Source organism: Nevskia sp., assembly GCF_021732705.1.
Lineage (GTDB): Bacteria > Pseudomonadota > Gammaproteobacteria > Nevskiales > Nevskiaceae > Nevskia.
In genome coordinates, this window is the sequence record NZ_JAKFUM010000003.1 from 228,762 (window position 1) to 283,883 (window position 55,122).

The window sequence follows — 55,122 nt, forward strand, 5'->3', positions numbered from 1 at the left end:
CCCGATCACCATGCTGATCGCGCCGTTCGGGCCTTGATGCGATTGCCGCGTGAACGCAGCCGATCTGCTGCAGTGGCCGGCGATGGCCGTGACCATCGCGGCGGCCTGGCTCGTCGCATCCAGCGGCAAGCGACAGCGCAACGCCGGCTTCTGAGTTTTCCTGCTGAGCAATGTGCTGTGGGTGATCTGGGGTCTGCACGCTCACGCCCCCGCGCTGATCGTCATGCAGGTGCTGCTTGCTGCGATGAACACGCGTGGCGCGATCAAGACCCGGCGCGATGAATCCGCACGCGGCGAGGCAGGCACGAACGGCAAGACCGTCACGGACACCGCTGAACCTTAGCGTCGACGGCCCGTGAACAGCTCGCGCGACGGCGAAGCCAGGCCGTTCCGAATCCCCGTGCCTCCAAACGCGCGGCCGAGAAGCCTCTGGCGGCACCTGATTCAATCAACCCCGGAGTTCAGCCATGCAAGTCGCAACGCGAAAGTCCGCAAGGCCCGCTGCCATCGCCATGCGGTCGGCTGAACGGGAGCGCGACGCGATGCCTTGCTCGATCGTCTCGGCGACGGCAGCAGGTGTTGCACGCCGGAAGTCCACGCCATGGATCTGAAAAGCGGTGTGCCGTTCTGGCAGATCAAGAACGGCTTGCTGCACGCGTTTCCGCGCCTGGTCGAGCCGGTTCGCTGCGATGTCCTCGTGGTGGGTGCCGGCATCACTGGCGCGCTGATCGGCGATCACCTCGCGCGGGCCGGGATGACGGTGTGCGTGATCGATCAGCGCGAAGCGGGCTGGGGCAGTACCTCGGCAAGCACGGCCCTGCTGCAGTACGAGATCGACACCGAGATGCAGGCGCTGGCCAAGCGCTACGGCGAGGCGGATGCGGTGCTGGCCTACAAGGCGTGCGAGCAGGCCATCGGCAGCCTGCGGAAGATCGCGAAGTCACTGCGCGGCGTCGACTTCCAGTCGATGCAGAGTCTCTATTACGCAAGCCGCTGGTTCCACAAGACGCGTGTCGAGCGGGAGGGCGCCCTGCGGCTGGCGAATGGCTTCAGGCTCGAAGTGCTCGACCGCGCCGCGATGACCGCCCGCTTCGGCATCGATGCGCCGAGCGCCTTGCTGACGCCGGTGGCCGCGGAAACCGATCCGTATCAGCTCGCGCATCGCCTGCTCGGCCGGATCGAGACGCACGGTGGCCACGTGCACGCGCGAACCGCGCTGAAGACCTTCACGACCGCGCGCGCGGAAGTTCGCGCCGAAACCGAGGACGGCATCACGATCCGCTGCAAGCAGCTGATCCTCGCTGCCGGCTATGAAAGCCAGACCTGGCTACGACAGCGCGTTGCCGCGAATCGCAGCAGCTATGCCTTCGTCAGCGAGCCGATGCCGGGCCAGCTCGGCATGCTCAAGAACACGCTGGTCTGGGAATCCGCGCGGCCCTATCTGTACCTGCGGCGCACCGCCGACGAACGCCTGCTCGTCGGTGGCGAGGACGACCACTACGACATTCCGTTGCGGCGCGATGCCCGCGTCGCCGCCAAGGCCGACACGCTGCGCACTCGCGTGTCGCGCCTGTTTCCGCAGTTGCCGCTGCGGATCGCGTTCGCGTGGGCCGGCACCTTCGCCGAGACCGAGGACGGACTGCCGTGCTTCGGTCCGCACGAGCAGCACGGGCCGCGCGTCCACTTCGCCATGGCGTATGGCGGCAACGGCATCACCTACAGCCTGATCGGTGCCGAACTGCTGCGCGATGCCTTGCTGGGCAAGACGCATCCCTGCGCCGAGCTGTTCAGTTTCGCGCGCCTGACGCGGCGCTGAGCGACGGCACGGTGCGGGTCACCGTGCCGGTCCCGCTCAGCCTTCCAGAATCGCCGTCACGCCCATGCCGCCGGCGGTGCAAATCGAGATCAGGCCGCGACCGCCGCCGTTCTCGCTGATGATCTTGGCGAGCGTGGCGACGATGCGCGCGCCGGTCGCGGCGAACGGATGACCGAGGCCCAGCGAGCTGCCGCGGATGTTCATGCGCGAACGGTCGATGCTGCCGAGCGGCTTGTCCAGACCCAGACGCTCCTTGCAGAACTTCGGGTCTTCCCAGGCCTTCAAGGTGCACAGCACCTGGGCGGCGAAGGCTTCGTGGATTTCATAGAAGTCGAAGTCCTGAAGCTTCAGGCCCATGCGCGCCAGCATTCGCGGCACGGCGAACGCCGGGGCGATCAGCAGGCCATCCTTGCGGCCGGCCGCGAAATCCACCGCGGCGGTCTCAAAGGCCGTCAAGTACGCCAGCGGCTTGTGACCGTGGGCTTTGGCCCAGTCGTCCGAGGCCAGCAGCACGGCGGCGGCGCCATCGGTCAGCGGCGTCGAGTTGCCGGCCGTCAGCGTGCCGTTGGCCTTGTCGAACGCCGGCTTCAGCGTCGCCAGCTTGGCCAGCGTGGTGTCGCCGCGCAGGTTGTTGTCGCGCGACAACCCGGCATACGGCACGACCAGATCGCCGAAGAAGCCAGAGTCGTACGCCAAGGCCGCCTTCTGGTGCGATTCCAGCGCCAGCTGATCCTGATCGGCGCGCGGAATGCCCCACTGCTTGGCCATCAGCTCGCAGTGCGCGCCCATGCTCAGGCGGGTGCGCGGCTCGTTGTTGCCGGGGATCAGCGGCACCAGATCCTTCGGCCGGAACTTCGAGAACGCGGCCAGTCGCTGACCGGCGGTCTTGGCGCGATTGGCTTCGAGCAGGATCTTGCGCAGGCCTTCGCCGACGCCGATCGGCGCGTCCGACGCGGTATCGACACCGGCGCCGATGCCCGATTCGATCTGGCCGAGGGCGATCTTCGAGCCGACCGTCATCACCGTTTCCAGCGACGTGCCGCAGGCCTGCTGCAGGTCATAGGCCGGGGTTTCCGGCGACAGGCCGGACGACAGCACGCATTCGCGGGTCAGGTTGAAGTCGCGCGAGTGCTTGAGCACGGCACCGGCCGCGACTTCGCCGAGGCGCTCGCCGTGCAGCTGGTACTTGTCGACCACCGCCTTCAGGGTGGCGGTCAGCATGTCCGAGTTGCTGCGCGTGGCGTAGGCGCCGTTCGAGCGGGCGAACGGAATGCGGGCGCCGCCAAGAATGGCGACCTTGCGGCCGTAGGGTTTCATTGACGAATTCTCCAAGCGAGGCGGTGCTGCAGGGCAGCAGGCAGGATAGTCAGCATATTGCGGTGCACCATTCTAGCGCGACCCTCCGCTTTGTTTACAACTGTTTACTGACTCCCGGACGGCCAGTCGCAGCCCGGCAGTCGAGCGCGAACGCGATCGCGATCGGCAGGAATTGCGCGACGACCGCCCAGACCGGCAGCACGTAGCGAATCGGATCGTGGGCGTAGGCGAACGTCAGCGTGGCAGCGGCGGTCCAGGCCGTGCGGCTGGGACGAAGTGCCGCAAACGGCAGGCTCCACAGCAGGTACCAGGGATTGATGGTCGGCGCACAAACGAGAAGCGCGGCGAAGATCAGGTCGAGGCGCGGCCCGTCTTCGCGCGCCCAGCGCTGCTGGCGGACGAGCAGCAGCAGGGCGATGAGCCCGAAGCTCAGCGCCATCGCCTTGCGGGCATCGGCGTCGCCGAGCGCGGCGGACGCCAGCCCGAACAGCGCCGGATTGTAGACCCAGAGCTGGGCGAACACGCGGAGGCCGGCGAAGTCGGTCGCACCATCCAGAAACGGCAGGTAGGCGACGAGCGTGGCCAGCGGTGCCGCCAGCCAGGCCAGCGGCGGGAGCCCCCAGAGCAGGAGCGGCAATGCGACGACGGCGTTGATCTTCGCCGCCACCGCAAGTCCAGCGGCGACGCCGCAGCCGACCGCGGCGTGGCGGTTCGGCCTGCCGCGTGCCCAGAGTGCCGCGACCAGCAGCATCGCCATCACCCCGTCCGGATGCGCCGTGTAGGCGATTTCCTTGACCACCAGCGGACACAGGCCGTACAGCCAGGCGCCGCGCCGGGCACCGAGTTGCCAGAGCAGGACGAGCATGCCGAGGTCGATCAGCGACAGCAGCGACTTCAGCGGCCAGAGCTGGCCCGGCGCGATCAGATGACTGATGCCGAACAGCGCCTGCAGCACCGGGCCGTAGATGGTCGGCACGTCCGGATTGTTGACGCCGCTCAGCAGGTCCTCGGCGTACTGCGGCAGCGAGGTGTCGCCGAAGCTGGCCGCCGGCGGCACCCCGTACGGCGTGCCGTGTTCGATCAGCCGGAAACCGTCCCACAGATAACGGTAGTGATCGTCCTCGAGAATCGGCGCGCCGACGATGCCGAGCAGGCGAAGCGTGGCAGCCGCGGCCAGCAGCAGCGGCAGGTCCGACCGTGACCACGCCGCGTCGCGCGTGGCGGCGATCAGCACGGCCATGCCGGGTACGGCGACCAGCCACAAATGCATCGGGCTGACGCCATCGCCGAGGCTCGCCCAGGTCCAGCTGAGGCAGCCGCCGAACAGGGCGGCGACCGCAAGCGCCATCGGCCGGTTCAGTGCCGCGGCCGAGCCGACCACGCCCGATCAGCGCACGGCGGAGGTCAGAGCCGGAAGCGGCGCTTCAGGTAGACCTCGACCATCGCGCGCTCCTTCTTGTCGAGCTTCGCCATCAGGTCCGGTTCCGACATGACCCGGCCCGCCAGCTTGGCGTTGAGCGGCTCGCTGCCGAGCTCGCAACCCTCGCAGCCGAGCTTGGCCGAGTAGATTTCCCGGCCCAGCAGGTACCTCTGCTCGTCGTTCAGCGACTGGCTGCTGGAAAGGTTGAAGTTTTGGTTATGGGTGCCGAACACGCCGGCGTTGTCGCCGTAGCCGCCGCTGCCACTACCCGACGCGAGCACAGCGACGGGATGGACCAGCGACAGCGTCATCAGCGACAGGAAGACGGCATGGAGGCGAGTTTTCAGTGCGTTCATCGGAGGCTGCTCCGGGCGGGTGGGACTGCGGAAGCGGGAGTGGGGGCGCGACGATCGCGCCGATCTGCCAGCCAGAGCCGGCCGATCATGGAAAAGATGCCGATCGCCGCGCCGATGACGCCGCGAACCGTGCCGCTGATCTTCGAGTGGCCGATGCGGGCGCGAACCGCCACCGGCACTTCGGCCACGCGAAATCCGGCCCGGAACGCCTTGATCTGCATTTCGACGGTCCAGCCGTATGCCGTGTCGCGCATTGCCAGGGCCTGCAGCCGGTCGACGCGGATGGCGCGGAACGGGCCGAGATCGTGCACCGGCACGCGCCACAGCAAGCGGATCAGGGAGGTCGCCAGGCGGTTGCCCAAGCGCTGCGGCAGGCTCATGGCGGCCGGATCAGGGTGCGGCCGTGTACCGATGACCAGCTCCGCCGCCCCTGCGACCTTGTCCAGCATCGGTGCCAGCAGGGCCGGCAGATCGTCCAGATCGACCGAGGCGTCGCCATCGATGAACACGATCGTGCCGCGATCGCCGGCCGCGGCAATGCCCGCCAGACAGGCGGCCCCGTAGCCACGGCGCGCTTCGAAAACGGTATCGGCGCCTGCGGCTTCGGCAAGCGCGGCCGTGCCGTCGGACGAGGCGTTGTCGACCACGATGATCCGGTCGAATGCCAACCCGTCCGCCGCCCGTGCGGCACGAGCCGCGGAGACCACTTGGCCGATGGCCGGTGCTTCGTTGTGCGCCGGGATGATCGCGATCAGCGGCCGGAGGCGATCGAGCCTGCCAAGTGCGACGGGCAGGGCCTCAGCGGGCATCGTTGAGCGCCCAGTCGTAGTCGAGGAAGTCGAGCTTGTAGCGGCCGCTGCGGATGGCCGTCTGGCCTTCCGGCGTGGTGGCAAGAACGGCTGCGTGGCGCGCGAACAGCGTCTTCAGCGAATCGTAGCCGCGATGGCCCTGTTCGAAATCGCTGCCGTACCAGTCGAAGATCTTCGACACTTCGAGCCGACCGCTGGCAGCGACATAACGATTGCGCGTCGAATCGGCGAGGAAGCCGCTCAGTGCGGTATCGAGCTGTCGATCGAGATCGCGTCCGACGAAGGCCTGACGCGCCAGTGCCGGGCAGCCGACCGAAGCGCAGTTGACCGCCGCGTGGATGCGCGGATCGTCGAACACGCCCGGCTTGCGGATCATGCCGTGCTCGATCTGATCGAGGCTGATGGTCTTGCCGAGCAGCGGAATGAAGGCTTTCTTCCAGGGGCTGGACAACAGCGAACCCAGATCCTTGATCGACTTCAGGCGCGGATAGGTTTCAAGGATCAGCGCCACGGTATGGGCGTTGTAGGCGTTGATCAGGAAAGCCAGCTGTTCGGGCTTCGGCCAGCGTCCGTACTCCGCCGGTGAAACGGCAGCGAGGCTGTCCAGGTAGGCCTTGAGCGCGGGACGATCGGAGGCAAAGCCGGCGTAGCGCACGGCCGTGGCCTGACCCGGGCGGATCTCGACGACATTCCGCTGCAGCAGCTTCGTCCAGGCATCGTGAGACGAATCGAATGCGAAGCTCGCCATCGGCAGTGACATCAGCAGCAGGACCAGCAGGTGTCGGATCATCAGGTCGTCCGCAAGGCAGTTCGGGAGTGGCGCGCGCTGTTGGAGCACGGGCGTCCCTGCAGCCTGACCAGACTACGTGCGCCACTGCGCAGCCGACAGGTTCAAGCGTTCAGGCCTTGTGTCGGATCGTCTTGAAGCTTGGATGACAGCGCATGCGGCGCGAGCCCGGTCGCGATCGCTCAGAACCGGTAGCCGTAGCTCAGGGACGGATTGATCTGTCGGTTGCGCACTTCGATCGCCGGCACGCTGTTGACGTTGCCGCCCGGGTTGCGGACCGCCGGCGTGAAGCCGTAGCTCAGGCCAAGGCCGAGGTCGTGCGCCTGCGCCAGCCGCCAGACCAGGGTCGACGTCAGGTGGTTGCGGGTGGTGGTCGAAAACACGGCGTTCAGCGCGCTGCTGTCCTGCAGCTGCTGGAACGCGTGCGAGCCGCCGACGCGCAGCGTCCACGCCGGCCGGAACTGCCACTCCGCACCGACGGCCAGCGTGGTGATGTCGCGGAACCCAGTCGGCAGGCTGACCCGCAGGTCGCCGCCGCTGTCGGCCGCGAACGTCACCACGGTGTTGCCGAGCGACTGCGACCAGAACATGTGGCGCAGGTCGGCGATCACGCTGAACGTCGGCGCCAGCTGGTGCGACACGCCGATCAGCCAGCCATCCGGGAACTGCAGTTCCGGCAGCTGGCCGCGGCCGGCAAGCGCAATCTGGTTGTTGCTGCCATCGATCGCGGTGACGGTGCCGCGGCCCTTGTAGTTGCCGAGCCGCGTGCGGAATTCGTAGCCGATCGCGACCGAGGTCGACGGCAGCGGCTGCCAGGTGACGCCGATCCGGCCGCCGATGCCCTGCGTGGCCAGTTCCGATGCCAGATAGTTGTTGCGCACGAAGTCGAAATGCGCGCCGGACAGGTTCGGGATGCCGGCCAGCACCGGCACCAGGCTGCCGGTCGCGCGGCCGGACTGGATCAGCCCGCCGATCTGCTGCACGTCGAGCAGGCTGGCGAGGTTGGCCGAACCGTTGACGTAATCGAGGCTGGCACCGACGCGCCACTGCGGGTGCGGCCGCCATGCCACGGCGAACGGCACGCGCAGCAGGCCGACGCGCGACGAGATGCGCAGCCCGGTCGCGACATTGTTGGTGGTGGTTCGCGACAGGAAGCTGTCACGGCCGAACTCGATGCCGAAGCCGCCGGCCGCGATCAGGCCGGTGCCGAACGCCCAGTTGCCGCGGCGGAGCGCGAACGCGATTTCCGGCAGATCGTACGGGCCGCGATTGGCGCCGAGCCCCTGATTGCGGATGCCCTCGCCGGTGGCGGTGTTGATCACCTCGATCCGGGCCTGGATTTCGGTGAACTGGAACTGGAACGCGTGATCGCCGTCGATCGACAGCAGTTCGGCCGGATTCAGCAGACTGGCTGCCGCGCCTGTGGCATGGGCGACGCCCCCGCCGGCAAAGCCGCGCGATGCCGGGCCGAAACCCTCGACCCGCGCCAGTTCGGCGGCCTGCGCGGCCCAGGCGCCGCCCAGCAGCGCGGCGGCCGCGATCAAACGGAAGGAAACGGCGGCGCGGCGGATCAGCGGAATCGGGCGCATGGCGGCAGGCGGCAGGAAGGTTGGAGAGTCTTGCAGCCGTTTCGCCGATTTGTCGCCCGACCATAGAACGGACCGCCCGCCTCGCCAGCGCCCATGCGCGGCTCGGCCCGGGAAGGTTCCCGCCGCGAAATTTCGTTCGCGACCCCCTTGAATCCCGAAAGACACCCCACAAGAATTAGCAGCCTCCGGGGGAGAGTGCTAACAAATCTGCCGATCACGCCGTTGGTGACGACGCGGAACGCCCCCTCGGACTCGTCATCGAAGCCCCAAGCGAACCCAATAAAAGGAGATACACATGAGTCTGCGTCCCCTGCATGACCGCGTCATCGTCAAGCGTCTCGAAGAAGAAAAGAAGTCGGTGGGCGGCATCATCATCCCGGACAGCGCCGCCGAGAAGCCGCTGAAGGCTGAAGTCGTGGCCGTGGGCCCGGGCAAGGTCACCGACGACGGCAAGACCCAGCCGCTCGGCGTGAAGGCTGGCGACATCATCCTGATCGGCAAGTACGCCGGCACGGAAGTGAAGGTCGACGGCGCGGACCTCGTGGTCCTGCGCGAAGACGACATTCTGGCCGTTTTCACCAAGTGATCGTCCGGCAGTGACGGCCCGCCCGGCGCAATCCGGGCATTGGTCGGCACCGCCAGCGTTCACGTCCGGCCCCGGCCGGACACCCGCTTCAAACCCCAATTCCGCAACACGAGGAACGAAACATGGCAGCCAAAGAAGTCAAGTTTGCTGACGACGCCCGTAGCCGCATGGCCAACGGTGTCAACATTCTCGCCAACGCCGTCAAGGTCACGCTGGGCCCGAAGGGTCGCAACGTCATCCTCGACAAGAGCTACGGCGCGCCGACCGTGACCAAGGACGGCGTCTCCGTCGCCAAGGAAATCGAGCTGAAGGACAAGTTCGAGAACATGGGCGCCCAGCTCGTGAAGGAAGTCGCCTCGAAGACCTCCGACGCCGCCGGTGATGGCACCACCACCGCCACCGTGCTGGCCCAGGCGATCCTCGCCGAAGGCCTGAAGGCCGTTGCCGCCGGCACCGACCCGATGGACATCAAGCGCGGCATCGACAAGGCGGTCGAAACCGTCACCGCCGAACTCAAGAAGCAGTCGGTTCCGTGCAAGGACCGCAAGGCCATTGCCCAGGTCGGCACCGTGTCGGCGAACAGCGATGAAGCGATCGGCGAAATCATCGCCACCGCGATGGACAAGGTCGGCAAGGAAGGCGTGATCACCGTCGAAGACGGCTCGGGCCTCGAGAACGAGCTGGACGTCGTCGAAGGCATGCAGTTCGACCGCGGCTACCTCAGCCCTTACTTCATCAACAACCAGCAGAGCCAGCAGGTCGAGCTGGAAAACCCGCTGATCCTGATCAACGAAAAGAAGATCTCGAACATCCGCGAACTGCTGCCGGTGCTCGAAGGCGTCGCCAAGTCGGGCCGCCCGCTGCTGATCATCTCGGAAGACGTCGAAGGCGAAGCGCTGGCCACCCTCGTGGTCAACAACCTGCGCGGCATCCTGAAGGTCGCCGCCGTCAAGGCGCCGGGCTTCGGTGACCGCCGCAAGGAAATGCTGAAGGACATCGCGATCCTGACCGGCGGCACGGTCATCGCGGAAGAAGTCGGCCTGAGCCTCGAAAAGGCCTCGATCGCCGACCTCGGCACCGCCAAGAAGGTCCAGATCTCGAAGGAGAACACGACCATCATCGACGGCGCCGGCAAGGGTGCCGACATCGAAGCCCGCGTGGCCGAGATCCGCAAGCAGATCGAAGACGCGACCAGCGACTACGACAAGGAAAAGCTGCACGAGCGCGTGGCCAAGCTGGCCGGCGGCGTCGCGGTGATCAAGGTCGGCGCTGCCACCGAAATCGAGATGAAGGAAAAGAAGGCGCGTGTCGAAGACGCGCTGCACGCCACCCGTGCGGCCGTTGAAGAAGGCATCGTCGCCGGCGGCGGCGTCGCGCTGGTTCGCGCGGCCAAGGCGCTGGAAAAGCTGAAGGGCAACAACGACGACCAGACGGTCGGCATCAAGATCCTGCATCGCGCGATTCAGGAACCGCTGCGCCAGATCGTCAAGAACGCCGGCGGCGAGCCGTCGGTCGTGCTGAACAAGGTCTCGAGCGGCAAGGATTCGTACGGCTACAACGCCGCCAACGACACCTATGGCGACATGATCGAAGCCGGCATCATCGACCCGGCCAAGGTCACCCGTCTGGCGCTGCAGAACGCCGCTTCGGTGGCCTCGCTGCTGCTGACGACGGAAGCCATGATTGCCGAGCTGCCGCAGAAGAACGACGCCCCGGCGATGCCGCCGGGCGGCGGTGGCATGGGCGGCATGGGCGACTTCTAAGTCACCCGCTTCCCAGCATCCTGAAGCCAGGAGAAGGCCCCGGAAACGGGGCCTTTTTCGTTGTCGCGTGTCTGCTTGCGGAAGCCTCAGCGGCCACTGGTCCAGTTCTCGACCGTCAAGCCGGGATAGCCGTCGAAGTCCGCCTCGTTGTTGGTTACCAGCACCGCGTTCGTGGCGATCGCGTGGGCGGCGATCAGGCGATCGAAGGCATTGCGGCGGCGGTCGGGCACCGCTGCCCGAAGGCGGCCGTAGGCTTCGGCGACGGCCAGATCGAGCGGCAGCACCGGGATCAGCGCGACCAGTTGCGACAAGACCCGTTCGTCCTGCTCGCGATGGCGGGATTGCATCTCGATGCCCGCGCGCAGTTCGGCATAAGTCACCAGCGACATCGCAACTTCGCCTTCGTGCAACGCTTCCAGGCGTTCGACCACTGCCACCGGTTGCCGCCGGATCAGGTAGATGCAGATGTTGGTGTCGAGCAGATGCAGCACGGTGCGCCGCCGCTCAAGGTTTTACGCGGTATTCGCCCAGTGCCGGCGGCTCGTGAACCGTAAGGCCCCAGTCGCGATCCGGTTCATCGTGGAAATCGCGGCCGTCGGCCATGAAATCAGGGCTGAAGCCGGCCAGCACATTGCCGAGTCCAGCCAGTTTCTTCCGCTTGATCGGGCGGATCACCAGACTGTCGCCCACTCTTTCAATCTCGACATCCTGAGATGCCGAGACGATCGCCAGTTCCTTGGGTATCCGGACGGCGAGCGAATTGCCGCTCTGGAACACGCGCGTCTGCATGGCTGCACCTCGTTTGTATATACGCAATATACGTCTGTGTGTGGCGAGCCGGCAAGCTGCTGGGGAAGCCGCCAACCGAGCCTCAGACCCAGCCGCGTTTCCACACCGCCGCATCGGTCAGCGTCCGCCACGCGATCCGCTGCACGCGGCCGGAATGCACGGCCTGCAGGTCGATGTCGACCACCGGCGCCTCCGGCGGCATCGGCTCGACCACCGCGATCACGAGGAAGTGCTTTTCCTTGTTGACCGGCCGCACGGCGGTCCACTTGGTGTTCAGCAGTTTCTTCGGGCTCAACGGGGTGCGGGCAGGGTCGGTCATGGCGCGCGCAGTCTACGGGGTCGTCATCGACGATGGCCGATGCCGGTAAACTGCGCGGCCCTCACCCGCTCCGACCTCGCGTCGCGACCGGTTATTGCGCCGACCTCGCCATGACTTCCTACGCTGCCATCGACTTCGGCACCTCGAATTCCGCCGTCTGCATCGGCGATTCCGCAGCCGCCTCCGCCACGCTCGTGGCGCTCGAAGGTGATCGCGAAACGCTGCCGACCGCGGTGTTCTTCAACGCCGACGAGCATTCCGTCGCGTTCGGCCGGCAGGCCATCGCCGAGTACCAGGCGGGCTACGGCGGTCGCCTGATGCGCTCGCTGAAAAGCCTGCTCGGCAGCGAGCTGATCAACGAGACGACGATCATCGAAGGCCAGCCGGTGGCCTATCGCGACATCATCAGCCGCTTCCTGAACCACCTGAAGCGCACGGGCGAAGCGCAGGCCGGCGGCGAGCTGAGCCGGGTGGTGCTCGGCCGCCCGGTCCATTTCGTCGACGACAACCCGGAACGCGACCAACTGGCCGAGATCACGCTGCGCGAGATCGCCGAAGCGGTGGGCTTCCGCGACGTGTGCTTCCAGTACGAGCCGATTGCCGCCGCGCTCGACTACGAACGCGCACTGACGAAGGACGCCGTGGTACTCGTCGCCGACATCGGCGGCGGTACCTCGGATTTCTCGGTGGTGCGGCTCGGCCCGGGCCGGGCCCGCAATCTCGATCGCAGCGGTGACGTGCTGGCCAACGGCGGCATTCACATCGCCGGCACCGATTTCGACCAGTACCTGAGCTTGCGCTCGGCGATGACCTGCCTGGGCCTCGGCGCGCCCGGCCGCAACGGCAAGCAGGTGCCGTCGCAGATCTATTTCGAGCTGTCGACCTGGCACCAGATCAACTTCCTGTATGCCCGCAAGGCGCTGGCCGATGCCCAGACCCTCGACATCTTCTACGACCAGCCGGTGCACCATCAGCGGATGATGAAGGTGCTGCGCGAGCGCGAAGGCCATCGCATCGCCGGTCTCGTGGAAGACGCCAAGGTGCAGGTCGCCGACGGCGGTCGGGCGCGGCTCGATCTCGATTTCATCGAGGACGGGCTCGGCATCGACATCGACGGCGACCTGCTGGCGCGCGCGATCGACGCGGCGATCGGCAAGATCGTGCAGACCGCGATCGCCACCGTCGAAGACGCCGGGCTCGACGCCTCGGCCATCGACGCCGTCTACTTCACCGGCGGCTCCACCGGCATCCGCGCGCTGCGCGCCGCGATCTCGGCCGCGTTCGACAACGCCGACACGGTGATGGGCGATCCGTTCGCCAGCGTGGCCCGCGGGCTCGGCGTGTACGCGCAACGGCTGTTCCGCAGCTAGGGCACGGCACGCGCGAGCGCGGCGGCCACGCGCTCGACATCGGCATCGGTCGTGCGCCAGTTGCTGAAGGCGGCGCGCACGGCCCAGATGCCGTCGAGCACGGTCGGCGTGACGAACACGTCGCCGCTGTCGCGCACCGTGCGGACATAGGCCTGCACGCGGGCTTCGCTCGGCGCTTCGGCGAGCGTGAAGCAGACCACGTTCATCCGGACCGGGGCGAGGCGGCGCAGGCCGGGTGTGGCATCGATCCGCGCGCCCAGCGAGGCGGCCAGCCGGATGTTCCGCTGCACGATCTCGGCATGACCGTCGCGTCCGTACGCGGCCAGCGAGAACCAGGTGGCCAGCGCCCGCAGGCGGCGCGAGTTTTCCGGCGTCAGGTGAACGAAATCGGGCTCCGCGGCGGCGGCGGGCACATTCAGATAGGCCGCCGCGTTCTGGAACACGCGCTGCTGCAGGTCGCGCCGGCGGCTGAACTGCACGGCGCTGTCGTACGGCACGTTCAGCCACTTATGCAGGTCGATGCAGATCGAGTCCGCGGCATCGAGCGCCGCCACCAGCCCCGCATGCGGCGGCGAGAGGGCTGCGAACGCGCCGAACGCGGCATCGACATGCAGCCAGAACGGGTGCCGTGCCTTCAGCGCCGCAATCGCGGCCAGATCATCGAAATCGACCGTGTTCACGGTGCCGGCGTTGGCGACCACGATCACCGGCGTGCCGCGCTGCGCCGCCAGCGCCGCATCGAGCGCGGCGATGTCGACCGCTTCACGTCCCGGCAGCAGGGCCACCGTCCTGACCGCCGAACGCCCGAGCCCGAGCAGCGAGGCCGCCTTGTAGATGCTGGAGTGCGCCGCGCCCGACAGCACCGTGACCGGGCCAAGCGCGGCCAGACCATCGTCGCTGATCCGCACGCCGCGCTGCTCGCCGAGCCATTCGCGGGCGATCGCCAGACCGACGACGTTCGACATCGTCGCCCCGGTCACGAACACGCCCCGATGGTCGTCGCCCAGCCCGAACAGCTCGCGCAGCCAGCGCACGGCCTCGCGTTCGAGATCCGGCGCGGCGCTGTCGATGCCGGCGGTCGGATTCTGGTCGTAGCTGCCGGTCAGCCAGTCGCCGGCGAGCCCGGCCGGGGTTGCGCCGCCGGTGACGAAGCCGAGATAGCGCGGCCCGGCGCTGCCGGAAAAGCCGGCCTGCCAGTCCGCTTCGAAGCGGGCGAGTGCGGCCGCGAGTCCTGCGCCGTGCTGCGGCAATGCCGATGCGCTGCGCGCAACCGGTGCCTGCGCGGCGGCGCGATCGTCGAGCCCGTGCAGGGCCGCCACCGCGTGGCGGCGCACCTGTTCGAGCAGCGGGTCGAGGTTGGCGAGGTCGGCGGCAAGCGTCGGATGCATGGGTTGGGGCCGGTCAGAGGCCAAAATCGGGCGATGGGACGATGGTAGGCGGGCCGGCACGGGGCGACACTGAAAGTCACTTATGATCGGGCTCAAGCCGGCTCACAGAAGCCGGTCTCGAGAACGACCAGGAGGAGACGATGCAGCCCACGGGCACCGAATACCCGCCGGCGCGGCTGGCGTGGACCACGGTCGCGATCCTGATGCTCGCCTACGTCTTCTCGTTCATCGATCGCCAGATCCTGAACCTGCTGGTGGCGCCGGTGCGGCGCGACCTGCAGATCAGCGACACGCAGATGAGCTATCTGCTGGGCCTGAGTTTCGCGCTGTTCTACACGATCTGCGGCATTCCGCTCGGGCGACTGGCGGATACCCGATCGCGGCGCGGCCTGATCGCCACCGGCCTCGTGTTCTGGAGCGCGATGACCGCCGGCTGCGGTCTGGCCCGCAGCTACGGCACCTTCCTGCTGTTCCGCATGGGCGTCGGCGTCGGCGAGGCGACCCTGAGTCCGAGCGCCTACTCGCTGCTGGCCGACAGCTTCCCGAAAGAGCGCCGGGCGACCGCGATCAGCGTCTATTCGATGGGCATCTACCTCGGCTCCGGGCTCGCGTTCCTGCTGGGCGGGCTGGTCATCAAGTTCGCGTCCGCCGCCGGCGAGATCACCTTGCCGATCGTCGGGGACGTGCGTCCGTGGCAGATGGTGTTCCTCGTGCTCGGCGTGTCCGGCCTCGTGTTCAGCCTCGCCGTGCTCGCGATCCGGGAGCCGACGCGCAAGGGTGTCGGCGCCGGCGTGGCGGTACCGCTGAAGGATTTCGCGGCGTGGATGAACGCCAATCGCCGCACGGTGCTGCATCACAACGTCGGCGTGGCGCTGATGTCGTTCGCGGCGTACGGCGCGGCGGCCTGGGTGCCGAGCTTCTTCATCCGCACCTATGGCTGGGATGCCCCGACGACCGGGCTGGTCTACGGCGCGATCACCGCGGTGTTCGGTGCCAGCGGCATCGTCTTCGGCGGCCGGTTCGCCGATCGCCTGCTGGCGCGCGGCCAGCACGATGCCGCGATGCGCGTGGCGATGTACGGCGCGATCGCCTCGGTGCCGTTCCTCGTCAGCTTCCCGCTGGCGCCGACGCCGCAGCTGGCTGCGCTGCTGCTGGCGCCGTCGGTGTTCTGCCTGGCGATGCCGTTCGGCGTGGCCCCGGCCGCGATTCAGGAAATCATGCCGAACGCGCTGCGCAGCCAGGCCTCGGCGGTCTATCTGTTCGTGGTCAATCTGATCGGTCTGGGCCTCGGGCCCACGGCCGTCGCGTTGTGCACGGACTACGTGTTCCACGACGACAAGGCCGTGCGCTACAGCCTGCTGATCGTTTCGACCGTCGCCGTGCTGGGTGCCGCGACGCTGCTCGCCACCGGCCTGCGCCACTACCGCGACAGCATCGAGCGGCTGAAGACCTGGGATTTCGCGCCGCAGGCGCCGGGCACCACGCGATGAGCGAGCCGGAAATCGCCGTCTTCGGCGCCGGCAGCGTCGGCTGCTATCTCGGCGGGCGCCTGCTCGCCACCGGCGCCAACGTGCACTTCATCGGCCGCGCGCGGATCGCAGCCGAGGTCGCCGCGCATGGCCTGCACTGCACCGACCTGCACGGCGCCGATCATCGCGTGGCGCCCGGCATCGCCCGGTTTTCGGAAGATCCGGACAGCGTGCGCAGTGCCGATGTCGTGCTGGTCACGGTCAAGTCCGCCGCCACCGACGTCGCGGCGCGGGAACTGGCCGGGCGACTGAAGCCCGGCGCCCTCGTCATCAGCTTCCAGAACGGTCTGCGCAATGCCGACGTGCTGCGCGCCGGCTTGCCGGGCGTGACCGTGCTGACCGGGATGGTGCCGTTCAACGTGCTGGCGCGCGGGCAGGGGCGGTTCCATCACGGTTCGGATGGCGTACTGGCGTCCGAATATCACCCCGCGCTCAAGGACCTCGGCTTGATCGAGGTGTTCGGCCGCAGCGGCCTTGTCTTGATTTGCCATGCCGACATGCGCGCCGTGCAGTGGGGCAAGCTGCTGCTGAACCTGAACAACGCGATCAACGCGCTGAGCGGCGTGCCGCTGAAGGAAGAGCTGTCGCAGCGCGGCTTCCGCCGCTGCCTTGCCGCCGCGCAGGCGGAGACCCTGGCGCTGCTCGATGCCGCGAACATCCCGGTGGCGCAGCTGACCAAGGTGCCGCCGCACTGGTTGCCGCGGCTGCTGTCGCTGCCGGATTTCCTGTTCACCCGGCTCGCCAAGCAGATGGTCGCGATCGATCCGCTGGCGCGCTCGTCGACCTGGGAAGACCTCGAAGCCGGCCGCGCGACCGAGGTCGACTACATCAACGGCGCGGTGGTGAAGCTCGCGGAGTCGATGGGCTGGCAGGCGCCGGTCAACGCGACCCTGGTCGCGCTGATTCGCGATGCCGAACGCGGCGGCCGTCGCGACTGGACGGCGCGCGAACTGCACGCCGCGCTGGAAGCGGCGGCGCGCTGAGCGTCACGCGCGCGCCTTCACCGTCAGCGTGAAGGTTTCGGTGGTCGGCGCGCCGGGTCCGTCGCAGGTCAAGGTGTAGCGGTACTGGCCGGGCAGCGCGGGCGTGATGGTTTCGCTGCCGCGCGTCGCCCGCGACCCGCGCCAGGCACCGGATGCCGTGCAGGCGTCGGCATGGATCGCGTCCCAGTGCAGCCGCAGCGACTGACCCCGAACCACGGTGGCGCTGCCGCCGTCATCGCTCGGTGCCGCGTTGCCGCTGCCGAACCGGACCACCGGCGGTGCCAGCATCCGGAAGATCGTCCCCAGATCGTGCGTGCCGCCATAGCGGGTGACGCCATGGAAAACGCCGTCGCCGGTTTCCACCAGCGCCTGTTGTCCCTCGTAGCCGTCGGTCCGGGCATTCAGGGTGTGCAGCACGCGGAAGTGGCTGCCGTCCGGCGCGACCCGGAACACGGTGCCACCGGGCCGCACGATCGGTCCGGCGAACGGATTGACGATCGAGGTCAGGCCGTAGAGGTAGCCATCGCGGCCCTCGGTCACGGTCGCTGACGGGAAGCTGCCGTCGCTGCCGGTGAAGGCATGCAGCTGCCGGTAGCCGCTGCCGTCCGGTTCGATCCGGTAGACGGTGCCGGCACCGCGCGGGCCGCCGCCGAAGGTCGTGCCGAACAGCGTGCCCGAGCGGCTCTGGATCGGCGGTGCGTACGGCATCACACCGTCGCCGGGGATGAAGCGGTGCAGCAGGGTGTAGCCGCTGCCATCGGCCTCGACCCGGAACACGACGCCCGTGTTGGTCTCGGAATAGTCGCCGCTGGCCGTGCCGTACAGGCGGCCGTCGCGGCCCGGTACCAGCGCGTTCGGGTAGTAGCCGTCGGCGCCGCCGCGGCGGAAGGTGACGATCGTGCGGAAGTCGCTGCCATCCGGATTCACGCGCCACAGCGTGCCGTCCTCGCCGGCATTGCCGCCGCGCGAGGCGGTGACATAGACGCGCTGATCGGCGGCGAGCAGCAGGCCGGCCGGGTAGGTGCCGGCGGCGGCGTTGGTGTACGACAGCGGGGCCAGCGTCTGCATCTGGCCATCGGCCAGCCGGAAGCGATAGATCGCACCGTTGTCCGTGCTGATCGCGCCGGCAACGCCGTACAGATAGCCATCGCCACCGTCGGCGATCGGGCCGATCAGCGTTCGCTGCGCGCTGTGATGGAGGACCGCGAAGCCGTCGTCATCGCGGCCGGGCAGCGGCAGGGCGGCGGTTGCCGCCGCAGACACGCCGAAGAGCGCGGCGGCGCAGCGGCGACGACGGAGGATCAGCAGCTTGCCGGTCATGATCGAGGCGTCCGGTCGGGCGAGCCTCGATCATAAGCGGCCGGGCAGGCCGTTTTCAGCCGCCGTAACGCACGCTGCGCTGGCAGCCGTCGAGCGTCACGGTGACCGGGCCATCGGTGTCGACGTCGAGCACGGCGTCGCAGCCGAGCCGGGCGCGGGACGGCGTCACCGTGATCGCGGCCAGATTGCGCACGGTCAGGCTCAGCCGATTCTCGATCGGCGTGGCCGCGCCGCGCGCCCAGGTCTGCAGCTGGCGGGTATACGCGATCACCGGCAGGAAGCCGTCGGTCAGCAGGCCGACGCCGCGCTGGATGCCGCTCGGAATCGGCTCGCGCTCGGCACCGAAGGCATGCGAGAACGCGTCGATGCTGGCGCGCGGCGCATCCGCCGTGCCATTGCGCAAGCGCAGGCCGGACAGCCAGTACGCGTGGTCGGCGACCATGCCGACGTTCGCGAAGTCCATCTTCGGATTGACCACGTAGCTGATCCGCGCCGGATTGCGGTCGACCACGGCATCGCCGAGGAAGGTGGCGGCATCGGCCCAGCTGTCGTTGATCGCCAAGGTCAGATGCTCGCCCGGCGTGTGGCTGCGGTACTCGTAGCGATAGCCGAGTCGCGCCAGCTCGTTCGCCTGCCGCTGCGGGCCGGGGAACGGCACCAGCTGGTCGGTCAGCATGATCCACATCTGGATCGGGATATGGCGCAGGCCGGCCAGCTGATGGAACGTGTTCGAGGCTTCGCCGCCGGTCGGCTCGAACGGCGGGACCCAGAAGCCGACACCGGGCGGGCCGACGGCGGTCTGGGCGACGGCGAACAGGTCCGGATGCCGCGTGGCGTTGCGGAACGTGCCGTAGCCGCCCATCGAGTAGCCGGTGATCGCGACGTGATCCGGCGACAGGTTGTAGTGGCGCGCGGCATCGGCCCAGACCTCGAAGGTATCGGCCCCGGCGTATTCGACATACCAGCCGTCCGGTCCGCGCCCGGTCGGCGTGATGACGATGTGGCCGCGTCCCCGCTCGCCGAGCTGGCTCTGGTTGCGGCTGCCGCTGTACTGGTTGTAGTTGCCGGCCAGCGAATGCAGCAGCAGGGTCAGGCCGTAGCCACCGACCGGTTCCGGCTTGCTCGGCACGTAGATCGCGTACGGCTGCAGGCGGCCGCGCAGTTCGCCGAGACAGCCCTCGTTGCCGCCACAGACGACGCTGTAGTTCGCGCCCTGCGCGGTCTCGAAGCGGCTGGCCATGATCCGGTTCAGCGCGCCGACGGTCGGCGTGCCGCCGGGCTGGTTCGCCATGTCGTCATTGACGTTGCCGGCGAGCTTGGCGAAGTCGACCGTCGCATAGAAATTGCCGAAATCGCCGCCGGCCAGGGTCGTGGCCTGTCGACGATCGCGCCACCACGCCGGCAGCACCAGCGTCTGGGCGATGGCGTTGACGTCCGGCAGCAACTCGTCGTACCGGAAGCCGGCATTGAAGAAGGCGCTCGGCGTCAGCAGCCGGCCGCGGCCACCCGGGCGCGTCTGGCTCGCCGCCGTCAGCGGCAGCAGGTAGCGATCGGATGCGACATCCCACAGGCCCACGCCGATCGCGAAGCGCGCGACGCCGGTGCCGGGATTCCAGACGCTGCGCGGCACGCGCACCTCGATCTGCCGCCGCACCGGATCGACGGAAACGACCGGCGCCACGGCGGAGACCGCGCCGGTGCGGGCATTGCTGAGCACGGCGGTGTTGCCGTGCACGGTCAGGAACCAGTCGGCGCGGGCGCGGGTATTGGCCCCGAACGGGGCCTCGGCCGCGGCACTTCCCGGCGTGCCGAGCGCGATGGTGAAGGCGCTGCGCGTCGAATCGAGCAAGGTGTTGAGCGTGACGCGGAACGCCGTGGCGTCGGTCAGCGCGCGCACCCGGAACTCGACCAGATCGGCTGCGTTGTTCGCGTAGATCGGATCGCGCGGGTAGGTGTAGCTGCCGGCCGGGCGCGAGAACAGGTTGCCGGCCAGCGGGTTGCCCGGAATGCCGGTACGCGGGTCGGTCGGGTCCGGCACGCCGAGCGCGCCGTGATCGTCGTAGAGATAGTCCTGATACAGGAATTCGCCATCGCGATAGGCGCTGGCACCGGAAATCAGGATCGGCGCGGCGCGCCAGATGCCGGTGTTCTGCAGCTGCGGCGCATCGAACGCCGGGGCGTACAGGATGTCCGGACCGGGCCGCGGGCCGGGCCCGGTATACAGCGACGCAGCCTGCGCGCCCGCCACGGTCGCCAGCAGACAGACAGTCACGGCGGCAAGCGCCGCCGAACGGATCGACATCGTGTTTCTCCCATGCACCGCAGTCGAGCCGTGATCGGCTCAGAGGTTCTTGTTCGGAACGAGCGGGAATGGACCTATCGATATTCCCGCCGCTCGGCAGGTATACGAACAAGTGTTCACCGAGTCAATCGCACGCGATGACCCAGCGGGCCGCGGTGAAACGGGGAAAGCCGCCGGCACGGGGCCGTGAAGTTGGAGCGGGTGATGGGAACAGTTCCAATCATCCAACCCGTTGATTGATAACGGATTTATCCCGTTCGCTCCTCGGGATATGGCCGCTTAGTGTACCGCAGCCGCTCGCTCGAACGCGAGGTACTTTCGCTGCCGTCCGGTGACGGCCAGCGGCAGCCATCAAGGTTCGCTCAAGTACGTGCTGGGCTCACCATTCGGTGCCTTGCTCATGCTCTTCACTCGCTTGATGAACCGCGCCAGCGGCTCGGAGGGCTCGCCACCGCGACGCACCAGGTAAGTCGAGAGGATCGGTGGCGTGCCCGCCAGCGGCCGTGTCGCAATGTCCGGCCGATTCAGCGCCTGCACCTGCGAAGCGATAGCGAAACCGATGCCGTAGCCGGCGCCCACGAGGGTCAGCATCACCCCCAGGCTGGTCACGTGGTCCACAACTTTCAGCGGCAGCCCGGCATCATCGAGCACCGCCTTGATCTGGTCGTGGCATCCCGAGGCCGCGTCCGGGTGGCACAGCACCAGCGGGAATTTCAGCGCGTCGGCGAGCTTGACCTGCGTGTGTGCCAACAGCGGGTGCCGCGCCGGCACGATCACCGATAGCGGATCGGTCCACACCAGCTCGGCCACCAAGCCATGGTTGACCGCCGCCGACAGCGCAAAGCCCACGTCCAGCAGGTCGGTGTGTAACCCTTTGAGCTGCTGTGAGAATGGCAGCTCGAAGACGCGAATCTCCAGTTCCGGTTCTTCCTCGCGGCTGCGCGCGAGCAAGGTGGCGATGCGCGGCTGGGCCAAGCTGTCGCAGATGGCGATGCGCACGTAGTTCTGGTAGCCCTGCGCGGCGCCCTTGGTGGCCTTGATCGCCTGATCGACGGTCGCCAGAACGCGGCGGCACTCCACGAGCAGCACCTGGCCGGCCCAGGTCAGACGCGTCTGGCGGCTGCTACGGTCGAACAGCGCTACGCCCAGCAGCTTTTCGAGGTCACGCATCGCACGCGACAGAGGCGACTGGTCGATGCCCAGCCGCTCGGCAGCGCGCGCCAGGTGCAACTCCTCGGCCACCGCCGCGAAGTAGCGCAGTAGTCTCAGTTCCATGGCGGCCTCCTTGTTCGTTGTTCTGGCTCCGCCGTTCCAACCCATTTGATTTCAAACCCATGCGAGCGGCTGGTGTTGCGATCACCTCCTGCTTAGATCGTGTTGTTTGCCGCGCGGCCAGCGACGCCGCGAGGCAACGAGTTGTCCACCTTGATGGCTCTCTCAGGTGTAGCGACGTTCAAGCTCGTCCCATTGCGGTTTGCCAACCAGGCGCTGACGCTCGGCGAAGGATGCAACCAAGCCGCTCGACTCAAGAACCTGCTTGTCGTCACGCAGCGCAGTCAGCGCCTTTTGCATGCCCATCACGGCACCCTGGAGAGCCGCGTTGGCGTACAGCACGATGCCGTAGCCCAAACGTCCTAGTTCCTCGGCCCTGAAGATGGGCGTCTTGCCGCCGATGACCATGTTCATGAGCTGAGGCGTGGACAGCCGCTGGGGCAACGCTCGCACTTCGTCCTCCTTCGTGACGGCTTCGACGAACAGAATGTCCGCACCCGCCTCGGCGAACTTCTGTGCGCGCTCGATGGCAGCCTCGAAGCCCAGCGTGGCGGCAGCATCGGTGCGGGCCATGACCATGAAGTCGGCATCACGACGCGCATCTACGGCAGCTTGGATCTTGCTGACGGCCTCCTCGGTGGAGATAACCTCCTTACCCGAGAAATGGCCGCAGCGCTTAGGGGCAACCTGGTCTTCGAGTTGGATGCAGTCGGCACCGGCACGCTCTAGCGTGCGCACGGAGTGATACACGTTCAGCGCATTGCCGAAGCCGGTATCGGCATCAACGATGAGCGGCAGGCTCACGGCATCGCGGATGCGAGCCGTGTGGTTGGCGATCTCGGCTAAGCCCATGAAGCCCTGGTCAGGCATGCCAAACCACATGTTGGTGACGCCGGCGCCGGTGACATACAGAGCCTCGAAACCGAGGTCTTCTATGACCTTAGCGGACAAGGCGTTGAAAGCGCCCGGCACGAGCACGCCACGGCGCGCGCCGACGAGGGACTTGAGTTGCTTGCGGGTAGACATCTGGAATTCCGTGTTTAGAAACTGTCGCTGGGTACACGCACCCAGCCTTCCATCAGGATGCGAGCGCTGCGGCTCATAACGGCCTTGGTGACGGTCCACTGGCCATCGACCTGCCGGGCCTCGGCACCAACCCGCAGCGTGCCGGATGGATGGCCGAAGCGCACGGCATGACGCTCGCCGCCGCCGGCTGCGAGATTGACCAGTGTGCCGGGGATGGCGGCCGCCGTGCCGATGGCCACGGCTGCCGTGCCCATCATGGCGTGGTGCAGTTTGCCCATGGACATCGCGCGCACGAGCAAGTCCACATCACCGGCCTCAATGGCTTTGCCACTGGAGGCCGTGTAGCTGGCCGGCGGTGCCACGAAAGCGACCTTGGGTGTGTGCTGGCGCTGGGCTGCCTCGGCCACATCGCGGATGAGGCCCATCTTCACAGCGCCCCGGGCCCGGATGGTCTCGAAACGGGACAACGCCAGGGCGTCGCCGTTGATCGCATCCTGCGACTCGGTGCCGGTGTAGCCGATGTCCTGCGCGTTCAGGAAGATGGTGGGAATGCCGGCATTGATGAGCGTGGCCTTGAACGTACCGATGCCCGGCACTTCCAGGTCATCGACAAGTCGGCCCGTGGGGAACATCGCACCGCCACTGTCGTCATCGCCTTCGTCAGCGGGGTCGAGAAATTCGAGTTGCACCTCGGCGGCCGGGAAGGTGACGCCGTCTAACTCGAAGTCGCCAGTCTCCTGCACTTGGCCGTTTGTGATGGGCACATGGGCCACTATGGTCTTGCCGATGTTGGCCTGCCAGATGCGCACCGTGCAGATGCCGTTTTCGGGCACGCGGTCGGCCGGCATCAGGCCGCTCGCGATGGTGAACGGACCGACCGCGGCGGACAGGTTGCCGCAGTTGCCAGACCAGTCCACGAAGGCGCCGTCGATGGAAACCTGGCCGAACAGGTAGTCCACGTCATGGCCGGGTTTTGTCGGCGGCGCCACGATGACGGTCTTGGACGTGGACGACGTGGCGCCGCCCATGCCGTCGATCTGCTTGCCGTAGGGGTCCGGGCTGCCGATCACGCGCAGCAGCAGTTGGTCTCGCGCAGGACCTGGCTGCTGGCAGGGCTCGGGCAAGTCCTGCAGGCGGAAGAACACACCCTTGCTGGTGCCGCCGCGCATATAGGTGGCGGGAATGCGAATCTGTGCGGGATGCGTCATGTCGTCCTCAGGGGGTCTTCCGTGCGGCCAGGAAGTCTTGCGCGAAGCGCTGCAGCACGCCGCCGGCTTCGTAGACCGAGACTTCCTCGGCGGTGTCCAGCCGGCACTTCACCGGCACGGAGGCGGTCTCGCCGTTCTTGTGGCGAATGCGCAGCGTCAGGACGGCCCGCGGCGTGCGCTCGCCGATGACGTCGAAGGTCTCGCTGCCGTCGAGACCCAGCGTCAGCCGATTGGTACCGGACTGGAACTCCAGCGGCAGCACGCCCATGCCGATCAGGTTGGTGCGGTGGATGCGCTCGAAGCCCTCGGCCACCACGACCTCGACGCCGGCCAGGCGCACTCCTTTGGCCGCCCAGTCGCGCGACGAACCCTGGCCATAGTCGGCGCCGGCGATGACGATGAGCGGCTGGCGGCGGGTCAGGTAGCTCTCGATAGCCTCCCACATGCGCATGACGCGACCTTCGGGTTCCACGCGCGCCAGCGAGCCCGCGCGCACGCTGCCATCGTCGTTGCGTACCATCTCGTTCTTCAGCGTCGGGTTGGCGAAAGTGGCGCGCATCGCGGTGAGGTGGTCGCCGCGGTGGGTAGCGTAAGAGTTGAAGTCCTTCTCGGGCAGACCCATCTTTGCCAAGTATTCGCCGGCCGCCGAGTCGAGCAGGATGGCGTTGGACGGTGACAAATGGTCGGTCGTGATGTTGTCGGGCAGGATGGCTAGTGGCCGCATGCCGGTGAGCGTGCGCGGGTTGGCGGCCAGCGCGCCGACGCCTTCAGTGTCCCAGTACGGGGGGCGGCGGATGTAGGTGGACTGCGGGCGCCAGTTGTATTGCGGCGCGGCGCGCTCGGCCTCCACGGGGCGGATGGCAAACATTGGGTCGTAGACCGCGCGGTATTGCTCCGGCTTCACGGCGGTACGCACCACTGCGTCGATCTCCTCGTCAGCGGGCCAGAGATCCTTCAGGCGTACTTCTCGTCCGTCCACGGTGCCCAGTACATCGTTTTCGATGTCGAAACGCACCGTGCCAGCCAACGCGTATGCGACGACCAACGGCGGAGACGCGAGGAAAGCCTGCTTCGCGTAGGGATGGATGCGGCCGTCGAAGTTGCGGTTGCCGGACAGCACGGCAGTGGCGTACAGATCGCGGTCGATGATCTCCTGCTGGATCTTCGGGTCCAGCGCGCCGCTCATGCCATTGCAGGTTGTGCAGGCGAAGGCGACGATGCCGAAGCCGAGCTTTTCCAGTTCGTGCAGCAGCCCGGCCTCCTTCAGGTACAGCTCCACGGCCTTTGAGCCCGGCGCCAGCGAGGTCTTGACCCATGGCTTACGCACGAGGCCCAGGCGGTTGGCTTTCATCGCCAGCAAGCCGGCGGCGATGACGTTGCGCGGGTTGCTGGTGTTCGTGCAGCTCGTGATCGCCGCGATGATGACAGCGCCATCGGGCATCTGGCCCCGCGCCTCCTGGGCGTGAGCCTTGTCCAAATCCACCGCGATGCCTCGCTCGCGGAGCGCCGAGGTCGGCAGCCGGCGGTGTGGATTGGACGGACCGGCCATGTTGCGTACCACACTGCCGAGGTCAAAGCGCAACGTGCGCTCATACTGGGCCGCTTTCAGTTCGCTGGCCCAGAAACCTGCCGTGCGAGCGTAGTGCTCTACGAGGCGCACCTGCGCGTCGTCTCGGCCGGTGAGCTTCAGGTAGTCGATGGTCTGCGAGTCGATATAGAACAGAGCGGCGGTCGCGCCGTACTCAGGGCACATGTTGGCGATGGTCGCGCGGTCTCCGATGGACAGGCTCTCGGCGCCTTCACCGAAGAACTCCAGGTAGGCACCCACGACCTTCTGCTGGCGCAGGAACTCAGTCAGCGCCAGCACGATGTCGGTCGCCGTGATGCCTGGTTGGCGGCAGCCGGTCAGCTCGACGCCAGCGATGTCCGGCAACCGCATCCACGATGCGCGGCCCAGCATGACGTTCTCCGCCTCCAGCCCGCCCACGCCCACGGCGATGACGCCCAAGGCGTCGACGTGCGGTGTGTGGCTGTCGGTACCAACGCAGGTATCCGGGAAGGCCACGCCCTCGCGGACATAAACCACCGGCGACATCTTCTCCAGGTTGATCTGGTGCATGATGCCGTTGCCCGCCGGGATGACGTCCACGTTGTCGAAGGCCGACTTGGTCCACTCGATGAAGTGGAAACGGTCCTCATTGCGGCGGTCCTCGATTTCACGGTTCTTGCGGAAGGCATCGGGGTCGAAGCCGCCGCACTCCACGGCCAGCGAATGGTCCACAATGAGCTGCACAGGCACGACGGGGTTCACCGCGGCCGGGTCGCCGCCTTGGGCCGCGATCGCGTCACGCAAACCGGCCAGGTCCACTAACGCAGTCTGACCTAGGATGTCGTGACAGACCACGCGAACCGGGAACCATGGGAAGTCCAGGTCACGTCGGCGCTCTATGAGTTGCAGCAGGTAGCTGTTCAGATGTTCGGGGTCCGCGCATCGGACCAGGTTCTCGGCATGGACACGCGCTGTGTAGGGCAGCATCGCCCACGCGCCCGGGCGGATCGCGTCAACAGCTTCGCGGGCGTCGAACCAGTCCAGCGCCGTGCCGGGCAGGGGCTTGCGGAACTGGGAACTCATGCGCGTTCGTCAATGGGCACGAAGCGCTGGTCTTCAGGGCCGGTGTAATTCGCGCTGGGGCGAATGATCTTGTTGTCCACGCGCTGCTCGATGACGTGCGCGGCCCAACCGCTGGTGCGGGAGATGACGAACAGAGGCGTGAACATCGCCGTGGGCACGCCCATCATGTGATAGCTGACGGCGCTGAACCAGTCGAGGTTGGGGAACATTTTCTTGACGTCCCACATGACTGACTCCAGCCGTTCTGCGATGTCAGACATCTTGGTGGAGCCCGCCTCGTCCGATAGGCTCCTGGCCACGCCCTTGATGACGACGTTGCGCGGGTCGCTGACGGTGTAGACCGGGTGGCCGAAGCCGATGACCACCTCCTTGGCCTCCACGCGGCGGCGGATGTCCGCCTCAGCCTCGTTCGGGTTGTCATAGCGCTTCTGAATCTCGAAGGCCACCTCGTTGGCGCCACCATGCTTGGGGCCGCGCAGCGCGCCGATGGCGCCGGCAATGGACGAGTACATGTCGCTGCCCGTGCCGGCGATGACGCGCGCGGTGAAGGTGCTAGCGTTGAACTCATGCTCGGCATAGAGGTTGAGCGACGTGTGCATGGCGCGCACCCAGCTCTCAGGCGGCGTCGTGCCGTGCAGCAGACGCAGGAAGTGGCCGCCGATGGAGTCGTCGTCCGTCTCCACCTCGATGCGGCGGCCCTGCGTGCTCCAGTGATACCAGTACAGCAGCATGGAGCCCAGGCTGGCCATGAGCCGGTCGGCGATGTCGCGGGCGCCGGGCAGGCTGTGGTCGTCCTTCTCGGGCAGGATGCAGCCCAGCGCCGACACGCCGGTGCGCATCACGTCCATCGGGTGGGCGCCAGCGGGCAAGCGTTCCAGCGACTCTTTCACACTGGCAGGCAAGCCGCGCATGGCCCTGAGCTTGGCCTTGTAGGCGCGCAACTCGGCGCGCGTGGGCAGCTTGCCGTGCACCAGCAGGTGGGCGATCTCCTCGAACTCGCAGACCTCGGCGATGTCCAGGATGTCGTAGCCGCGGTAATGCAGGTCGTTGCCGCTGCGGCCGACGGTGCACAGCGCGGTATTGCCGGCCGTCACGCCGGACAGCGCCACAGATTTCTTCGGCTTGAAGCCGGTGGTCGGGGTTTCGCTCATGGGCATGTTCTCCAGGAAATTCAGTGGGCTTGATCGTTCAGAGCTGCGGGCATCAGGCCGTCATCGCGGGGCTCCAGCGGCACCGGACGGCCATTGGCGTTGACAGACACCATCTCGAAGCTGGCGCGCAGCACTTCTTGCGGCTTGGTGCCGGGCGCCGCATCCAGCGCGGCGCGCACGTCCACCGTCATTGAGCTGCGGCCCAGCCGCGTGACGCGCGCATGCAGGTGCAACAGCGAGCCGATGGCGATCGGGGCCAGGAACTCGATGCCACGCGATGCGGCCATCACGACTGACTGACGACTGAAGCGTGCAGCGGCTAGATACGCGGTCTTGCCGAGCATCGACAAGGCCTCAGGACCGAAGAGCGTGCCGTAGTGGTTGGATTGCTGAGGCAGCACCAGCTCAGTGCGGTTCAACTCGTTCAGCGGTGTGGAAGCCAAAGTCTTGATCCAGTCCATGGTGGGGAGGGAAAGTCGTATTATTCGCAATCTTCGCATCCACTTCTTTGGTACTCAATGACTAAAATTGCCAATGAATGCGAAGGTTTTTGATGCAGTTTGCGATATTTGCGAATATTCAGAGCCCCATTCTTATGCGCAAGACCTTTCTGGGCGTGAAGCTCAAGACGCTGCGAGAGCAGCGTGGCCTGACCCAGGTAGCCCTGGCACAAGTGCTCAAGCTCTCGCCGAGCTACGTGAATCAGCTTGAAAACAACGAGCGCCCCCTGAGCGTTGCCGTGCTGCTGCGCCTGCAGTCGTCGCTGGGCATCGACCTACAGTTCTTCTCCGAGGACGATGAGGCCCGGCTGTTCGCACAACTTCATGAGATCGTGACCGAGGTCGCCGTGCCGGGCGGCGTGCCGGATGCCGAACTGCGCACGCTCGCGCAGCAGATGCCAGCAATGGCCCAGTTGCTGCTGCGTCTTCAAAGTCGCGCCCGTGGGGCCGAGCAACGTCTTGCGAGCTTGGGGCTAGGCGACCGCGACAGCGGCTTGGCGGCCAGCCAAGGGCCGCACGAGGAGGTGCGCGACTTCTTCTACGCCCACCACAACCACATGGACGAATTGGATCGCGCTGCCGAGGCGCTGTCCTCCCAACTCGGCGTTGCCGACAGCACGCAGGACCTGGCACCCAAGTTGGAAGCCCACTTGCTCGCCGCACACCGCATCCAGGTGCAAAGCCTGCCGGAGGAGCGACTGCGACGCTTCGAGCCCGCCCAGCGCCTGCTACTGCTGTCCGACACGCTTTCCGCCGGTCAGCGCGCGTTCCAACTCGCGACCCAACTCGCTTACCTGGAGGCCGGCGCGGAGATTGACCGGCTTGTTGCCTCCAACGCCTTTAGCACCGAGGCGGTGGCATTGGCCCGCATTGGCTTAGCCAGCTACTTCGCTGGGGCGCTAGTGCTGCCCTACGGCCGGTTCCTCGCCGCCACCCAGGAATTGCGGTACGACATCGCGCTGCTGGCCCGCCGCTTCGGCGTGAGCTTCGAGACGGTGTGCCACCGCCTGTCCACGCTGCAGCGCCGCGAGGCCCGTGGCGTGCCGTTCTTCTTCGTTCGCGTGGACCGCGCCGGCAACATCTCCAAGCGCCAGTCGGCCACGGACTTTCACTTCTCTCGCAGCGGCGGCACCTGCCCGCTGTGGAACGTCTATGAGGCCTTCGCCCGACCAGGCCGCGTACTCACGCAGATCGCTGGCATGCCGGATGGGCGAAGCTACTTATGGATTGCCCATTGCGAATCTCGACCCACGGGCGGCTATGGCTCACCGAGTAGAGAGTTTGCGATTGGCCTGGGTTGCGACCTTCGGCATGCCAGCCAACTCGTCTATGCCAAGGGACTGGATTTGGGCGAACCTGGCAGCGCAACACCCATTGGCCCCGGCTGCAAGCTCTGTGATCGTGAAGGCTGTGCTCAACGCGCATTTCCCGCCTTGGGCAAGCAGTTGCGCATCGACGAGAACGAGCGGGTAGCTGAGCCGTATGCTGCTCGGTAGTGCTCATTCCGACCTGCCGGCCTTGTTCATCCTTGGTTGCTCTGCGCTTTGGTTCTTTGCGCCTGACATCAAGCGGGCGCGACGTGCGAATCTCTGCTGGTGGCCCGCCAATGACGCACAGGGGTGAAGCAGGTAAGCCATCACGATCGTTGGTGCGTTCGCAAGCGGCCGCATTGCAATGCCTCTGCACTGGTAGCCCGCCAGCCGAGCAACGGGCGCGATGGCGATGCCGTATCCAGCGGCGACGAGTGTCATCGCCATGTCGAAGGTGCTGACTCGCGATCCCTGGTCCTGTGGCGTGTCGACGAGCATGCAGTGCACCACGGCATCCCAGGGTTCACGGGCAGTTGACTGGGCGCAGATCACTGGCTGCTTCGGCAACTCATTGCGAGGCACTTCGCGGTAGGCCAAGAGGTGGGAGCGTTTGGCAACGGCGACCGCGAGCCTGTCGGTCCACAGCGGCTCGCACACCCAGCCTGGCCAGTCCAACTCAATCATGGACACTGCGAAGTCGATGCGACTGCCTGGTGACGGCGCTCGGGCCGGCTCCGCAGCGGAACATGCAACCAGAGCGGCGGTTGTTTCGGGCTCCTGGGAGCGCTGAAGCGCCAGCACGTCGGCGAGTTGTGAGGGCACCCAGTCGCCCACTACGGCCACCCGGATGGTGGCGGCGTCGCTTGATGTCACGGAGCTGCATCCTCCCAGGGTAGAAAGCTGGTGGCGACGAAAGCATGAACCGTGCAGCCGTCCATCTGAGTTAAGTTTAACGTGGTTTATATCGGAGCCATGCCCGACGCTTTTGCTAATGCAGAAGCGTCCGATTCAGAGAGGCCGACCGAGCGGCACGACCACCTACGAAGCAGAACCTGCCATCGCGTTTGGGGCCGCCGTTCGCCATGAGAGAACCAGCCAGGGCATCGCCCAGGAAACGCTGGCTCACATGGCCGGCATCGAACGCTCGCACATGGGAAAGATCGAGCGCGGCGAGCATGTCCCCACACTCCCCCTGATCCTCAAGATCGCCCGCGCGCTGAAGTGCAGTTCTGCCCACTTGATGGCCTTGACCGAGGCCAAGCTGGCCGAACCGGCTTCCAAGTCCGAGGATTGAAGTCGGCCCGACGCGCGGCCGTGCCCTATCCCTACTGCTCGCTATCGGTATCGCGCTTACCTGGGGAATTTTTGCGCTTCGGGGCTTCGCTGGCGAGGCTTAGATATGGGTTGTCAGGCGGTATTTCCCCGAACAGTGCGCCGGGGTTGGCCAGCAGGTAGCCGTGTAGCCGCCGAGTCTTGCGCGGCCCCGTGACCTCGCAAGCCCAGATGTTGAGTCCGCTAGCCTGCTTGCGGTGCTGCCCCAGCTTCTCGAAGCGCTTCTGCACCCACTGCCATGCCTCCAGCTTCTCCTGCCGGGCGACGGTCGCAACGTGCGGATGTTCCTGCGCGTAGCGCTGGAAGACGCCGGGGCTGACCAAGTAGGCCGTGCCGACGACGGTATGCACCAGGGCCTTGGCATCGTTGATGATGAGCTTGTGGGTCTGCACGCCCTGAGTCAGCCAGGCCATGAAGTCCTCGCTGGGAGGCTCGGCCCGGCGCTGGGGCTGCGCGACGGGCGCGACCGAAGCTGTGGGGGCTACCGCAGCAACGACAGCTTCGTCCTCGGTGTCGGCCGCCAACTCGGGCACGCTCGGTAGCACCGAGGCGGCGGGTATCGCGTCCAGCAGATCGAGCAGCGCACCGACGCCGTTGTCCGCGGGCGCAAGCGGCGCCGTGCTTGCCAGCGCCGGTCCTTGCGCAACGTAGGGCGTACCGGGCGCGGGACTCTGCTGCGCCGGTTCGCCCTGTTCTTGTTCGACCCGCACCTGTCCTGCGAAGGGCTCGGGACGCTCGGTCGCCTCCCAAATCAGCGCGGGCGAGAGCTTCAGGAACGTGAAGCTGTGCGACCAGCCGGCATCACTCGCGACCGTGGCCTTCCAGATCGCCTTGCCGTCCGGCGTGGGCAAAGCGATGCCGTGGTCCTGCAACACGTTGAACACCGCCGTGTTGCTGACCGGGATGCCGTCGATGCCTTGCTGCAGCAGATGAGCGCGCAGCTTGTCCGAGACGGTCTTGCTCACCAGCCACAATGCATCCTGGGTCAGCCAGCCGTCCGAAGCCTGGGGCTGGTTCAGCTTGAATTCCTCGCGCAGCAGGAAGCGCAGGCCATCGAGCAGCTTGCGCTGCAGGGCGTGCTTGGGTGCCGCCAGTGCCTTGCTGGGATCGCCGCCGAGTTCCTGGGCTACCGAGGCCTGGTCGGCCTGCACGACCAACTCGCCGAGCGTGCCAGCGTGCTCGTACTGGCCGGCCAGCACGTACAGGAGCGCGGCCCACAGGTCGGGGTAGTCGGCGAGCCAGTCGAAGATGCCTGGATCGAGCAGCCGGGCGTAGAGCAGTCCGGTGGCGGCGCTGTGCAGCCGGTACTCGCGCTCCTTGCGATAGCGGAAGCGGTACGGCCGCCGCAGCGGGCCGTGCCAGGGATGCCAGACCGTGCCGTCCGCATACTCCACGTGCAGATCGACGGCGACCTTGCCAACGTCGTGCAACAGCGCCGCATAGGCGGTGCCGGCCGTCCAGGCTTCGGCCTGGGCCGCTTGTGCCTCCGGCGTGGTGCCGGCGGGCAGCAGGTGCGACTGCCGCAGCTTCAGGGCGTAGGCGACGATCTCTAGGCCATGGTCCAGCATGCCACCCGGATAGGCATGGTGATGCGATTCGGACGCCGGGAACTGCTGGACCAGTTCGGCGTAGCGCTCCAGCGGGCCGAGATACAGCGTGGCGAACTGGCGGCGCGATAGCGAGGTGCGCTGCCAGATGTGTTCCAGCAGCCGCTGCCGGCGTGGTGTCGCCAGCAGCGATGCGGCCGGCTCCGGCCGCATCAGCCCTTTGCCGGGATTGGCGGGAGGTGTGGGTGTCGGCGCGGCGCCAGAGGTAGACGGCGGCCGTTTGCGTTGGAACAGCGAGAGCATGGCGAACCCCGGACGGCGGGCGGGTCGGGAGAGCCTTTTGGCCTTTTCGGGTAGGGCCATTCCCCTTGGCCCCATTCCCTTGCCCCTTCCCCAGCCCTTTGGCCTTTTGGAAGCCTTTGGATATAGGGCAACCGAGGCGAGCCAGCCACAACCAATGCGGGCCTGGCCCAAGGCGGATTGATGCGGGAAGGCTGGCTGTGCCGTCCCTACGATGGAGCTGGATTCATACACCCGGAAACAGCACTATGCGCCCTCACATTGACAGCGTAAGGAAACTTCCTTACCATCCAGGCATTGCCATCAGGAGTGCCGCCATGCCCGAAATCCACGAAGTCGCGACGCTGACCTCCAAGGGTCAGATCACGCTGCCCAAGTCCATCCGGCAGGTGCTGGGCGTGGACACCGGCGGCAAGGTGGCGTTCGACCTTCGCGGCGGCGAAGTGGTCGTGACCCGTGCCGATGCCGAGCATGAAGACCCTGCCATCGCCGCGTTCCTGACCCTGCTGGCTCACGACATCGAGGCTGGCCGGAACATCCGCGGCCTGCCCGAGGATTTGGCTCGCACGATGCTGGAGCATGCAGGCCACAAGGTTGTCTTGGGCGATGACTTCGATGAGGACGTGGAAATCTGATGCAGCAGCATGGCTGGACGCTGCTGTTTCACGATAACCTGATCGAGCAGTTGATGAAGCTGCGCGCAGCCGTGCTGCGTGCGCAAGAGAACGACTCGGAAGGCTTTGCGTCCAACGCCAACGTCAAGTTCTTCCGGGCCTTGGTGCAATTGATGCAAGACGTGGTGCCGAGCGATCCGGCACGCGACGAGTATCGTCAGGGCAACACCATGGGACCGGACTATCGCCACTGGCGGCGAGCCAAGCTCGGACGACGGTATCGGCTGTTCTTCCGCTACGACTCGAAGGCGAAGGTCATCGTGTACGCCTGGGTCAACGACGAGCAGACCTTGCGGTCGGCGGGCAGCAAGTCCGACCCCTACGCCGTGTTCGAGAAGATGCTGGGACGCGGCAACCCGCCGGACGATTGGGCGGCGCTGGTGGCAGCGAGCAAAGCCGATTGGCTGGGCCAGCACAAAGGCTGACACGCCGCTTGCCTTGGCCCTGAATCCGTGACCCCGATACCCGCCTGAGCGAGTTCGTCGTACGCCGGCCATGAACAGCGTTGTTTTCCACGCCGACGGTGCTCAATTCGGTCGCCTCGTGGCGTTTAGTTGCGTGCGCGGCGCGTCGGATGCGGGTCTGGCCGCTGTTCCCGCTGCATCGACCACGCCGCAACGTGCGCGGTGCGCGTATTTCGGGATCCGTGAGTGGGCTCGCCTGGCACCAGGCCTCTTCGCTTCAGCCGCAGGCTGCAGCAAACAGCTCGCCGTTGAGCCGCTCGAATGCCTGGGCCGCCCGGTCGTTGGCGCCCAGTCCCAGGATCAGTCTGCGCCCGCTCTCGATGATCCGGCCTGCGCGGTAGATCAACTCCTGTATCACCGTCTTGATGCGCCTGCGTTTGGCCGCGTGGCGCACCGGTGCATCCGGCCCCAGCAGGCCGCGCTGGCCCATCAGGCGCAGGATGTCCATCGCCAGCGCCGCGAGCTGGCACACAAGGTAGTTGGTGTCGAACTTGCCCGAAGGCAGCCGCTCCAGGTCCAGGTCGGTCTTGAACTCGGCGTGGAACTGCTCGTGTGTGCCGTGGTCGGCGTACAGCGCGATGATCTTCTCGGCGTTGAACGGCTCTGCACTCAGGCTGGTGCTCCAGCCTTCGAGGTCGATCTCGGGAACGATCAACTGTTGGCCGTGTCGGTCAATGGTGCGCTCGACCAGCCTGAGCACGCGACGCAGTGGTCGGCTGATGTCTTCGATCTGCAGGGCCTCTTCCCACACCGTCACGCGCTTGCCTTCGCGCGGCTGGTGCCACTGGGTGTTGGCGTCGACGTCCAGCCGCGCCAGCAGCGCGGCGCGGTCCACGCTGCGTGGGTTCCACTTGATCAGCCAGTCCACCTGCGGCTGCCCGGCCTGGTTGCAGGCCTCGATGCTGCGCATCAGCGCGACCGAGTCGAAGCCGGCGTCCAGCCGCGCCAGGATCGGCGCCTTCGGTCCGCCCGCGCTCAGGCGCTGGGCCATCGGGATCACTCGTTCGAGGTTGAAGTCGGTCTCACGCGCCGAGTGCTGCACGCCAGGGCGCAGCGCCAATTCCAGGCAGAAGCCGTGTGCGCCCAGATAGGCCGCCAGCGGGCAGTAGCCGTCCACCCCGGCGTAGGTGCGCCCCACGCCTTCCTTGCGCGTGCCGCCGTTGTCCATCGCGAAGGTGTCCACGTCCAGCGGCAACCAGCCGCAGGGCAGCACGCCGTAGTCGGGCCGCTGGCTGCCCAGCAGCCGCTCAATCATCCCGGGCACATGCTCGAACAAGGCCTGGGCTTGCCCGTCCAGGCGCTGGCGCAGCGTTGGGCTCGACGGCAGCAGCCCTATGCCCAGCGATTCCTTGAAAAACTTGTCACCCCGGTAGTTCTCCACCGCGTCGAAGTCGCTCTTGCCCTGCGCCAGCAGCCCCAGGTAGCTGCGCAACACGTCGCTGTTGCTCACGCCGGCGCGCACCGGCAGCGCCCGCTCCAGCGCCGTCCACTGCGGCCCCAGCGCCTTCAGGTAGTGGCCCACCAAGGCCAGCCCGCCAACGGGCGTCAGGTCGTAATCCAGTTGCTTGACTTCGATTCGGCGCATCGCCCAATTGTCGGGCGACCCCGGCAATCCCAACCTCAATCCCGGACTCAACTCCTGCGCAGCTCACCCGCAGGGTGTGCTGTTCTACGAGGTGGGGCCACGGATTCAGGTTGGCGTTTGGCATGATTAGATATTGCACATAATTTCCACCATGATTTGAAAACCCATGCAGGATTCAATCAAACGAGCAGCGCACAGGACGACCATGAGGTAGCCACCGTGAAGACCGCCGCACAGACCACCTTCGCAGAACGCCTCGGCCACACGCTGGGTCGGGCCTGGCGAGGCTGTGCGCGTCTAGATCGGCGGGCCAATGGTTGGCTGCTCTCTCGCGGATGGGCGCCTGGCGCTGCCAAGACCGTGTTGCTGGTCGTCAAGCTCGCTGTCCTTGCTGTGTTGCTCTACAGCGCGTTCTGGCTGGCCCTGCTAATCCTTGGTCTGGCGGCCGTAGCGTGGATGGCGCGACCAGACCACGACGAAGATGATTCTGACTTTCTCGGTCGTAAAGCGGAGGAAGTCGATCACCGTCAGGGCCTGTTCTATCACCCGGCGTCTTACGACGATGATCCAGACCCTCGATTCAAAGACGACTGATGCAGATCCGTGGCCCGAGCTACTTCTTGGCGGCGCTGATCAGCATGTTTGAACCCCTGCTGCCTGCTTGACCGGCTTCCCTGGTCCCGTTGGCCAAGCCCTGAAGCGCGCCGCCCACGCGAACGCCCACCCAACCGAGTGCAGTGACCCACAAGCTGGGAAGCACAAGAAACATCGTCGCCATCACGAAGTTCAGCAGCATGTCTCCGAAGGCGTTGTTCAGCCCGATCAGCGGATCGAAGTTGCTGTGTGGCCGGTTTGCGCCGAACCCCCAGCCGTAGAGCGCATCGAGGATGGTGGAGTCGAGCCAGCGCGCGAGCTGGAACCAGAAGTCCACGAAGAACAGCGCGAATTGCACACAGCTCACCGCGACCAGCGCCTTCAGCTCGTAGGTGCCGAAGACCAGCACCAGCGGGATGCAGACGACCAGCGCCATCTTGAGCAGTGACAGCACCATCGGCAGCGCCTGGCGCACTACGTCCATCGCCGGGAAGAAGCCGAGCGAGCCCATCGTCATCCCGAGGTCGCCGGCGCCGCGCGTCACGATGTTGGGCAGCGTCTTCTCGATCTGCCCGCCGTAGTCGGTGTAGACCGAACCCTGGTTCATCTTCTGCTGCCGCGGCGACACCACGGCCCGGATCACCGAGTCGTTCATCTCCGCCTGTGACAGGAAGCCCGCCCAGCGGCCGATGCGCGTCAACAGGTCCGGATCGACCTGGGCCAGCAGGCGCGCGCGCAGGCCGCTGTTGCCGTCTGACCACCACTGCCGGCATGTGGGGTAGCCCCCGCCGCTGTCCACCTGGGCCAGCCCCGCATCGCGTGTCGCGTCGTAGGGCCAGGCCGTGCGGGGCGTGTTGGAGTGGTACGTGTCGTAGAAGCCCGTGTTGCCCAAGAAGTAGCTCGACCCGATCCAGGTGACGTCGTTCATCTGCTCGTCGGAAAGCGTGGGCCGGCTCATGAACAGCTTGGCCCGCGACGGCCCGTAGCAGTCGTGCACGAAGTCGCCGACCTCCTGGGCCAGCACCGGGTCATCGATGCGCGTGGCGTCCACGTCCATGCGCATCTGCCGCAGGTCCGTGCCGCAGGGGATCGCCGCTACCGCGCCGCCCGTCACCGCCTTCGAGATCGAGTGCATAAAGAACCACCACACCGGCACCAATGCGCTCTGGTTGTTCAGCGTGGTGTAAGCGTTCGACCAGCCCGTGTCGTTGGGCTGCGGGACGCTGACCTGGCACTGCGCCGAGCGCGTTGTGTCGAACTTGATCGTGCTGAGATCGACCGGGATGAAGGGGATGCCGGCGAACAGGATGACGACGATCGCCACCCACACGCGGTTCTCAATGCGCATCGAGGACAGCACGCCCTTGTTGCCCTCGTCGGCGCCTTCGGCGCGTGCGCGCAGCCACTCCTGCACGACGATCACTACGAAGGGCAGCGCAAACACGCCGCTGGCCACGAGAATGTTCCAGATGCCGTTGTTGACGATCCACCCGACGAGCGTCAGGTAATACTCCAGGTAGTCGGTCGTGTAGAGGGTCATGGCGTGCTCCTCGCCTTCGGCGGTTCAGCCGCTGCGCAGCAGTTGGCTGCCTTCGAGCAGCACGAGGGTGACGACGGCCGCGATCTCGACGCGCAGCAGGCGCTGGTGCACCTCGGGCGAAGGCTCGCGCTTGCGCAGGCGCCGACGCATCCACCACCAGCCGTAGGCCGTGGCCGCGTAGACCAGCAGCCGCCACATCAGGAAGTGGGCCGAGTGCTCGCGCAGCCACCGCTCCCAGCCATCGATGCTGCCGACGACGCGCAGGCCGACGACGTTCACGCCCGCGGCAATGCCGGCAACCGCCAGCACCCACAGCAGCGCGACGGCCACGCGCCGGTTGAACAACCAGGCGGGCCGCAGCCAGGTCCATGCGCGCGTGACCATCAGTTGTTCCTCGGCTTCTGCACTTCCTTGAGCCGGTCGCGCGTGGTATCGCCCTCGAAGATCCCGCGTGAACCGGCGGCGCGCGTTCCGTGCCGCTGCACGATCGCCATCGCCGAATTGCCGGCCAGCGTGCGCCGCAGCTCCAGCTCGGTCTTGAGGTTGTTGATCTCCTGGTCCAGCGCGTTGTTCTCCTGATCGACCGCCTTCACTGCCAGCTCGTTGGCGGCGACGTTCGGCTCCTTCTTGCCGGTCAGCAGCGTGCGCTGCAACAGCAAGGCCTTCTCCAGCACGCTCGACAGCGCGGCCTCGGACGCCAGGCGCTTGCCGAGCAGGTCTTGATCGGGCTCGTCGCGCAGCGCCTCGATCACGCCGCGGGTGATCGGCAGCGAGTTGCTGCCGGCGGCTTCGAGGTTCGCCACCGTCATCGGCGTCGAGCCCGTCACGAGGCCCTGCAGGGCCTGCAGCTTGGTCTCGTACTCTTCCTGGATCACCGGCGTCAGGCCGACGCCGGGTGTGGTCTGCGTCTTGGTGCAGGTCTCGCAAGTGCGTTGCTCGCGCTCGCCGAGCACACGGGTTGCGAAGTCCGCGGCGGCCTGCGGCGAGGACCAGGTTTGGCACGTCAGCCGGTTGCCGCAGGATGCGCGCGGGATGGACGAGGTGTCCGTGACGCCGCGGCTGTTCAGCAGGTTGTAGCCCGCGCGGGTCACGTCGCCAACCACCTTGATCGAGCCCTGTCCCGAACCGCCCGCGTTGCTGCCGCCGACCCAGGGCACGCCGTTGTTGCCCTTGTTGGATTCGGCTTGCTCCACGGCGGAGACCGCATCGGTGCTGCTCACCGCATCGCGCAGCGCGAAACCTTCGGCGAGCTGGTCCCAGCCCGCCTGGCCGCCCGCCATGTCCGCCATCCGGTTGGCCATCGCCTTGCACGTCAGCTTGCTGCGGTCGAAGTCGAGCCGGGCCTGCAGCACGCCGTTGGTCAGCAGGTTGTAGAGGCCCGGATCGGCACGCTGGATGATCAGCGCCGGCAACGAGGCGACGGCGCTGGTCGCGCTCTGGATCACGTTGCTCATGATCTGCTGGAAGCCGTTGGTGATGCCGTTCAACTGGTTCTGCAGCGTCGTCGTGATGCTCATGTCGCCGCAGATGAGGTTGCTGTTCCAGCCGATGCCCACACCGATGCTCTGCATGTTCCCAGCGCCGCCCATGGACACGGCGCGGCCGCCGCCGATGCTGTAGAGCACGTCGTCGCCGATCACGCTGCCGCTCACGCCGACGCCGGTGGGGTTGATGCGGGTCTGCGCCCACGCGACGCCGGCCGCGGCGGTGACGGCGCAGGCGAGCGCGATGCTGAGCGTGTAGGGCTTGGCACGTTGTACGAGACGGGAGAGAGACGTTTTCATGGGCACACCTCAGTTGAAATCGACGCTGCCGAGGAAGACCTGGCCGCGGCGCTGGCAGCAGGCATAGGGCCGCCACAGCGCCCAGGCGTAATCGCCCTGTTGCGCCTGCGTGAGGCTTCCGCTGTGCGGGAAGACGACGCAACTGTTCGAGAGCGTGGGCGTCAGCGGTTGCCACTTGCCCGTCGAGGCATCGGTCTCCATCAGCGCGCCGGCCGGCCAGTAGCCGTCGCGGGCGCTGGCGAGCAGCGGCTGATACACGTGGATCTGGTTGCGGCGCGTTACGACGTCGCCGGCGCGTTGCGCGACGACGGCTCCGCTCTTGTGGTCATCGGTCTGGTGCAGGAAACCCCCGCGCGCATACACATTGCCCCACAGATTCAGGCCGGTGCGCGTGCCGATCTCGCGCCGGCCGGGAATGAGCGCTTCAGGGTAGAAGGCTTCGGGGATGTTGTAGCGCCAGGCGATGGTGTCCAGCGTGCTGAGTAGGTACGGCATGAAGGCCGTGCCTGCGCCCTCGCACGAGTAGCCGAACGAACTCGCGAATTGGCTGAACACGTAGCCGCCGGGGTGGCCGATGACGTCGGCGTTCTTGAACTTGGCGAGGTTGTTCTCGTTGTCGTGGTTCGTCGTGCCGTCGTCGCCAGCCTGCGCAGTCGGGTTCGGCGTGCTCATCGCGCGCACCTCGACCCAGGGGTTCTCGCCGGTGTTGCTGTAGCTCGATACCACCGCGTCCGGCACGTAGTGCCGCACCTTCACCGACGTGCGCACGGTGCAGCCCGTCCAGGTGCAGAACAGCCAGTAGCAGATGCCGACGACGCGGTACTCGATGCAGTCCGGCGACAGGGCCGACGACACGATGGTGGCCGTGTTCAGCGCGAAGCTCGATGCCGCACCGCCCAGCAGCACCGAGGCGATGGCGAGGCGAGCGCGGCGCGACGATGCCGACAGCAGGCGCTTCATGGCTGTGTCCTCCGATGGGCTTCGACGCGGGCCACGGCACGCGCCACGTCGGGCTCGCCGTAGACCACGTAGCGGCGATCGACCACTACGGCGGGCACCTTGGCGATGCCCAGCCCCCAGGCATCGGCCACACCCTGGTAGGCGCTGCCGATGCGTCGTTGCAAAGCCTGGCCGCCATCACGCAGTCGCTGCTGCACGATTGCGGTTGCGCGGTTGGGGTCGTTGGGCAGACTGGCCGCCAGCTCGGCCTCGATGCGCTCGGGCAGGTCCAGCTCGACCACGCGGGCGCCGGCAGCGGGCTGCACGGGATGGTGGCTGTCGGTCACGACGAGCACGTCGGCGGCCGATGCGGTCTGGCAGAGCAGGCACAGCAGAAGTCCTCCCGCGCACGCGATGCGCGTGACCCCCAGCCGCGGAATGGAATAGAACAAGGGAGCCGTCATGGCGGGTGTCCTGGAAATGAGAGCAAGGCCCCTAGTCGAACGCCGAAGGCATGTCTGCTGCGACAAGGAATGCGCACCGCGCACACCCCGCTTTCGCAAGCGGCACAAGGAGGAAAAACGGGAGCCGAAGCTCCCGTGGGAATCAGGCGCCCGCAGCCGAGGCCTGAATGGCGCGGCGGGCATGGACTTGCCAGAACGGATCGACCAACCGGCCGGCCAGTACGCGGGCGCGCAGGCGCAGGCGCTCGGCCGTGCTGTGGTTGTCCCAGCCAGCTTCGTAGGACGCCTCGCCGCGCAGGTCATCGACCTGCTTCGCGACGTCGGCGGCTTCCGCATCTGAGGCGGTGGGTTCGCACCAGCGGATGCGGCCGCCGCACTGCACCTCGCCAGTGACAACCAGCCGATCGAGCGAATCGCGGATCAGGACCAGTTCCGGCCGAAAGTCCAGCGCCTCGATCTCCGACCTCAGATCGAACTCGTCTTTTGACAGCTCGTCCGCTGCGAGGGCCAGGGCATCCTCGATCAGGCCGTGTTGGCCCAGCTCAAGGATGTGAGGTGTCCACCAGGTCCCGAAAACGCGATCGTCCTCGGGGTACTCGATATAGCCTTGGCAGGTGATCGTGAACTGGCGCCAGAACACATCCTCGCGGACGAAGGTTCCGGCGCGGTAAGGCGTGGCCACGAAGGTCACACCATCAACAACATGAGTCTTGGGTTGCATGGCAGTCTCCATAGAAGGTGCGGAACGCCATGCCGCCCCTGCGGGCGTGGGCGACCCGCGTGGGATGAACAACAAGCGATGGAAGAGCGGGCATCCGCCACCGCAGCGCGGCGGCTGTTCGCGTCGAAGGATGCGAGGCGAACGGGGTCGATCAGCGCGGCCAAGGCCGCGGCGTAGCCTTGAAGATCGGGGGCTACCTGGGCATGTCGCCGAGGGACTCGGCAGGCATTTCCTTCGATGCAGTGTCGGTGGTGCCGCCGGCCGCCAGCAGGTCGATGGCCGACAGCAGCGCATCGCCTTCCACCGGGCCATGCAGCAGCAGCGTCTTGCCGGACTGGCGATCCTGCAACCGCAGCGTGGGCGTGACCTTGACGCCCTCCTGCGCGGCGCTCGCCGACTGCGCGCGGATCAGCGTGTCAGGGCGATCACTGTCGAGGCACTGCTGGGCGGCCGGCGTGATGCCTGGATAGCCCAGGCCCTCGGGCAGGCCCTGGCCGTCGCCGCGGGTGTGCGCATAGACCCATTCGACCGCCCGCCAGAACGCGGCCGAGCCGCCGGCCTCACCAACGCACTCGACCAGGCGCGCATTGGCAGTCGCCGCAGGCTCGTGCGGCGCCAGCGGCAGGTGGTGCCACTGCCAGTTCACCTCGGGGTGCGCGTCGATCCACTGCTTCAGCGCCGGGAAGTACGCGCGGCAGAACGGACATTCGAGGTCGGCGTACTCCACTACCGTGAAGCGCGCATCGTCGCGACCATAGCGCCAAGGCGGGCCGCTCGCGGCGGCGAGTGCCAGCTTGGGCGCCTGGCTGAACTCGGCCGACGCTGAAGCGTCTTCGGCGATCGGCGTTTGTGGCTGTAAGCCCAGCCAGGCCGCCGCGATCAGCGCAACGATGAGCAGCACAGAGACCAATGCGACTGAGCGGGATGGAATGAAGCGAGCGACCTGCATGGTGTTTTCCTTACGCCAGCGCATCAAGCGCCAGCGATTCGATGCCGCGAGCGCGGTCGATCTTCTCGGCGATCTTGAAGGCCGCATCCAGCTCGCCGATGCCGTACTGCTGCATCAACTGAAAGCGTTCCGCCTTCTCTTCCGGCTCGGTCTGAGCCAGCGCCAGGTACAGGCTGGGCGGAACCGCACGGAACAGCACTTCCATGCTCTTGGAGAGGATGACGCCCTCGGTGAACTTGCCCGCCTCCTTGCGGGCCGACAGCATCAGGGCCTTCTGCGCCGGGTTCAGCTCGCGGAAGCGCGCGATCTTCTCCACCTCGTCCGGTGGCATCGAGAGGCAGATCCACCACTCGATCATGTTGAGCATGGGCTCGGCCGCTTTGGGCAGGTCGTCGATGTTCTGCGTTGCCAGCCAGTACCAAGCGCCGAGCTTGCGCCACATCTTCGTGATCTTCACGACGTAGGGCGCGAGCAGCGGGTTCTTGGTGATGATGTGGCCTTCGTCCGTCACGTTGATGATCGGCCGACCCAGGAACTGGTCGCGCTCGGCGATGTTGTTCACCGTGTTGATGAGACTGATGTACGCGATCGAGAGCTGCGCGTTGTAGCCCTCGCGCGCGAACGTGGCGAGGTCCACGATGGTGATGTCGGCCTCGGGCCAGGGCGTGCCGGGCCGATCGAACATCTCGCCGTCGACGCCCTGGCAAAACATATCCATCGCGTCCGCCATCTCCAGCAGGCGCGCGCGGCGCATCTCGGGCAGCGATGAGTCCCGGGCGCGCTCGCGCAGCGCGTCGCGCACGTCGCGCGTGAGTACGGTGCGCAGCTCGGTCACGCAGCGCTGGGCCGCATCGAGGATGCACTGCCGGATCAGGCTGCGATCGGCGCGCGTCATGCGCGCTTCTTCCTTGTCTTCGCCGCCGGTGATCATCAACCGCGCGGTGATCTCCAGCTCGCCGAGCACGTCGCGCTGCTCTTCCGCTTCCTCGCTGCGATTCGCTGCCTGCGCCGCGGGCTCCTCGTCCTCGTCCAGCGCATCGGCGTCCAGCGTCTGCACCTGGCTGGGCGTATCGACCAGCCGGTGCGCATCCGCGAACGGCGCGAGGCTGACCCCGGCGCCGGGCGCGAGCTTCACGCGATGCACCTTGAGGCCCAACCGCATGGCGAAGTCGCCGAACAGGCCGAAGCTGTTGCCGGCCTCCACGATGAACAGGCGCGGCCGGTAGATGGCAGTCACCTGGTTCAGGATGTTGTTGAGCGTGGCGCTCTTGCCCGAGCCAGTGGGGCCGAACAGAAACAGGTGGGCGTTCATCTGCCGGTCGAGCCGGTTCAGCGGGTCGAAGGTGATCGGCCCGCCGCCGCGGTTGAAGAACGTAATGCCCGGATGTCCCGTGCCCTGACTGCGGCCCCATACCGGCGCGAGGTTTGCGGCATGCTGCGCGAACATCAGTTGCGTATACCACTGGCGCTTGTCCAGCGCCGGATCGAACACGCACGGGAGCCAGCGCAGGTAGCTGTTCAGCGGCGCCACTTCGTCTTCCTCGCGCACCGGCTGTAGGCCGGCGTTGAGCATGACGTTCACCAGTTGCAGGCCGCGGCTGTCGAGCTGCGCCAGGTCGTGCCCGCGCAGGTAGAAGGCCAGCGCACCGCGGTAGAGCTTGTGCGCACTGCCGATCAGCCCACGCGCTTCCTGCACGTCGCGGCGAGTCTGCTCCGAGGCCAATGTCTCGCCGACCGACTTCTTGCTCAGGTGGTTCAGGTGCGCTTCGAGCACGTCCTGCGGCGTTGCCACGATCGTCAGGCACATCACCGTGTCCTCGGGCATCTGGTCGAACAGCGCATTGACCGCATCGCCGCCCTTGCGCGTCTCGCCAGTGACGTGGCCTGTGGCGGGTGGCATGCGCAGGCGATCCATCACGATGACCCGGTGCGGCATGCCGTCGAACACCCAGGTGCCGTTCGCCACATCCGAGCGGGGCTGGCCGAAGAACAGGCGTTGAGCGAAGTCTCCGCTGGCCAGCTCGATCTCGCCGTCTTCGGCTGCCTCGGGGTAGCGCGTGAGCGCATAGAAGCGCTCGCGGTCGTCGGCGCTGGGGCCGAGCAGCGTCGGGTGTGGGTTGAACCAGCGCAGCAGCCAGTCGTGGATGTCGGCCGCCTCCATGCGGCGGGATTTCACGCCAGCGTTGGCGAGGCCGCCCACGAGCCGATCGCAGATCGTCGTCAACGCCTGCTCGGGGGACTGGCCGCGCCGCGATGCTGTCACCGCATTCGCGCGCCGGTAGACCACCATGCGCACGCGCCGGACCTGGCCGCGCCACGGCAGGCGCGTCACGGTCGTGTCCTCGAACAGGCCCCCGGGCTTGGCGATGGCGCGAAGGTGGTGCGCGAAGAACCTCACGTAAAACTCTGTGAAGGTGCTGCCCTGCGCTCGCGGCCGCACGTAGTCGGACAGGCCGCGCAGGTAGTTGTCCCAGGTCGATTCATCCTGGGCGTAGAGCTGCACGACCCAGGGGTTCTCGTCGAGTTCATCGAAGGAGTCCTGCAGCGCGTTTTCCAATGCATCGCGCGCCTGCCACAGCCAGGCCATCTCGCGGCCTTCGGTGCCCACCGGCGCCAGCTCGAAGAAGCCCGCGACCGACTGACTGTCTTCCAGAAGCATGCTCTTGGAGCCGGGCAGGTACTCCACCCAGGGGAGCAGATCGGCGAAGGACGGCGACACGCCGTAGAGGGCCTGCAGGTCCGCCTCGGCGGCCGGACGGCGCGGCCGGTCATCGGTTGCGGTTCCCGGCTCGGGAATGCCGTGCGTCGCCAGCGACGTCAGATGCTGCGACCAGGCGTCCTCGCCATGCGGCTCAGGGCCAACCGATGCGAGGCCCTCGCGCGGCCAAGGCAAGGTCCAGGCCATCAGTAGTCCTCCAGGCGTTCGCCGGGCATGGCGTACTGCACCCTCTGATACAGGGGAAAGACGGTGGTGTAGCCGGGCACCGGCACCGGATCGGTGCCGGCCAGGTGTGGGAACACGTACATGACCAGATCGGGGTTGGGGAGCCGGTGGAACTGGCGGTAGATCTCGTTGGCCGCGGTGCGCGTGTAGGCAGCAGCGGTGGCAGGCGCCGCCTGCACGTCGGCCTCGGTCAGCGGCCGGCGCAGGCCCTGACGCGCATCGAGCAGTTGCCGCGCCGCTTGCCCGCCACCGGCGCTGCCGCCCGTCTCCTGGTTCCACACATCGAGCATGGTGTGATCGCCGTGCGGCAGCAGCTTGTCTTTGCTGGTGGCGCAGCCGCCCAGCAACACGACCGCGCACAGGATCGCGGCCGATTCAATCCAAATCCGACGCATGCTTGCCTCCGATGCGGTGATTGACCCGGCGCCCCTTGGCGTCGTAGTCGATGTTGAGCGGCTGCTCCAGGTGCACGGCGACTTTGGCGCCGGGGCGCACGTACACCGCGGCGAAGGCCTGCCCGTAGAGCTTGTTGACCCAATCGGCCATGTCGCGCACGCCGCCGGCGAGGATGCGGCCCATGGCCTCGTTGCCGCTGATGCCCACCGTGCCGAGCGAGCCGTTGCTGTTGGCGACGACGGCCACGCTGCCGTTGTCCGACTTGATCAGGGACGCCGCGCCGGCGCCCGCCGCGGTGATGAGGGCCTGCGAGCCCAGGTACTGCTGCGCGTTGCTGCGCCGCTCGCCGCTGACGCAGGGGATGCCATAGGGATCGCTGATCCAGCCCAGGCCGCCGTGCGTGGTGCTGTTTGCGTTGCCGCCCGAGCCCCCGCCGCCGTTCTGGTTGCGGTTGCCGTCCTCCGGCATCGTGCGCACCGTGCCGTCGTTAAAAACGAACGTCACCGAGCGAATCTGGCCGCGCACGCAGGAGAGCGTCCAGTCGCCCGAGGCCGTGCCGCTGACCACCGCGCCGGCCACGTCGGGAATGTCGATGCCGTTGGCGGTCAGGTTGTCCGGGCCGATCAGCACCTTGAAGGGGTACGGGTCGTTGACCGTGCCGTCGATGGGCACGCGCCCGATCAACGCGGTCATCGCGATGGAGCCCATCAGCGTCGAGTTCGACGGCACCGTGTAGACCGGCTTGGCCGACGCGCCCACCGCGCGGCTGCCCGCATCCGCCACCGTGCTGGCCACGTTGTCGGCCGTGTCGGAAAGCGTCTTCTGCGCCGGCCCGAAGCTGGTCGGGAAGTTCAGCCCGCCGCCGCTGCCGCTCTTCGCCGAAGGCTTCGCATCGTCAGGCTCAACCCAGCGCGTGCCGCTGGTGCTGCGCGCGGCGCCGCCCTGGGTGCCGCCGAAACCCTTGCCATCGCCTTCCTCCAGGCCGAGGCCCACCGGCAGGTCGGCCTGGCCGCCCTTGCCGGAGAGACCGTCCAGGCGCCGCTGCAGGTCTTGCAGCAGGCCCTGGGTCTGCTGGCGGTCGCTGGAGAGTTGCTCGCGGTCCTGCTGCAGGCGGCCGCGCTCGCCGTCGAGCGCAGACTGGATGCGTTGGTCGATCGCGCTTTCCCGCGCGCGCATGCGTTCGTTCTCGCTCTTCTGGTTCTTGTTGTCGTTGAGCGCCGTCTGCAGCTCGTTGCGCAACTGCTTGACCTGGGCCACCAGCGTCGCGACGGTATCGCGCGGCGTGTCGCCCTCGATGCCTAACGCCTTCATCTCCTCGGGCGTGAGCGGGTTGGCGCTGCCGGCCGGCGCCGGCCTGGCGCCGCGATCCCCGGAGAGCATCTTGATGCCGACGAACAGCAGCACCAGCGCCATCGGGATCAGCAGCCACTTCAGGAGGGGGTTACTTTTCATGGCGGGCACCTCCTTCGGCCTGGCCGGCCGCCGCGGCCGGCGGCAGGTTCACCGTCGCGTCGATCGGTGAGAGCTTGGGCAGCAGCGACTCGGCCAGGCCGTGGCCACGGGTAACGAGGTAGACGACCGTGGTGTCGGCGGCGCGGCCGGCCGGCGCTAGGTTCGGGTGCTGGAAGGTCGCGGCGAGGAAGTCGCCCTGCAACGCGCGCGGGTCCAGGTCGAGCCCGCGGGCGGAGATGTTGGTGAGCTTCACCGCCGTCACCCACTGGTCTTCGAGCCGCCACGCGGCCAGTGCCTGCGCATGCACCGGCAGCGTCGGCAGCAAGGTGGAAAGCTCCAGGCCGCGCCGCAGGTTGACGCGGCCGATGCCGGGAACGGGCTCTACGGTGCGCAGCGGCGCGTAGAGGTTCTGCGCTGCATAGCGCGTGAGCACGACCGCCACCGGCGTGGCCTGCTTTGCAGCAGGTGCCGTGCGTTCCGCATCGTCGTCCGCAGTCGCTGCAGGTTTTGCGGGCTCGCCGTAGCGGGTCGCCGGCACGTCACCTTCCACGATGCGCACGGGTTCGAGCGCCGGCTGACCTGCCTTGGCCGGCTCGGCCGCAATGTCGAGCAGGATCAGCGCGCCCGATTCCACGTCCTGCAATTGCAGCCGCGTGGGCAGGATTGGCGCATTGGCGCGCAGGTAGATCGCGCCTCCGGCGCTCTGCACGCGCAACTGCTCGCCGACCGTGGGCGGCACACCGATGCGCACGTCGCGTTCGATGAACACCACACGCTCCTGGCCGACCACCAGCGGCACCGCCAGCGGCAGGCGCTCCCAGCGTAGGATTTCGACGGCATGGACCGCAGGCACGAAAGCCAGGCACAGCAGCAGGCCGGCCAGGGCCGCCGCAGATGAACGCTTCACGAGGGACTTCATGGGGTGTCTCCCTGCAGGTTGGAGCCGGCGCTCGTGGCCCGGCCGGGTGGCGCCGCAGGCGGAGGGGTTTCGATGCGCTCCGGCGCGCGTGCATGGCAGTCCAGCGCCAGGCCGAAGGGGTTGCGCTCGGGGTCCACGTCCATACGCACGACCTTGAGCGCGTAGCGCACGAGCGCGCGCTTGACCTGCTCGGCGCCCAGGTACTCGTCGGCGCTCACGTCCAGCGTGACGATCCAGTTGTTGGCCGACACGGTGCGCACGCGCGCGGCCGGGTCGTCGCCGTAGCCGCGGCCGGGAATCTCGTAGATGCCGCGCACGCGCTGCCGCAGCTCGCCGTTGCTGCGCCGAAACTCGAAGTCCTGTTGCAGAAAGGCGCGGCAGCTCGGCGTGAAGTACGCAGACAGCGCATGCAGGTTGCGCGGATAGTCCTGCTCGCCGTTGGTCGGCCAGCGCTGGGCTTGCTGCCAAATGTAGAAGGTGAAGGCGTAGACGCTCTCGGGCGGAACGTCCCACCACTTGCGCGTGCTGCCCGAGCGCAGGTCGGGCGGCACGTGGATGGTCAGGCTCTTGGGCGCGCTCCACCAGCCGAAGCCAAGCAGCAGCGCCACGATGAACAGCGCGGCGCCGGCCAGGCGCAAGGTCTTCACGTGCGCCTGCAGGTGCGCGACCTCGTTCTTGAATCGGCTCATGGTCTACCTCGACGCAGGGACGGATCGGGCCGCAGGCGCCGCGTGGACCACCAGCCCGACCGGGTGATGAGCTGGCCCCCACCCGCATGCGCAGCCAGCGCGGGGTAGCGCAGCGCGAGGCGCCACTGGAGCTGGCGGTACAGCCAGGTGTCGGGCCGGCCACGCTTCCACCGCCGCAGCAGGCCGCCGCCCACGAAGACACCGATGCCGATGCCGGCGACGATCAGCGTGGGCACCATCGCGATGCTGCGCGTCAGCCAGGCCAGCGGCACGCCGGCCACGAGACCGGCCGCGCCGGACAGGCCGGCGCAGACCCACAGCTCGTCGGCCGTGAGCCCGCGCACGACCACCGGGTGGCGGTTGAGGCGGTGCGGCAGGAAGGTCACGAGCCCGTCGCGTGACGGACTCTCCAGGGCGCCGGCCATCGTTGCCGGGCCTTACAGGACGCCGGTGGCCTTGGTCAGCAGCCAGATGCCGACGACCAGCAGGATCGCGCCCACCGCCACCGTCAGGCCGAACTGGCCCCAGGTCGCGCGGCCGGTGTGGATCTCGGCGTAGCGGGTGTAGGCGTGGTAGCAGACACCGACGAACATCGAGGCGACGACGAGCAGCGCGATCAGCAGCACGATGTCGTAGCCGTAGTTTTGCAGCGTCTGCATGATGCCGCTGCCGGTGCCGCGCGACGGGTCTTCCAGCGTGGGAAGGTCGGCGAACGACGGCAGCGGCGTGGCGGCGATGCCCAGCGGAATCAGCAGCGCGGCGATGCGCGAAGGCCGCAAAGGCAGCGAAGTGAGACGGGGAGAAGTAGCGGGAGCGTTCATGGCGAAGTACCTTTCATGGGGTCAGGACAGGAGGAAAAAGCCCAGCACCAGGTACATCGCGATGAAGCGCACGATGACGCCGAGGAACTGGCGTTGGGTCAGGTGGTGCTCGGCCCAGCCGACATAGGCGGTGCGCATCGCCCACACGCCCCACAGCAGCAGGACGGCGAAGACGAAACCGAGCACGACGGTGGAGACGGCCCCGGGCGCGAAGCCGCTGTTGGCCGTGAAGGCGGCGACCTGATCGGCGGAAGGCGTCATGGCGACGGCGCCTCCTTGGCCGGCGTCGCAGGCGCCGCGTTGCTGCGCGTGTAGCCGCCGGCCAGCGGCACGGGATCACGCGGCTGGGCGCGTTGCGGAACGAGGTAGTCGCGCACGCCGGTGCGCACACGCTCCAGGTCGGCGCGCAGCCGCACGTAGTCGAAGTGGTAGCGGGCGCGCTCCTGCGGCGCGGTGGCTGCGGCACGCTCGGCGAGACGGTCCAGCAGGTCGAGCTGGTGCGTCACCGCGGCGAGCATCTCGCGCTCCGCGGCGTTGTCGGAGGCATCGGCCGCGATGGCGGGCTGCAATCCGGCAGCGGCAAGCAGCAGCGCGGCAAGACGCACGGCCCAGGGTGCCGCGACGGCGAAACGCCGAACCTGCGCGGGATTGCGAGTGGTTTCCATCGAGCCGTTCTCCGAGGGATGCGGATGGCTCGATGCTCAAACGGCCGGTCTTCCAGCGCCGCAATCAATCGGAACCGGCCCGCCACCGCTTTCCGCGGCGGCGGCCGATGCGGCTACAGGTACTTCTTGAACGTCGCCGACGCGATGCACACCGCTACGCCCAGCAGCGCCGCGCTGGGCAGCAGAATCAGCAGCGGATGCACGCTGACCGGCAACGCCAGGTAAGTGACCCAGGGCAGCACCGCCAGCGGCATCAGGCTGGCTCTCGCCCGGTGGTAGACGAAGCCCGATTCGCGCCCGGCGCCGAAGCCGCGCACGTCGCGGCGCACAAGGCCATCCACCAGGCCGGTGAAGGCCGCCATCAGGAACAGCGGCAGGGTCAGGACCAGCACCAGCAGCCGCACGAGGAACACCAGCACCGTGTAGGCCGAGGCGATCAGGTAGCTCTCCACGTGCACGTAGAGCTGACTGATGTAGTGGCGGAAGTCCTGTACCTGGCTGTGCGCACCGGCGCGTGATTGCGCCGCCGCGTCGCGTATCCAGTCCAGCAGGCCCGTCTTCACGAACAGCCCTTGGTAGGCCCACTCGACGAGCTGGCGTGCACTGCGCCCCGGTTCCTGCACCAGCACGCTTTGCGTGAAATGCTCCGAGACCTGCGACAACTCGTAGTCCAGCATGCCCTGCGCGTGGCGCCAGCCCTGCTCGGGCCAGAAGAAGTGCATGCCGATGCACTCGATCGCGATGCACAGCACCAGCGAACCGGCCAACACCCCGAACAGCCGGAACGGCAGCGTGATGAGGCCCGCGATCAGGCCCTGCTGGCGAACCTGCTGGCGCTGGACGGCGACGGCGGGGTCGCTCATGCCGTGGCCCCTTCATCCGCGCTCGCCATCTGCTTGAAGTCGGCGAGCAGATCGTCGGGCAGCGCCTGGTCCTGCAGGCCGGGAAGCCCCTTGTTGTCCCACCAGTCGCCGGCCTCGACGTAGTGCTGGCGCATGTAGCCGGCCAGCTCCTGCAGATCCTTGGGCATGGCCTCGTCGGGGTCCGGTGCCGGCAAAGGCATACGCACCTTCCACAGGTGACCGCCTTCGATCAGCGCGAAGGCTTGGCCCTTGGGCAGGCTGACGACGTGCGCGGGCTCGATCAGCGGCACGCTGTTGCTGCTGATGCGGTCCTGCGTGTTGGACGTGAAAGCGGTGTTGCCGGTCGGATCGGAGCTGTCGGTGGCACCGCTCATCACCGTCGTCGTGTAGACCTCGACCTTGGGCAGTTGCCGCGTCAGCAGCTCGGCCGTGGCGGTCTCGCGCACGCGCAGCATGAACAGGTTGTTGAAGTTGCCCACCACCTGACCCGCCTTCGCACGGTTGCCGATGCGCGCCTCGATGTCCGAGAGGGTCTGCGTGTATGCCGTGACCTGCACGCCTGCGCCGCCGCCCTTGTTGACCATCGGGATGAACTCGTCGCCCATGAGTTCGTTGAACTCGTCGGCGTGCACGTTGATCGGCACTTTCACGCCGGTCGCAGCGCCCGGCAGGCCGTCGTCGATGCCGAACTTGTAGATGTGCCCGGCGACCGAGACGAGATCGCTGAACATCGAGTTGCCGACCGCCGCCGCGACTTCCGCGTCCGACAGCGCATCCAGCCCGACGTAGACCACGGCCCGCTTTCGGATGATCTGCATCCAGTCGAAGATCGGTCGCGGGTCGGAGAGGTCCGAATAGTTCGGCGCGAGCAACTGCGCGATCTTGCCGGTGGTGAGCTTTTCCAGCAGCGGCAGCAGCGACGCGACGATCTTGTCGAAGTAGGTTCGGTCGTAGCGCACAGCGCTGCGCAGGCCGTCGAGCACCGGGTCGTAGATGCGTACCTGCGAGAGGTACTGCTCCAGCGCGACGACGCGCTTCTCGCGGCCGATCATGTTGCGCGGGATGTTCTTGTCGTTCAGCTTGGCTTCGAGCTGGACGATGACCTCCCAGGCTTTCGGCTCTTCCCGTGCGAAGTAGTGCTGGGCATACTCGATGAACAGCGCATCGATGTTGATGACGTGGCGCTGGATCAGCAGGTAGTCGGGCCGCTGTCCCAACTCCACCAAAGCCCGCGCGATGATGTTGACGAAGCGCCAGGCGAACTCGCGGAAAGCCGCGCTGTTGCCTTCACCGGAGAGCTGGCCCGCGATGCGCGTGGCGACTTCGCTGATGCGGCCGAAGCGTCCCACCGCGTTGTAGCGTGCGGAGATGTCCGGCCAGCCTAGGTGGAAGACATAGAACTCGCCTTCGCGTCCGGCGCGCTTGGCCTCCACGTACATGCGCTTCAACAGGTCCGCGTCGCCCTTGGGGTCGAAGACGATCACGACCTCGTGCTGCCCATTGACCTTGCGCCGGATGTCCTGCGTGATGAACAGCTCGGCCAGGCGGGTCTTGCCGACGCGCGTGGTGCCTAACACCAGGCTGTGGCCGACGCGCTCGGCCAACGGCAGGGTGACGTCGACCTCGTGCGGCTCAATGCCGTGCAGCCGCGGCAGGCCCCCCACCGGCGGCAGCGGCCGCGCCGGGTTCAGCGGACTGTCCCAGGCCAGGGCCTTTGCCATCTTGGACAGCGGATACGGCGCGAACTCCAGGCGCTCTTCCATGCGCCGCGCCATTCGGTAGATCGCCGCCGGTTCGACGTAGCGCCTGAACTCCGGCCGGTAGGTCTGCATCAGCCGGTGCGTGTGCCGCTGGTCCCAGCGGAAGCCCCGGCCGACGAACAGCCGCTGCTGGCTGACCGGCACGTCGCGGCTGGTCATCACGTAGCGCGGCAGGCGCCGGATGTTGCGCCGGTAGCGCAGGATGGCCCAGGCGTCGTGAAAGCGCAGCGCGCCGAAGGCGATGAAGGCGAGCGCGCTGCCCAGGCCGAGTAGAGGGCTCAGCGCGAGCGACCACGGGGCCACCAGGCATAGAAACGCGGCGCCCGCACAGACCGCGACGGTGTATAGCTCCACCGCTGGCCGCAGCAAGACTTCGACGGCTTGGGACTGGTCCATGGCGGGCGCTTCACGTCACATCAGGGCTCGATGCCCGTGGCGGTGATCAGCACCGGGTAGTGCTTGAGCCCCAAGCGCTGCGCCAGCTCGTCTCCCGAGACCGGCGAGAGCATCAAACCAGGTGCCAGGCGGCGCAGCGCGGCCAGTGCTTCGGGCGTCGCCACGTTGACCACCAGGCCCACGGCGCGCAGCGCCTGCAAATCCTTGCCCCGCTGTTTGAGCCATGCGCGCGAGGCGTCATCGTCGCCGACCAGGAACAATGGCGTGAGGCCTGGCGCGCGGATCACGCGACGCGGCTCGTCGCCCGGGGTGAGCCGCGCCGAGCGCACCGGCAGCATGGCCGCCTCGGCATCGGCAGGATTGCCGATGCGGGGTACTGGTTGCGGCATGGCCGGTTGGCCTGGCTGCGCATCTTGCGGGTTCAAGGCGCGGTAGTACGGCAGCGCCGAGGTGCCGCCCTTGTCCTCGACCACGATCAGCGGCGGTGACGCCGGCTTGGTATAGGGGCTGCGGTCCTGCGCGTCGGCGGTGGTGGCCAGCAGCGCCGCAGTCGCGGCAACGAGGATGCGGTTCATGGCATGGGACTCCGGGCAGAGGGAAGTGAGGCGCCTGGCCCGAGCACGCGGGTCAGGTGCTGGTGGACGCTGCGGCGGTAGCGGGCGGCCGGCTCGCCGCCCGCGGGGCGGTGGTAGCGGCCGATGGCGACCAGCCAGTCCTCGCCCGGCGTGTGCTGCTCCTGCAGGATTTCCGCGGCGATGGCGAGGTTGCGGTACGGGTCCAGCAGCTCGCAGGGATGCGCGTAGCGGTGCGCGTGGTAGCCGAGGTTGACCTGGCCGAGGCCGGCGTCGATGCGGTTGGCCGGCGTGCTGGCGAGCGCCCGGCGGATGCCTGCGCAGGCCTCGGCCCGCGTGGCGTAGCGTTCGGCGCGGCCGGCGACGTTGAGCGTCCACGGCCACGGGATCAGCCGGCCGCGCAGCCGGGCGCCGCTCTCCTGCAGCGCCACCGCATACAGCACCGGCGACGGCACGCCCGCCTGCTGAGCGGCGAGCTGGTAGGCAGGTGGCGGCACCTCCTGGCCGAAGACGATGGCGGCATGGGCGCAAAGGCCGAGGACCAAGGCCGCGCAGCCTGCACGGCGGGTTACTGCCGCTGCCATTGGCCGTTGACCTCGCGCACCACAGCGGGCAGATCGCCGGGCAGGCCGAGCGACAGCCAGCGCCCGGCGTCATGGTTGAGCGTGATGGTGCGCGAGCGCACGCGGCCGGCGTCGATGCCGGCCTGCGTCGCCCACTGGCGGATGCGGGCGTCCTCCTGGCGGCTGCCGACCATGTAGAGGTCGAAGGCGGTGCCGGCCGCCTGCAACTGGCGCACGCGCTGCTCGCACGGCGGGCACTCGGCCTTCACGAAAACCGCCAGCCGGCCCGAGCCCCGGTTGCCGGCGCCCGGCACCTTCGCACCGGGCATGTTCACGCGCTGCTGTCCCGGATAGAGCCGCTTCCACGCCGCGTCGTAGGCCCGCTGGTACGCCAGCGTCTTGCCCACGCGCTTCGATTCCGCCTGCACCTGCAGCTCTGCATAGCGGTTGCGTTCCTCGTCGCTGCGCGCCTCGATGCCCAGCGCCGTCAGCGGATCGAGGTTCGGGGAATAGATGCCCAGCGGCCCCTGCATCAGTTGGCGGTAGCGCGCCCACTCCTCGGGGCGCAGCCCCCAATCGCGTGCCAGGCGCTCGTCCAGCGCAGCGTCGCTGCTGTTCTGCACCTGGGCGGGAACGGTGCGCGAGGA

53 protein-coding genes and 1 pseudogene (1 of these 54 cut by a window edge) are annotated in these 55,122 nt (G+C 67.4%); 12 read left to right on the forward strand and 42 right to left on the reverse strand.

Translation table 11 applies throughout. The features are described 5' to 3' along the window. Positions 1 to 49 precede the first annotated feature (49 nt). Positions 50 to 343 (forward strand): annotated as a pseudogene (locus tag QZ951_RS20365) (hypothetical protein). A 258-nt stretch (positions 344 to 601) separates the two neighbouring features. Next, positions 602 to 1,816, forward strand: a complete 1,215-nt coding sequence (locus QZ951_RS03340) for an FAD-dependent oxidoreductase (RefSeq protein WP_292998537.1) — start codon at positions 602 to 604, stop codon at positions 1,814 to 1,816. 36 nt (positions 1,817 to 1,852) lie between these two features. On the opposite strand, the gene QZ951_RS03345 is transcribed toward QZ951_RS03340, so the two are convergent. The 6 genes from QZ951_RS03345 to QZ951_RS03370 all read right to left on the reverse strand — a co-directional run bounded on the left by QZ951_RS03345 (position 1,853) and on the right by QZ951_RS03370 (position 8,094). Beyond that, on the reverse strand, positions 1,853 to 3,133 hold the full coding sequence (locus QZ951_RS03345) for an acetyl-CoA C-acetyltransferase (RefSeq protein ID WP_292998539.1): 1,281 nt from the start codon (positions 3,131 to 3,133) through the stop codon (positions 1,853 to 1,855). Positions 3,134 to 3,227: 94 nt separating this feature from the next. Further along, positions 3,228 to 4,481, reverse strand: coding sequence for a hypothetical protein (locus QZ951_RS03350; protein WP_292998541.1), 1,254 nt, complete (start codon positions 4,479 to 4,481; stop codon positions 3,228 to 3,230). Between the two features lie 56 nt (positions 4,482 to 4,537). Next, a complete protein-coding gene (locus tag QZ951_RS03355; protein ID WP_292998543.1) occupies positions 4,538 to 4,909 on the reverse strand; it encodes a hypothetical protein in 372 nt (123 codons plus the stop codon). Next, positions 4,906 to 5,802 carry a glycosyltransferase family 2 protein gene (locus tag QZ951_RS03360; protein ID WP_292998545.1) on the reverse strand — a complete coding sequence of 299 codons (897 nt, stop codon included), beginning with the start codon at positions 5,800 to 5,802 and terminating at the stop codon, positions 4,906 to 4,908. Before QZ951_RS03360 ends, QZ951_RS03355 begins: the two co-directional genes overlap by 4 nt. Next, on the reverse strand, positions 5,708 to 6,508 hold the full coding sequence (locus QZ951_RS03365) for a DUF547 domain-containing protein (RefSeq protein ID WP_292998547.1): 801 nt from the start codon (positions 6,506 to 6,508) through the stop codon (positions 5,708 to 5,710). The genes QZ951_RS03360 and QZ951_RS03365 overlap by 95 nt, the downstream gene beginning before the upstream one ends. Positions 6,509 to 6,687: 179 nt before the next feature. After that, positions 6,688 to 8,094, reverse strand: a complete 1,407-nt coding sequence (locus QZ951_RS03370; protein WP_292998549.1) for an outer membrane protein transport protein — start codon at positions 8,092 to 8,094, stop codon at positions 6,688 to 6,690. A gap of 295 nt (positions 8,095 to 8,389) precedes the next feature. Here QZ951_RS03370 and QZ951_RS03375 point away from each other — a divergent pair, with 295 nt between their 5' ends. After that, positions 8,390 to 8,680, forward strand: a complete 291-nt coding sequence (locus tag QZ951_RS03375; protein WP_292998551.1) for a co-chaperone GroES — start codon at positions 8,390 to 8,392, stop codon at positions 8,678 to 8,680. Between the two features lie 122 nt (positions 8,681 to 8,802). Further along, complete coding sequence (gene groL / locus QZ951_RS03380) at positions 8,803 to 10,443, forward strand: chaperonin GroEL (protein WP_292998553.1); 1,641 nt, start codon at positions 8,803 to 8,805, stop codon at positions 10,441 to 10,443. Between the two features lie 86 nt (positions 10,444 to 10,529). Here the strand turns inward: groL and QZ951_RS03385 are convergent, their stop codons facing one another. From QZ951_RS03385 to QZ951_RS03395, 3 genes are all read right to left on the reverse strand, one after another. After that, complete coding sequence (locus QZ951_RS03385; RefSeq protein WP_292998555.1) at positions 10,530 to 10,934, reverse strand: type II toxin-antitoxin system VapC family toxin; 405 nt, start codon at positions 10,932 to 10,934, stop codon at positions 10,530 to 10,532. A gap of 13 nt (positions 10,935 to 10,947) precedes the next feature. Further along, a complete protein-coding gene (locus QZ951_RS03390) occupies positions 10,948 to 11,232 on the reverse strand; it encodes an AbrB/MazE/SpoVT family DNA-binding domain-containing protein (RefSeq protein ID WP_292998557.1) in 285 nt (94 codons plus the stop codon). A gap of 82 nt (positions 11,233 to 11,314) precedes the next feature. Then, positions 11,315 to 11,551, reverse strand: coding sequence for a TIGR02450 family Trp-rich protein (locus QZ951_RS03395; RefSeq protein WP_292998559.1), 237 nt, complete (start codon positions 11,549 to 11,551; stop codon positions 11,315 to 11,317). A 110-nt stretch (positions 11,552 to 11,661) separates the two neighbouring features. Between QZ951_RS03395 and QZ951_RS03400 the strand changes: the two genes are divergently transcribed. Continuing rightward, positions 11,662 to 12,921 carry an Hsp70 family protein gene (locus QZ951_RS03400; RefSeq protein WP_292998561.1) on the forward strand — a complete coding sequence of 420 codons (1,260 nt, stop codon included), beginning with the start codon at positions 11,662 to 11,664 and terminating at the stop codon, positions 12,919 to 12,921. Here the strand turns inward: QZ951_RS03400 and QZ951_RS03405 are convergent. After that, positions 12,918 to 14,309 carry a pyridoxal-dependent decarboxylase gene (locus tag QZ951_RS03405; protein ID WP_292998563.1) on the reverse strand — a complete coding sequence of 464 codons (1,392 nt, stop codon included), beginning with the start codon at positions 14,307 to 14,309 and terminating at the stop codon, positions 12,918 to 12,920. The genes QZ951_RS03400 and QZ951_RS03405 overlap by 4 nt on opposite strands. A gap of 140 nt (positions 14,310 to 14,449) precedes the next feature. Here QZ951_RS03405 and QZ951_RS03410 point away from each other — a divergent pair, with 140 nt between their 5' ends. Then, positions 14,450 to 15,799 (forward strand): MFS transporter, encoded by a 1,350-nt coding sequence (locus tag QZ951_RS03410; RefSeq protein WP_292998565.1) that lies wholly within the window; start codon positions 14,450 to 14,452, stop codon positions 15,797 to 15,799. Continuing rightward, complete coding sequence (locus QZ951_RS03415) at positions 15,796 to 16,821, forward strand: 2-dehydropantoate 2-reductase (protein ID WP_292998567.1); 1,026 nt, start codon at positions 15,796 to 15,798, stop codon at positions 16,819 to 16,821. The genes QZ951_RS03410 and QZ951_RS03415 overlap by 4 nt, the downstream gene beginning before the upstream one ends. 3 nt (positions 16,822 to 16,824) lie before the next feature. On the opposite strand, the gene QZ951_RS03420 is transcribed toward QZ951_RS03415, so the two are convergent. From QZ951_RS03420 to QZ951_RS03455, 8 genes are all read right to left on the reverse strand, one after another. Further along, on the reverse strand, positions 16,825 to 18,141 hold the full coding sequence (locus QZ951_RS03420; protein ID WP_292998569.1) for a choice-of-anchor tandem repeat GloVer-containing protein: 1,317 nt from the start codon (positions 18,139 to 18,141) through the stop codon (positions 16,825 to 16,827). 55 nt (positions 18,142 to 18,196) lie between these two features. Further along, a complete protein-coding gene (locus QZ951_RS03425; protein ID WP_292998571.1) occupies positions 18,197 to 20,443 on the reverse strand; it encodes a glucodextranase DOMON-like domain-containing protein in 2,247 nt (748 codons plus the stop codon). Positions 20,444 to 20,794: 351 nt separating this feature from the next. After that, positions 20,795 to 21,718, reverse strand: a complete 924-nt coding sequence (locus QZ951_RS03430; RefSeq protein ID WP_292998574.1) for a LysR family transcriptional regulator — start codon at positions 21,716 to 21,718, stop codon at positions 20,795 to 20,797. A gap of 162 nt (positions 21,719 to 21,880) precedes the next feature. Then, a complete protein-coding gene (locus tag QZ951_RS03435) occupies positions 21,881 to 22,741 on the reverse strand; it encodes an isocitrate lyase/PEP mutase family protein (protein WP_292998577.1) in 861 nt (286 codons plus the stop codon). Between the two features lie 14 nt (positions 22,742 to 22,755). Then, complete coding sequence (prpF, locus tag QZ951_RS03440; protein ID WP_292998580.1) at positions 22,756 to 23,949, reverse strand: 2-methylaconitate cis-trans isomerase PrpF; 1,194 nt, start codon at positions 23,947 to 23,949, stop codon at positions 22,756 to 22,758. Positions 23,950 to 23,956: 7 nt separating this feature from the next. Further along, on the reverse strand, positions 23,957 to 26,581 hold the full coding sequence (gene acnD, locus QZ951_RS03445) for a Fe/S-dependent 2-methylisocitrate dehydratase AcnD (protein ID WP_292998583.1): 2,625 nt from the start codon (positions 26,579 to 26,581) through the stop codon (positions 23,957 to 23,959). After that, positions 26,578 to 27,732, reverse strand: coding sequence for a 2-methylcitrate synthase (prpC, locus tag QZ951_RS03450; RefSeq protein ID WP_292998585.1), 1,155 nt, complete (start codon positions 27,730 to 27,732; stop codon positions 26,578 to 26,580). Before prpC ends, acnD begins: the two co-directional genes overlap by 4 nt. Positions 27,733 to 27,752: 20 nt before the next feature. Further along, positions 27,753 to 28,193, reverse strand: a complete 441-nt coding sequence (locus QZ951_RS03455; protein WP_292998587.1) for an acyl-CoA thioesterase — start codon at positions 28,191 to 28,193, stop codon at positions 27,753 to 27,755. 134 nt (positions 28,194 to 28,327) lie between these two features. Between QZ951_RS03455 and QZ951_RS03460 the strand changes: the two genes are divergently transcribed. Then, positions 28,328 to 29,728 (forward strand): short-chain fatty acyl-CoA regulator family protein, encoded by a 1,401-nt coding sequence (locus tag QZ951_RS03460; RefSeq protein WP_366943791.1) that lies wholly within the window; start codon positions 28,328 to 28,330, stop codon positions 29,726 to 29,728. 3 nt (positions 29,729 to 29,731) lie between these two features. Here QZ951_RS03460 and QZ951_RS03465 read toward each other — a convergent pair whose 3' ends face one another. Then, a complete protein-coding gene (locus QZ951_RS03465; RefSeq protein WP_292998592.1) occupies positions 29,732 to 30,415 on the reverse strand; it encodes a substrate-binding domain-containing protein in 684 nt (227 codons plus the stop codon). Between the two features lie 118 nt (positions 30,416 to 30,533). Here QZ951_RS03465 and QZ951_RS03470 point away from each other — a divergent pair, with 118 nt between their 5' ends. Continuing rightward, a complete protein-coding gene (locus QZ951_RS03470) occupies positions 30,534 to 30,836 on the forward strand; it encodes a helix-turn-helix transcriptional regulator (RefSeq protein WP_292998594.1) in 303 nt (100 codons plus the stop codon). Positions 30,837 to 30,867: 31 nt separating this feature from the next. Here QZ951_RS03470 and mobH read toward each other — a convergent pair whose 3' ends face one another. Further along, positions 30,868 to 32,724, reverse strand: a complete 1,857-nt coding sequence (gene mobH / locus QZ951_RS03475; RefSeq protein WP_292998596.1) for a MobH family relaxase — start codon at positions 32,722 to 32,724, stop codon at positions 30,868 to 30,870. Between the two features lie 314 nt (positions 32,725 to 33,038). Between mobH and QZ951_RS03480 the strand changes: the two genes are divergently transcribed. Together QZ951_RS03480 and QZ951_RS03485 are read left to right on the forward strand one after the other, a co-directional pair. Further along, the gene (locus tag QZ951_RS03480; RefSeq protein ID WP_292998598.1) at positions 33,039 to 33,356 is read left to right on the forward strand and encodes a type II toxin-antitoxin system PrlF family antitoxin; all 318 of its coding nucleotides are present in this window, start codon (positions 33,039 to 33,041) and stop codon (positions 33,354 to 33,356) included. After that, positions 33,356 to 33,820 carry a type II toxin-antitoxin system YhaV family toxin gene (locus QZ951_RS03485; RefSeq protein WP_292998600.1) on the forward strand — a complete coding sequence of 155 codons (465 nt, stop codon included), beginning with the start codon at positions 33,356 to 33,358 and terminating at the stop codon, positions 33,818 to 33,820. Before QZ951_RS03480 ends, QZ951_RS03485 begins: the two co-directional genes overlap by 1 nt. 256 nt (positions 33,821 to 34,076) lie before the next feature. Here the strand turns inward: QZ951_RS03485 and QZ951_RS03490 are convergent, their stop codons facing one another. Beyond that, a complete protein-coding gene (locus tag QZ951_RS03490; RefSeq protein ID WP_217072248.1) occupies positions 34,077 to 35,444 on the reverse strand; it encodes an IS1380 family transposase in 1,368 nt (455 codons plus the stop codon). Between the two features lie 219 nt (positions 35,445 to 35,663). Here QZ951_RS03490 and QZ951_RS03495 point away from each other — a divergent pair, with 219 nt between their 5' ends. Beyond that, on the forward strand, positions 35,664 to 36,038 hold the full coding sequence (locus QZ951_RS03495) for a DUF3742 family protein (protein WP_292998605.1): 375 nt from the start codon (positions 35,664 to 35,666) through the stop codon (positions 36,036 to 36,038). A 19-nt stretch (positions 36,039 to 36,057) separates the two neighbouring features. On the opposite strand, the gene QZ951_RS03500 is transcribed toward QZ951_RS03495, so the two are convergent. The 21 genes from QZ951_RS03500 to QZ951_RS03600 form a co-directional block, all read right to left on the reverse strand. Continuing rightward, positions 36,058 to 37,578, reverse strand: coding sequence for a conjugal transfer protein TraG N-terminal domain-containing protein (locus QZ951_RS03500; RefSeq protein ID WP_292998607.1), 1,521 nt, complete (start codon positions 37,576 to 37,578; stop codon positions 36,058 to 36,060). A 24-nt stretch (positions 37,579 to 37,602) separates the two neighbouring features. After that, positions 37,603 to 37,962, reverse strand: coding sequence for a hypothetical protein (locus QZ951_RS03505; protein ID WP_292998609.1), 360 nt, complete (start codon positions 37,960 to 37,962; stop codon positions 37,603 to 37,605). Beyond that, on the reverse strand, positions 37,962 to 39,362 hold the full coding sequence (locus QZ951_RS03510) for an integrating conjugative element protein (protein ID WP_292999049.1): 1,401 nt from the start codon (positions 39,360 to 39,362) through the stop codon (positions 37,962 to 37,964). Before QZ951_RS03510 ends, QZ951_RS03505 begins: the two co-directional genes overlap by 1 nt. A gap of 9 nt (positions 39,363 to 39,371) precedes the next feature. After that, positions 39,372 to 40,322 (reverse strand): TIGR03756 family integrating conjugative element protein, encoded by a 951-nt coding sequence (locus QZ951_RS03515; protein WP_292998611.1) that lies wholly within the window; start codon positions 40,320 to 40,322, stop codon positions 39,372 to 39,374. Continuing rightward, positions 40,319 to 40,765 (reverse strand): TIGR03757 family integrating conjugative element protein, encoded by a 447-nt coding sequence (locus QZ951_RS03520; protein ID WP_292998613.1) that lies wholly within the window; start codon positions 40,763 to 40,765, stop codon positions 40,319 to 40,321. The genes QZ951_RS03515 and QZ951_RS03520 overlap by 4 nt, the downstream gene beginning before the upstream one ends. Before the next feature lie 142 nt (positions 40,766 to 40,907). After that, the gene (locus QZ951_RS03525) at positions 40,908 to 41,486 is read right to left on the reverse strand and encodes a hypothetical protein (protein WP_292998615.1); all 579 of its coding nucleotides are present in this window, start codon (positions 41,484 to 41,486) and stop codon (positions 40,908 to 40,910) included. A 193-nt stretch (positions 41,487 to 41,679) separates the two neighbouring features. Then, complete coding sequence (locus tag QZ951_RS03530; protein WP_292998617.1) at positions 41,680 to 42,435, reverse strand: DsbA family protein; 756 nt, start codon at positions 42,433 to 42,435, stop codon at positions 41,680 to 41,682. Positions 42,436 to 42,445: 10 nt separating this feature from the next. After that, positions 42,446 to 45,340, reverse strand: coding sequence for a conjugative transfer ATPase (locus QZ951_RS03535; protein ID WP_292998619.1), 2,895 nt, complete (start codon positions 45,338 to 45,340; stop codon positions 42,446 to 42,448). Further along, positions 45,340 to 45,774: a TIGR03751 family conjugal transfer lipoprotein gene (locus tag QZ951_RS03540; RefSeq protein WP_292998621.1), complete on the reverse strand. Its 435-nt coding sequence runs from the start codon at positions 45,772 to 45,774 to the stop codon at positions 45,340 to 45,342. Before QZ951_RS03540 ends, QZ951_RS03535 begins: the two co-directional genes overlap by 1 nt. Continuing rightward, the gene (locus QZ951_RS03545; RefSeq protein ID WP_292998623.1) at positions 45,755 to 47,227 is read right to left on the reverse strand and encodes a TIGR03752 family integrating conjugative element protein; all 1,473 of its coding nucleotides are present in this window, start codon (positions 47,225 to 47,227) and stop codon (positions 45,755 to 45,757) included. The genes QZ951_RS03540 and QZ951_RS03545 overlap by 20 nt, the downstream gene beginning before the upstream one ends. Beyond that, positions 47,217 to 48,134 (reverse strand): TIGR03749 family integrating conjugative element protein, encoded by a 918-nt coding sequence (locus tag QZ951_RS03550; protein ID WP_292999051.1) that lies wholly within the window; start codon positions 48,132 to 48,134, stop codon positions 47,217 to 47,219. The genes QZ951_RS03545 and QZ951_RS03550 overlap by 11 nt, the downstream gene beginning before the upstream one ends. Positions 48,135 to 48,142: 8 nt before the next feature. After that, a complete protein-coding gene (locus tag QZ951_RS03555) occupies positions 48,143 to 48,835 on the reverse strand; it encodes a PFL_4703 family integrating conjugative element protein (RefSeq protein ID WP_292998625.1) in 693 nt (230 codons plus the stop codon). Further along, the gene (locus QZ951_RS03560) at positions 48,832 to 49,260 is read right to left on the reverse strand and encodes a TIGR03750 family conjugal transfer protein (RefSeq protein ID WP_292998627.1); all 429 of its coding nucleotides are present in this window, start codon (positions 49,258 to 49,260) and stop codon (positions 48,832 to 48,834) included. The genes QZ951_RS03555 and QZ951_RS03560 overlap by 4 nt, the downstream gene beginning before the upstream one ends. 12 nt (positions 49,261 to 49,272) lie before the next feature. Next, positions 49,273 to 49,656: a TIGR03745 family integrating conjugative element membrane protein gene (locus QZ951_RS03565; protein ID WP_292998630.1), complete on the reverse strand. Its 384-nt coding sequence runs from the start codon at positions 49,654 to 49,656 to the stop codon at positions 49,273 to 49,275. Between the two features lie 21 nt (positions 49,657 to 49,677). Then, positions 49,678 to 49,917 carry a TIGR03758 family integrating conjugative element protein gene (locus tag QZ951_RS03570; RefSeq protein WP_292998632.1) on the reverse strand — a complete coding sequence of 80 codons (240 nt, stop codon included), beginning with the start codon at positions 49,915 to 49,917 and terminating at the stop codon, positions 49,678 to 49,680. Next, on the reverse strand, positions 49,914 to 50,321 hold the full coding sequence (locus QZ951_RS03575) for an RAQPRD family integrative conjugative element protein (RefSeq protein WP_292998634.1): 408 nt from the start codon (positions 50,319 to 50,321) through the stop codon (positions 49,914 to 49,916). Before QZ951_RS03575 ends, QZ951_RS03570 begins: the two co-directional genes overlap by 4 nt. 113 nt (positions 50,322 to 50,434) lie before the next feature. Next, positions 50,435 to 51,184, reverse strand: a complete 750-nt coding sequence (locus QZ951_RS03580; RefSeq protein ID WP_292998637.1) for a TIGR03747 family integrating conjugative element membrane protein — start codon at positions 51,182 to 51,184, stop codon at positions 50,435 to 50,437. Further along, a complete protein-coding gene (traD, locus tag QZ951_RS03585) occupies positions 51,181 to 53,340 on the reverse strand; it encodes a type IV conjugative transfer system coupling protein TraD (RefSeq protein ID WP_292998639.1) in 2,160 nt (719 codons plus the stop codon). The genes QZ951_RS03580 and traD overlap by 4 nt, the downstream gene beginning before the upstream one ends. A 20-nt stretch (positions 53,341 to 53,360) precedes the next feature. After that, the gene (locus QZ951_RS03590) at positions 53,361 to 53,915 is read right to left on the reverse strand and encodes an integrating conjugative element protein (protein WP_292998642.1); all 555 of its coding nucleotides are present in this window, start codon (positions 53,913 to 53,915) and stop codon (positions 53,361 to 53,363) included. Continuing rightward, complete coding sequence (locus QZ951_RS03595; protein ID WP_292998644.1) at positions 53,912 to 54,496, reverse strand: transglycosylase SLT domain-containing protein; 585 nt, start codon at positions 54,494 to 54,496, stop codon at positions 53,912 to 53,914. The genes QZ951_RS03590 and QZ951_RS03595 overlap by 4 nt, the downstream gene beginning before the upstream one ends. Beyond that, on the reverse strand, positions 54,481 to 55,122 hold the 3' portion of the coding sequence (locus QZ951_RS03600) for a TIGR03759 family integrating conjugative element protein (protein ID WP_096450700.1). It continues 81 nt past the right edge of the window; the window shows 642 of its 723 coding nt (coding positions 82-723); its start codon lies off the right edge, out of view; it ends in the stop codon at positions 54,481 to 54,483. The genes QZ951_RS03595 and QZ951_RS03600 overlap by 16 nt, the downstream gene beginning before the upstream one ends.

What these genes read in the sequence shown, in the direction of transcription:
- QZ951_RS03355 (WP_292998543.1), bottom strand. Translation starts at nt 4,909, where the DNA reads ATGAACGCACTGAAAACTCGCCTCCATGCCGTCTTCCTGTCGCTGATG.
- QZ951_RS03535 (WP_292998619.1), bottom strand. Translation starts at nt 45,340, where the DNA reads ATGGCCTGGACCTTGCCTTGGCCGCGCGAGGGCCTCGCATCGGTTGGC.
- mobH (WP_292998596.1), bottom strand. Translation starts at nt 32,724, where the DNA reads ATGCTCTCGCTGTTCCAACGCAAACGGCCGCCGTCTACCTCTGGCGCC.
- prpC (WP_292998585.1), bottom strand. Translation starts at nt 27,732, where the DNA reads ATGAGCGAAACCCCGACCACCGGCTTCAAGCCGAAGAAATCTGTGGCG.
- QZ951_RS03595 (WP_292998644.1), bottom strand. Translation starts at nt 54,496, where the DNA reads ATGGCAGCGGCAGTAACCCGCCGTGCAGGCTGCGCGGCCTTGGTCCTC.
- QZ951_RS03410 (WP_292998565.1), top strand. Translation starts at nt 14,450, where the DNA reads ATGCAGCCCACGGGCACCGAATACCCGCCGGCGCGGCTGGCGTGGACC.
- QZ951_RS03545 (WP_292998623.1), bottom strand. Translation starts at nt 47,227, where the DNA reads ATGAAAAGTAACCCCCTCCTGAAGTGGCTGCTGATCCCGATGGCGCTG.
- QZ951_RS03395 (WP_292998559.1), bottom strand. Translation starts at nt 11,551, where the DNA reads ATGACCGACCCTGCCCGCACCCCGTTGAGCCCGAAGAAACTGCTGAAC.
- QZ951_RS03390 (WP_292998557.1), bottom strand. Translation starts at nt 11,232, where the DNA reads ATGCAGACGCGCGTGTTCCAGAGCGGCAATTCGCTCGCCGTCCGGATA.
- QZ951_RS03435 (WP_292998577.1), bottom strand. Translation starts at nt 22,741, where the DNA reads ATGTCTACCCGCAAGCAACTCAAGTCCCTCGTCGGCGCGCGCCGTGGC.
- QZ951_RS03505 (WP_292998609.1), bottom strand. Translation starts at nt 37,962, where the DNA reads ATGGTCACGCGCGCATGGACCTGGCTGCGGCCCGCCTGGTTGTTCAAC.
- QZ951_RS03430 (WP_292998574.1), bottom strand. Translation starts at nt 21,718, where the DNA reads ATGGAACTGAGACTACTGCGCTACTTCGCGGCGGTGGCCGAGGAGTTG.
- QZ951_RS03350 (WP_292998541.1), bottom strand. Translation starts at nt 4,481, where the DNA reads ATGGCGCTTGCGGTCGCCGCCCTGTTCGGCGGCTGCCTCAGCTGGACC.
- QZ951_RS03365 (WP_292998547.1), bottom strand. Translation starts at nt 6,508, where the DNA reads ATGATCCGACACCTGCTGGTCCTGCTGCTGATGTCACTGCCGATGGCG.
- QZ951_RS03425 (WP_292998571.1), bottom strand. Translation starts at nt 20,443, where the DNA reads ATGTCGATCCGTTCGGCGGCGCTTGCCGCCGTGACTGTCTGTCTGCTG.
- traD (WP_292998639.1), bottom strand. Translation starts at nt 53,340, where the DNA reads ATGGACCAGTCCCAAGCCGTCGAAGTCTTGCTGCGGCCAGCGGTGGAG.
- QZ951_RS03415 (WP_292998567.1), top strand. Translation starts at nt 15,796, where the DNA reads ATGAGCGAGCCGGAAATCGCCGTCTTCGGCGCCGGCAGCGTCGGCTGC.
- QZ951_RS03490 (WP_217072248.1), bottom strand. Translation starts at nt 35,444, where the DNA reads ATGCGCCGAATCGAAGTCAAGCAACTGGATTACGACCTGACGCCCGTT.
- QZ951_RS03500 (WP_292998607.1), bottom strand. Translation starts at nt 37,578, where the DNA reads ATGACCCTCTACACGACCGACTACCTGGAGTATTACCTGACGCTCGTC.
- QZ951_RS03525 (WP_292998615.1), bottom strand. Translation starts at nt 41,486, where the DNA reads ATGCAACCCAAGACTCATGTTGTTGATGGTGTGACCTTCGTGGCCACG.
- QZ951_RS03370 (WP_292998549.1), bottom strand. Translation starts at nt 8,094, where the DNA reads ATGCGCCCGATTCCGCTGATCCGCCGCGCCGCCGTTTCCTTCCGTTTG.
- QZ951_RS03405 (WP_292998563.1), bottom strand. Translation starts at nt 14,309, where the DNA reads ATGCATCCGACGCTTGCCGCCGACCTCGCCAACCTCGACCCGCTGCTC.
- QZ951_RS03580 (WP_292998637.1), bottom strand. Translation starts at nt 51,184, where the DNA reads ATGAGCGACCCCGCCGTCGCCGTCCAGCGCCAGCAGGTTCGCCAGCAG.
- QZ951_RS03510 (WP_292999049.1), bottom strand. Translation starts at nt 39,362, where the DNA reads ATGAAAACGTCTCTCTCCCGTCTCGTACAACGTGCCAAGCCCTACACG.
- QZ951_RS03575 (WP_292998634.1), bottom strand. Translation starts at nt 50,321, where the DNA reads ATGGAAACCACTCGCAATCCCGCGCAGGTTCGGCGTTTCGCCGTCGCG.
- QZ951_RS03540 (WP_292998621.1), bottom strand. Translation starts at nt 45,774, where the DNA reads ATGCGTCGGATTTGGATTGAATCGGCCGCGATCCTGTGCGCGGTCGTG.
- QZ951_RS03455 (WP_292998587.1), bottom strand. Translation starts at nt 28,193, where the DNA reads ATGGACTGGATCAAGACTTTGGCTTCCACACCGCTGAACGAGTTGAAC.
- QZ951_RS03420 (WP_292998569.1), bottom strand. Translation starts at nt 18,141, where the DNA reads ATGACCGGCAAGCTGCTGATCCTCCGTCGTCGCCGCTGCGCCGCCGCG.
- QZ951_RS03340 (WP_292998537.1), top strand. Translation starts at nt 602, where the DNA reads ATGGATCTGAAAAGCGGTGTGCCGTTCTGGCAGATCAAGAACGGCTTG.
- QZ951_RS03470 (WP_292998594.1), top strand. Translation starts at nt 30,534, where the DNA reads ATGCAGAAGCGTCCGATTCAGAGAGGCCGACCGAGCGGCACGACCACC.
- prpF (WP_292998580.1), bottom strand. Translation starts at nt 23,949, where the DNA reads ATGACGCATCCCGCACAGATTCGCATTCCCGCCACCTATATGCGCGGC.
- acnD (WP_292998583.1), bottom strand. Translation starts at nt 26,581, where the DNA reads ATGAGTTCCCAGTTCCGCAAGCCCCTGCCCGGCACGGCGCTGGACTGG.
- QZ951_RS03515 (WP_292998611.1), bottom strand. Translation starts at nt 40,322, where the DNA reads ATGAAGCGCCTGCTGTCGGCATCGTCGCGCCGCGCTCGCCTCGCCATC.
- QZ951_RS03480 (WP_292998598.1), top strand. Translation starts at nt 33,039, where the DNA reads ATGCCCGAAATCCACGAAGTCGCGACGCTGACCTCCAAGGGTCAGATC.
- QZ951_RS03375 (WP_292998551.1), top strand. Translation starts at nt 8,390, where the DNA reads ATGAGTCTGCGTCCCCTGCATGACCGCGTCATCGTCAAGCGTCTCGAA.
- QZ951_RS03590 (WP_292998642.1), bottom strand. Translation starts at nt 53,915, where the DNA reads ATGAACCGCATCCTCGTTGCCGCGACTGCGGCGCTGCTGGCCACCACC.
- groL (WP_292998553.1), top strand. Translation starts at nt 8,803, where the DNA reads ATGGCAGCCAAAGAAGTCAAGTTTGCTGACGACGCCCGTAGCCGCATG.
- QZ951_RS03560 (WP_292998627.1), bottom strand. Translation starts at nt 49,260, where the DNA reads ATGGCCGGCGCCCTGGAGAGTCCGTCACGCGACGGGCTCGTGACCTTC.
- QZ951_RS03530 (WP_292998617.1), bottom strand. Translation starts at nt 42,435, where the DNA reads ATGCAGGTCGCTCGCTTCATTCCATCCCGCTCAGTCGCATTGGTCTCT.
- QZ951_RS03565 (WP_292998630.1), bottom strand. Translation starts at nt 49,656, where the DNA reads ATGAACGCTCCCGCTACTTCTCCCCGTCTCACTTCGCTGCCTTTGCGG.
- QZ951_RS03485 (WP_292998600.1), top strand. Translation starts at nt 33,356, where the DNA reads ATGCAGCAGCATGGCTGGACGCTGCTGTTTCACGATAACCTGATCGAG.
- QZ951_RS03460 (WP_366943791.1), top strand. Translation starts at nt 28,328, where the DNA reads ATGCGCAAGACCTTTCTGGGCGTGAAGCTCAAGACGCTGCGAGAGCAG.
- QZ951_RS03345 (WP_292998539.1), bottom strand. Translation starts at nt 3,133, where the DNA reads ATGAAACCCTACGGCCGCAAGGTCGCCATTCTTGGCGGCGCCCGCATT.
- QZ951_RS03520 (WP_292998613.1), bottom strand. Translation starts at nt 40,765, where the DNA reads ATGACGGCTCCCTTGTTCTATTCCATTCCGCGGCTGGGGGTCACGCGC.
- QZ951_RS03555 (WP_292998625.1), bottom strand. Translation starts at nt 48,835, where the DNA reads ATGAGCCGATTCAAGAACGAGGTCGCGCACCTGCAGGCGCACGTGAAG.
- QZ951_RS03570 (WP_292998632.1), bottom strand. Translation starts at nt 49,917, where the DNA reads ATGACGCCTTCCGCCGATCAGGTCGCCGCCTTCACGGCCAACAGCGGC.
- QZ951_RS03400 (WP_292998561.1), top strand. Translation starts at nt 11,662, where the DNA reads ATGACTTCCTACGCTGCCATCGACTTCGGCACCTCGAATTCCGCCGTC.